The following is a 54,649-nucleotide window of genomic DNA, read 5'->3' on the forward strand; positions in this document are numbered from 1 at the left end:
TGCCAAGGTGCTGGAGCTTTCGGGGCTGCTCGACCGGCGCCCGCGCGAGCTTTCCGGCGGTCAGCGCCAGCGTGTCGCCATGGGCCGCGCCATCGTGCGCAACCCGAAGGTCTTCCTGTTCGACGAACCGCTGTCCAACCTCGATGCGAAATTGCGCGGGCAGATGCGCGTCGAGATCAAGAATTTGCAGCGCTCGCTTGGCGTCACCTCGGTCTATGTCACCCACGACCAACTTGAGGCGATGACGCTGGCCGACATCCTTGTCGTCATGAACGCCGGCCTGGTCGAGCAGATCGGCGCGCCGCTCGACGTGTACGAGAAGCCGGCCTCGACCTTCGTTGCTTCGTTCATAGGCGCACCGCCGATGAATCTGCTGGCGCTCACAGGGGCCTCTCCAGGCTCGGTATTGGCGGACGGGATGGTGATTGGCTCGGCGCCTGGACAAAGCAAGGCGGTGACACTCGGCTTTCGTCCGGAGGATGCCGATATCACCTTCGCGGCAGAGGCGCCGGCCGGCGCGCTCGCGTTGCCGGCGACAGTGGAAGCAGTCGAGCCGGTCGGTGCCGAAAGCTTTCTCCACTGCGCGGCAGCCGGCAGCCGTATCGTCGTGCGCGTCTCAGGCCGCGCCAGCGCCAAGCCAGGCGACCAATTGCGCGTCGTGGCCAGGTCTGAAAAGCTGCACTGGTTCGATCAGGCCGGTAAACGGGTCGATTGAGGTCGGCCTTGCGCAAAACCGTTCAGGCAAACACATGCGCCTTGCCCGACACGGTCAGCCGGACGATCTCGCCGATCGCCGGCGCGTCCATGCCCGGCTTGCGCAGGATCAACGGCGTGTTGCCGATGGCGGCAGCATCGGGCGGATCGGGGCTGTTCAAGAGACGCACCGCGATCGTGCACATCGAGCCGGCGAATTCGGATTCCGTCACCTCGCCGAACAGCATGTCCGGCGTGCCGGACATGCCTTCACGCGATGTCCGTTTCAGCAGCACCTGCTCCGGCCGTAGCATGATGCGCGCGACGTCGCGCCGCTCCGTGCTGTCGACGGCAATGCGGCCGAGCGGCGAGGTGGCAACGCCATCGGCGATCCTGGCCGGCAGGACGATGGCGTCACCGAGGAACTCGGCGATCATCCGGTCCTTCGGCTTGAAATAGAGCTCGCGCGGCGTGCCGACCTGCGAGAATTTGCCGTCGCGCATCACCGCGACCTGGCTGGCGAATGACAGCGCCTCGGCCTGATCATGGGTGACCAGGATGGTGGTGATGCCGGCCGTTTCGAGGAGCTCGGCCACGGCCTTGCGCATTGAGGCGCGCAAGCCGGTGTCGAGCGCCGAGAACGGCTCGTCGAGCAGCATCAGCCGCGGCTTCATGGCCATGGCGCGGGCGAGCGCGACGCGCTGCTGCTGGCCGCCGGAGAGTTCGTGCGGGCGGCGCTTCAGGATCCCTTTGTCCAGCCCGACGACATAGGCGAGCTCGGCGATGCGCTCGCTCCGCTTTTCCTCGTGACGGCCCATGCCGAACCCGATATTGGCGGCGATGCTCAGATGCGGGAACAGAGCGCCGTCCTGCGCCACCAGCCCGATGCCGCGGCGATGCGCCGGCACGGCCGTGTCGCCATCGGCCAGCACCTCGCCATCGAGCACGATGCGGCCCTGGTCGGGCGCCTCGAAGCCGGCGATCAGCCGCAGCAAGGTGGTCTTGCCACAACCGGATGGCCCGACGATCGCCGTACGGCTGCCGCTGGCCACGCTGAGGTCGACGCCGGCAAGTGCTGCAACGGGGCCGTAGTGCTTGTGGATGCCGCTCAGCTCGAGAAAGCTCATCGCCCGGCCATCCGCTTCGACTGGACGTAGAGCAGCCAGGTCAAAGGCAGCGACATCGCCACCATGATCAAGGCATAAGGCGCCGCCGACGCATAGTCGATCTCGCCGCTATAGGACCAGAACGCCATGGCCAGCGTGCGGGTGCCGTTGGGCGCCAGCATCTGGGTTGCGGTCAACTCGTTCATGATGCCGAGCGCGACCAATGCCATGCCGGCCGCGGCACCCGGCGCCGACAGGCGGATGGTCGTCGACCACAGCGCCTTGAGCGGCGACCGGCCGAGGCTGGAGGCGGCGCGTTCGAGCTCGACCGGCGCCTGTGCGATCGACGCCCTGAGGCTAATCAGAGCGCGCGGCAGGAACATCAGCGCATAGGCGACCAGGATGGTGAACAGGGTCTGGTAGAGCGGCATGGCGATACGCACGGCGATGGTGACCAGCGCCAGGGCGATGACAACCCCGGGCAACGCGCCGACGATATAGTTGCAGCCCTCCAGGACGCGTTGCAGCCTTCCCGGCGCGCGGATCGAAATCCACGCCATCGGCATTGCCGCGACGGTGGCGAGCAGCGCGCCTGCAATCGCCAGGAACAGTGTCTGACCAAGCGCCAGGCCGATCTCGTAGAGCCGCCAGACATCGGCGCCGCCGGCCATGAGCCAGCGACCGATAGTGACGAACGGCACCCCGAGCGCCAGCAGCGTGGTAACAGCGGGCAGCAGCAGGCAAGGAATGGTGGCGCGCCCAAGGCTCGTGCGCTGCTGGTGGCGCGCAGCACCCGAGCCGACGCGGGCATAGCGCTCCTCGCCGCGCACCAGCACCTCCAGCCCGAGCAGCACGAAGCAGCAGGTCACCAGCACGCCGGCCAGCATGTTGGCGGCGGGACCGTTGAAGGTCGACTGAAACTGGTCGACGATCGCGGTGGTGAATGTATCGAAGCGGATGAACACGTAGAGCCCGTATTCGGCCAGGAGATGCAGGCCCACCAGCAGGGAGCCACCGCAAATGGCGAGCCGGAGCTGCGGCAGCACGACACGCCTGAACACGCGCCACGGGCCGAGACCAAGGGCTGCCGCTGCATCTTCGAGAGCGGGATCGAGCCGGCGCAATGCCGCCGCCACCGGCAGATAAAGGAAGGGGAAATAGGCGATGACGGACACAAGCACGCCGGCCCACAGGCCGTGCAGTCTGGGCACCATGGTGATCCAGGCGTAACTGTGGACGAAGGCGGGAATGGCGAGCGGCGCCACCGACAGCCAGGCCCATAAGCGGGCACCCGGCAGATCGCTGCGCTCCGTCAGCCAAGCCAGCGCCACCGACAGCACGATCGAGATCGGCACCGCCAGCACCACCAGCAGGCTGGTGTTGACCAGAAGCTCGCCGACGCGCGGCCTGAACACCAGCGCCGCCACCGTTTCCCAGCCGGTCTGCACCGCCACCCAGACGATGAAGGCAAGCGGCAGCAGCGCGAAAAGCGAGACAAAGACGGCAGCCAACGCAATCCATGAGACCGACCAACGACGTGCCCGCACGGCCGTGGTGTCGGCCGGCAAGCCTGAAGGTGCGAGATCGATCGCAGACTGCATCAGATCAGACGTTGCGCCGGGTCCGCCCGGAGGCGGAAACGATCGGCGGCCGACAATGTGGCGAGCAGCTTGTGGTCATGGGCAAATGCCATTTTGAAAACAGAGCGCTCCCGCGGAAAGCGAATTCCCACAGGAGCGCAGTCGGTTGCCCTTTTAGGACGAACGCCGGCTAAAGCAAGCCGGCCGCCGTCATCAGGTCGGTCACCTTTTTCGAGTTCAGCGCCGTCGGGTCGACTTTCGGCGCCTGCAGATCGGCCAGCGGCACCAGCTTCGGATTGGACTCGGCGCCCTTGCCGACTGCGTATTCGAACGAATCGCCGGTTTTCAGCACGTCCTGGCCGCCCTTGCCGGTGACCCATTTCAGGAAAGCCTGGGCTTCCTTCGGGTGCTTGCTCGAGGCCAGCACACCGCCGCCGGAAACCGAGACGAAAGCGCCGGGGTCCTCGTGCTTGAAATAGTGCAACTCGACATTCTTGCTGTTCTCGCCGGTCTTGGCCTGATCGCCGTAGTAGTAGTAGTGATAGATCACGCCGCCTTCGACCTCGCCGGCATTGACCGCCTTCATCACCGTGCTGTTGCCCTTGTAGGCGGTAAAATTCTCTTTCATCGCCTTCAGCCAGTCGGCCGTGGCAGTCTCACCCTTGAGCTGCAGCAAGGCGCTGACGATCGCCTGGAAATCGGCGCCGGAGGGCGAAGCGGCCCAACGGCCCTTCCAGCTCGGATCGGCGAGATCGAGCAGCGATTTGGGCAGCTGGTCGGCGGTCAGCTTGGTCTTGTTGTAGGCAAAGACGGTGCTGCGCGCGGCAACGCCGACCCATTTGCCGCTCGCCGGCTGGTACTCCTGCGGAACCTGGGCCAGCGTCTCGGCGTTGACCGGCGCGAACAGGCCGGCTGTCTCGACCAGCACCATGGCCGGTGAGTTTTCCGTCAGGAACACATCAGCTGGCGAAGAGGACCCCTCAGCAACGATCTGATTGGAGAAATCGCTGTCGCCGCCGTTCCGGACGGTGACCTTGATGCCGGTTTCCTTGGTGAATCCTTCCGCCCAGGCCTTGGTCAGGTTTTCGTGCTGGGCGTTGTAGACGACGATGCCCTCGTCCTCGGCTAACGCCGGGCCGGCGATCAGGCTGATTGCAAGTGCTGTCGCACCGGCAAGGGCGGAAAGAGCATATTTCATGGCATCGTCCTCGATTTCGATGGTCTTTGGCTTGGTATGCTGCACCTATCAATACATGACTAGCGCAGTCAACATTGCTGGCCCGCTCAATCGCTCAAAAGGAGCAAACTTTCGTGATGCCCAGCTAATTTGCCTTGGACATTATTTCGCCGGCCACGTAACAAACCAGCGCCGAGACGCGAATATCGGGGAGTGAACTCTTGTGAGCGGCAAGGACGAAGCCGAGCTTTCCCGGCTGCTGCGGGCCGCAATCGCCGGAGACGAAAGGGCCTATGCCGACTTTCTGCACCGGATCGCCGCCCTCGTTCGTGGCTTTGCCCGGCGCAAGATCGTGCAGGGCGGGGTCGATCCCGAGGACGTCGTGCAGGAAACCTTGCTGGCCATTCATGTGAAACGACATACCTGGCGCCATGATGCGCCGGTGCTGCCTTGGGTTTATGCAATAGCCCGCTTCAAGCTGATCGATGCGTTCCGGCGGCGCGGCCGGCGGATCGAGATCGAGATCGACGAAATCGCCGAGACCTTTGCCGAGCCGGAATCGGAGACGATCAGCGAGCGCGACGTCAACCGGGCACTCGACTGCCTGTCGCCGGCGCAGCGTTCGGTCGTCTCGGCCGTGTCGGTCGAAGGCCGTTCGATCGGCGAGACGGCGGCGAAATTCGGCATCAGCGAGACGGCTGTGCGGGTGTCACTACACCGCGGGCTTGCCGCCATTGCCAAACGGTTCGGGGCGGGGCGGGAATAGCATGAGGACCGAAGATCTTATCAAGGCGCTCGATGCCGATGTCCGCAGCAAGGCGCTGCCGCTGGGCGCCGCCTGGTTGCTTGCAACCGGCGCGGCCATCGTGATCGCGGCCGCGGTTTTCTGGCTGACGATCGGCCCACGTCCCGACATCGCATTTGCCATGCACACGATGCGGTTCCTGTCCAAATTCGTCTTCACGATTGCTCTAGCCGTCAGCGCCTTTGCCCTCGTCCGCGCGCTGTCGACGCCCGGTGCATCGACAGGGCGGGCGGCGAGCTGGATGATCGCCGCGCCGCTGCTGGTGATTATGGCCGTGATTCTCGAACTCCTCGTCGTGCCTGCGTCCGACTGGGGCACGCGCCTGGTCGGCACGAACATGGTCATCTGCCTGACCTTCATTCCGTTGATCGGCATCGGCCCGCTTGCCGTCTTTCTCGCGGTGCTGCGCCATGGCGCGCCAACAAGGCCGGTGCTTGCCGGTGCGACCGCGGGCCTGCTTGCCGGCGGGCTGGCGGCGACCTTCTATGCAGCGCATTGCTTCGACGATTCGCCGCTTTTCGTCGGCACCTGGTATACGATCGCGATCGCCGGCCTTGCCGCGCTCGGGGCGGTCGGCGGACGGCTTTTCGTGCGCTGGTAGCGGTGGCGATCAGCGCGTCGGAACGGGATGCTCGCCGCGATAGTCGTAGAAGCCGCGCCCGGTCTTGCGGCCGAGCCAACCGGCCTCGACATATTTGACCAGCAGCGGGCAGGGGCGGTATTTCGAATCCGACAGGCCGTCATGCAGCACCTGCATGATCGACAAGCAGGTATCCAGCCCGATGAAGTCGGCAAGCTGCAGCGGCCCCATCGGATGGTTGGCGCCGAGCTTCATGGCGGTATCGATGGCGTCGACCGAGCCGACACCTTCATAGAGCGTGTAGATCGCCTCGTTGATCATCGGCAGCAGGATGCGGTTGACGATGAAGGCCGGGAAATCCTCCGAGACGGTGATCGTCTTGTCGAGCTGCTTCACATAGGTTTTTGCTGCCTCGAAGGTCTGGTCCTCGGTGGCGATGCCGCGCACCAGCTCGACCAGCTTCATCACCGGAACCGGGTTCATGAAATGTATGCCGATGAAGCGTTCCGGGCGGTCGGTCTGCGAAGCCAGCCGGGTGATCGAGATCGACGAGGTGTTCGTCGCCAGGATGGCCTCGGGGTTGAGCTGCGGGCAGAGCTGAGCATAGATCTTGCGTTTGACTGTCTCGTCTTCGGTCGCCGCTTCGATCACCAGATCGGCGCCCGCAAGGTCGGCCATGGCCGGCGCCGCGGAAATGCGCGCCATCGCCTCGTTGCGCAGCTTTTCCTCAAGTTTGCCGGAGCCGACCTGACGGGCCATGTTGCCGCTGACCGTAGCAATGCCCTTTTCGATGCGGTCGGGCGAAATGTCGTAAACCAGCACCTTGTAGCCCGCCAGCGCCGATACATGGGCGATGCCGCCACCCATCTGGCCCGCGCCGATGATGCCGATCGTCTCGATCTTGCTCATTACCCGATCCCGTCAAGGCCTTTGCGGCCTGCTTTTTGTGCAGTGCAAACTAAAAGGGCGGGGCGACTTCGTCTACCCCACCCCGCAGAATTTAATACGCTTTGGCAGAGGGCGTCAAAGCGCCTTTTGCAGTTCCGGCAGAATGACGAAGAGGTCGCCGACGAGGCCGTAGTCGGCGACCTGGAAGATCGGCGCTTCCTCGTCCTTGTTGATGGCGACGATGACCTTTGAATCCTTCATGCCGGCAAGGTGCTGGATGGCGCCGGAGATGCCGACGGCAATATAGAGATCGGGCGCCACCACCTTGCCGGTCTGGCCGACCTGCCAGTCGTTCGGCGCATAGCCGGCATCGACCGCGGCGCGGGAGGCACCAACCGCCGCACCGAGCTTGTCTGCGACCGGCAGGATAACCTCCTGGAACTTCTCGGAGGAGCCCAGCGCACGGCCGCCCGAAATGATGATCCTGGCCGAGGTCAGCTCCGGGCGGTCGGTCTCGGAGAGCTTGTTCTCGACGAAGCTCGACAGGCCGGGATTGGCTGCCGCCTGAACCGTCTCGACCGGCGCGGAACCGCCCTCGGGTGCTGCCTGAAAGGAAGCAGTGCGCACGGTGATGACCTTCTTGGCGTCGCTCGACTGCACGGTCTGGATGGCGTTGCCGGCATAGATCGGCCGCTTGAAGGTGTCGGGCGACACGACTTCGATGATTTCCGATATCTGGGCGACATCGAGCAGGGCCGCGACCCGCGGCGAGACGTTCTTGCCCGACGAGGTCGCCGGCGCAATGATCGTGTCGTATGGCTCAGCAAGCGAAATGACGAGCGCCGTCAGCGGTTCGGCGAGACGCTCGGTCAGTTCGTCGGCGTCGGCGAGCAGCACCTTGGTGACGCCCTTGAGCTTGGCGGCGGCGTCCGCTGCCGGCTTGGCGCCCTTGCCGGCAACCAGCACATGCACGTCCGAACCGATCTGCAGCGCCGCCGAAAGCGCCTTGGCAGTCTGGTCGGAAAGCGCCGCGTTGTCGTGTTCGGCAATCAGAAGAATTGTCATTTTTGTTGTCCCTTCCTGGCCTTACAGCACGCCGGCTTCGTTTTTCAGCTTGTCCACCAGTTCGGCGACGCTCTTGACCTTGACGCCCGCCTTGCGGCCGCCCGGCTCCTCGGTCTTGATCACTTTCAGCCGCGGCTTGACGTCGGCGCCGTAGTCGGCAGGGCTCTTCTCGTCGAGCGGCTTCTTCTTGGCCTTCATGATGTTCGGCAGCGACGCATAGCGTGGCTGGTTCAGCCGCAAATCGGCCGTGACGATTGCCGGCATCTTCAGTTCCAGCGTCTGCAGGCCGCCATCGACCTCGCGCGTCACCGTGGCCTTGTCACCGTCGAGCACGATCTTGGAGGCGAAGGTGCCCTGCGCCCAGCCGAGAAGTGCGGCCAGCATCTGGCCGGTCTGGTTGGAATCGTCGTCGATCGCCTGCTTGCCGAGAATGACCAGGCCGGGCTGTTCTGCCTCTACGACCCCCTTCAGCACCTTGGCGACGCCCAGCGGCTCAGTCTGCTCGTCGGTCTTGACCAGGATGGCGCGGTCGGCTCCCATGGCGAGCGCCGTGCGCAAGGTCTCCTGTGCCTGCTGCGGCCCGATCGACACGACGATGATCTCTTCGGCCTTGCCAGCTTCCTTCAGCCGGATCGCCTCTTCCACCGCGATCTCGTCGAACGGGTTCATCGCCATTTTGACGTTGGCGAGTTCCACCGCCGAACCGTCCGCCTTCACCCGGACCTTGACGTTCGCATCCACAACCCGCTTCACGGGCACAAGGATCTTCATTTGCCTGTCACCTCTTTCACGATAGTCTCTTCACGCTCGTCGGGCGCGCTATAGCAGCGTGCACCTCTTCAGAGTTGTCGAAAGCCGACATTCCGGACGGAATTCTGGTCTTCGCCACGCCAGTAGGGTGGCGCTTCCGTAGTTGCGGCGACCCCGCCCGTCAATATCCCGGGTGCACGCGGATCCTCGGCGAAAGCACTCAAATCGGTTCAGTCCGGACCGGAAACGCTTCCCCGGCCCCAGCGCGGCGCCGGCTGCGCAGGTTGTGGGTCGCTTGGCGCCGGCTCCACGGCTACGGGCACCGGACCGGCGACCACGGCCGGCTCCTCGTCTGCGCCGGCGAGTAGCGGCACGCCGCGGCTGCGCAAGACAAGCACCAGCACGGCTCCGGCGATGATGCCGCCGATGTGGCAGGCCCAGGAGACCTGGTCCTCGCCACCCTGGGCAAACATGAAGATCTGGAACAGGATCCACAGGATGAGCGGGATGAAGGCCGGGATGCGCAACGGGATGCGGGCGAAGACCAGCACCCATACCTTCACACGCGGATAAAGGATCAGATAGGCGGCGACGACGCCGGCGATGGCGCCCGACGCGCCGATCAGCGGCACTTCCGAATCCCAGGCCACCAAGCCCTGGAAGAAAGCGCCGGCAATGGCGCAAAGCAGGTAGAAGACGAGATAGCGGACATGGCCGAGCGCATCCTCGACATTGTCGCCGAACACCCACAGGAACAGCATGTTGCCGCCGAGGTGGAAGATATCCGCGTGCAGGAAGGAATAGGTCAGATAGCTCAGGCTCTCCGGAATGACGACAAATTGCGGAGCGAGCTCGACGCTGTCATGCACAACCGACGGGATGAAGCCGAGGCCCAATACCGCGGCGTTGGCGAAGTCCTCGCCGCCAAGTGTTGTTACAAAATAGATCAACACATTGAGCGCGATCAGGCTGATCGTCACATATTGCAGCTTGATGTGCCGCAGCCGGTTGGTGTCGTAGAGCGGAATGAACATCGGGCCTCTCCCGCTTCCGGCGGATTCAGCGGTTCTTGCCGGGAATCCATAGCACGTCGGCATTTCCATTGTCATTGACCGCGCGTGCGGCGACGAACAGAAAGTCCGAGACCCGGTTGATGTATCTTATCGCCTCGCGATTGACGTGCTCGTCTGGATCTTGCGACAGCGCCACCATGATGCGCTCGGCGCGGCGGGCCACCGTGCGGGCGAGGTGAAGGGCGGCGGCGGCCGGCGTACCGCCGTTGAGTACGAAGGATTTTAGCGGCTCAAGGTCCTTGTTGAGGAGGTCGATGTCCTGTTCGATGCGCTCGGTCTGCGAGGCGATGATGCGCAGCGGCTCGTAGTCGAGCGGCTTGCCATTATCGGGGACTGCCAGATCGGCGCCGAGATCGAAAAGATCGTTCTGGATGCGGCCGAGCATCGCATCGATCGCCGGATTTACCGCCGCTGTATGGATGCGAGCCATGCCGATGCAGGCATTTGCCTCGTCAACCGTGCCGTAGGCGTCAATGCGAAGGTCGGATTTCAGCCGCCTCTCACCAGAGCCGAGGCCGGTGGTGCCATCGTCGCCGGTGCGCGTGTAGATCTTGTTGAGCTTGACCACGGGTTACCTCCCGGCTGGTGGCCGGTGCGTCACTTACGGGTGAAATACACCGCCAGCATGATCAGCACCAAGGCCACGAACTGCAACAGCACGCGCGTCTGCATCAGCTTGTTGGAGGTCATGCTGGAGCCGCCGCGCATCATGTTGATGAGGCCGCGGATCAGCACGATCACCACGGCGACCATAACGAGAACGGCGAGGATGTTGAAGACGGTTGCCATGGTGTGTTCCAGGTTGGATTGCGTTCAGGCGCGTTTGGCGAGCAGACGATAGAGTACCGAAGACGGCAGGATGCGTTTAAGGATCGCGCCGATCCTGGCCGGCACAGTTACCACATAATGCGGGCGCGGGCGCCGCGACAGAAGCGCATGGCGCAAGGCGGCATAAACCACCTCCGGCCCGGGCTTCAGCCGCGATGTGCTGCCGCCGGCCCGCAGCCGTTTGAGTTGCACAGCATAGGCGAGGCGATGGACTGAGTTCTCGTGATCGATGTTCGCAAGGAACCAGGGGAGGCTGTTGCTGGCGATCTTCGATTTCACCGCCCCCGGCTCGATCAGCGAAACATGGATGCCGCTGCCGAGGAGTTCTTGATAAAGGGACAGCATCAGCCCCTCGACGGCGTGCTTCGATGCCGAGTAAGCGCCACGGAAAGGCAGCGGCGCGAGGCCGAGGATCGATGAGCAATGAACGAGACGACCATGGCCCTGGCGGCGCATCACCGGTACGACACGGCGAGTGAGATCGTGCCAGCCAAAGACATTGGCCTCGAACTGCTGCCGCAAAGCTTCGACCGGCAGGTCCTCGACGGCACCGGGCTGCCCGTAGGCGCCGTTGTTGAAAAGGGCATCGAGCCGGCCGCCGGTCCGCTCCAGCACCGACGCCACCAGCGCCTCGATCGATCCGGGCTCGGTGTAGTCCAGATAAAAGGCCTCGATGCCGTCGGCCTCGAGCGTAGCGATATCTTCCGGCTTTCGGGCCGTTGCGAACACCCGCCAGCCTTCCTTCTTAAGAGCATGGGCGCAATAGGCGCCTATTCCGGAAGAGGCACCGGTGACAATGATGGTGCGCAACTCTTCTTCGGGAGGAATGGTGGTTTGACCGAGGGTTGTCATTTGCCGCAAACCCTTCCCATATTCGCGGCGTCGGGACAATCGAAGGGAACGCGGTTCTTGTTGCGGAAGATCGTAGCCCTCAAACGCGTGCTCTACGACGCGCTCGGCCATTTCAACACCGACGACGGCTGGGCAATGGCCAGCCATCTGGCGATCACCGCGCTGATGGCGCTTTTTCCTTTCCTGATCTTCGCCACGACGCTGGCGAGTTTTTTCGGCGCGCAGGCTTTCGCCGACACCGCCGTGCACCTTGTGTTCGACACATGGCCCGAGCAGATCGCCAAACCGATCGCGCGCGAAGTGCTCAACGTGCTTACCGTCAGGCGCAGCGACCTGTTGACCTACGGTATCGTGCTTGCCGGATACTTCGCCTCGAACGGCATCGAGGCGCTGCGCACCTCGCTCAACCGTGCCTATCGTGTCTCAGAAACGCGCGGCATCATCTACCGGCGGGTGCAGAGCATCATCTTCGTGCTGATCGCGACGGCCGGGTTTTTGGCGATCAGCGTGCTGCTGGTCTTTGCGCCATTGCTGGCGCGGCTGGCCGAATCTCATCTTGAATGGATAAAACCCTATATGGGCACGATCACCCTCTGGCGTTACGTCATCGCCTCGGTCGTCATCATCGGCGGCCTGTTCGCCGTGCATTTCTGGTTGCCGGCCGGCAAGCGCCGGTTCGTTTCGATCGTGCCTGGCATTATCTTCACGCTGGTCGGCTGGCTCATCGGGTCGACCATCTTCGCCGCCTATCTCGACCATTTCTCGTCCTATGTGACGACCTATGCCGGCCTCGCCTCGATCATGATCGCCGTTGTCTTCCTCTACATCGTCTCGGCGATCTTCATCCTCGGCGGCGAGCTCAACGCCGCGATCAGCCGCTATTTGGAGGCGCGCGCCCGCGTCGGTGGCTGAGCCGTCGCCAGCCCGACGCCGAGCGTCGCGATCGCCATGCCGGCGATCTGGAGCGGGCTCAATTGCTCGCCGAACAATGCCCAGGCGATGACCGCGGTGACGGCCGGCACGAGGTAAAACAGCGAGGCGACCTTCGACATCTCGCCGTCGCGGATCATTACCATCAACAGGAAGATGGCACCGATCGACAGCACCAGCACGAGCCAGGCCGTGGCGAAGATCAGTTCGCCGTTGACGATCACCGTTCGGGTCTCGAAGGCGAGCGAGGCCAGAGCCATCACCGATGCGCCGCCGACATATTGCCAGAACGTGGCAGCCACCAGATCGCCGCCGGAGGCGAAACGCTTCTGCCAGATCGTGCCGGCGCTCATGCCGAGTACGGAGACCAGCGAGGCGCCCAATGTTTCGGCGGTCACGCCGCCGCCGAGCGCGCCGAGCTTCGGCCAGAGCACGATTACCACGCCGATCAACCCGAGGCCGAGACCGGCCCAGTGACGCGGCAGGATGGCCTCGCCCAGAAGCCGGCCGGCGAGCACTGCCGTGATCAGCGGCTGCAGGCCGACGATCAGGGCTGAAAGCCCTGCGGGCATGCCCCGGTGGATGGCCCAGAACACGCCGCCGAGATAGACCCCATGCATCAGGATGCCGGCGCCGGCCGCGTGCAGCGCCTCGTCGCGGGTGGCGCGGCTCGAACCAAGCGCGGCCATCAACGCGACAAGCAGGATTGCGGCCAGGACAAAGCGCGCAGCCAGGAAAGTAAAAGGCTCCGCCCACGGCATGGCATAGCGCGCGCCGATGAAGCCGGTCGCCCACAGGACGACGAAAGAGGCGGGGATGAACCGCTTGAGGCTGTGCATTTTCCGGAGGCCGCGGTGAATTCGGGTGAGGGATCGACTGCGGCGATTGCTTAATGCCGTTCGGGCCGGCAAGCAAAACCAAACGGTTGATCCATAGAGTCATTTCAATTGAAGGAGCGCCGTTGATGGCCGGCGGCTCACCGGTCTAAAGACCGACCAGCCGCCTGACATCGTCGGGCGAGGCGCCCGCCTTACACTGGGCGGCAAGGCCGGTATCGCCAAGACTCTTCGACAGTTTTCGTCCATCCGGGCCGAGGATCAGGCGATGGTGGAAATAGGCCGGCTGCGGCAGGCCAAGCAGTTGCTGAAGCAGCCGCTGCACGCTGGTCGCGGAATAAAGGTCCTGGCCGCGCACGACATGGCTGACGCCCTGCAGCGCGTCGTCCAAGGTGACGGCGAGATGATAGCTGGTCGGGATTTCGCGGCGCGCCACGATCACGTCGCCCCAATCCTGCGGTCGGGCCTCGACATGACGCGTCCCAGAGAGCGTCTCGTCCGTGTATTCGGCCCATGTCAGGTCCCTGCCGACCCGCGCCATTGCCGCATCGACGTCTAGCCGCCAGGCAAATGGTGCACCTTCGACGATGCGCCGCTTACGCTCGCTGGCCGGCAGCGCCTTGTCGGCGGCGGGATAGAGGGGCACGCCGTCCGGGTCGCGCGGCCAGTCGCGACCGCGCTTTTCGCTGTCGGCGATGAAGGCGCGGATCTCACTTCTGCTCATGAAGGCTGGATAGACAAGCTCCTCTTCGATCAGACGCTCGAGCATAGCCTGATATTCGGCAAAATGCTCGGACTGGCGGCGCACCGGTTCCTCCCAGCCAAGCCCCAACCATTTCAGGTCGCGAAAAATGCCCGCCTCGAATTCCGGCGTGCAGCGTGTCGTGTCGATGTCCTCGATGCGCAGCAGCAGGCGTCCGCCCGCCGCCTTGGCCATTTTCTGGTTGAGCAGCGCCGAATAGGCGTGGCCGAGATGCAATTCGCCATTCGGGCTCGGCGCGAAGCGGAATGTCAGTAGTGTCATTGTCCGGCGGCAATCGGGTTGTGCGGCAGTTTCGCCAATTGCTACTTTGCGCCGGCAGCGTCGCGCGTCCAGAGGGGCGCGCAACGGAGCGTGCGGCACTTTTGATTTTGGAACAAGCAGACATGCAACGCATCGCCAGTCTCGACGACATTGTAGAAGGCCTGGACGCGCTGTGCCTGCTAGATCCGCGCCTGGACAAGGTGCGCGGCATGGCCGGCGAGGTGCCGCTCAGGCTGTCGGAGCCGGGCTTCAGGAGCCTTGCCTCGATCGTCGTTTCGCAACAAGTGTCCCGCGCGAGCGCCGATGCCATCTTCGGCCGGCTGACGAAACTGCTCGATCCGCTGACGCCGCAGGCGATACTAGCCGCCGATGAGGCGGTCTTCCGCGAGGTCGGGCTGTCGCGGCCCAAGCAGCGCGGCCTGATTGCCGTCGCCCAGGCGGTGGCCGACGGGCTCGACCTCGATCACCTCTGCCAGCTCGATGCGACGGAGGCGATCGCAGCCATGACCAAGGTGCCAGGCATCGGCCCGTGGACGGCTGAAGTCTACCTTTTGTTTGCCGCCGGACACCCAGATATCTTTCCGGCGCGCGACGTTGCTTTGCAGAGCGCGGTCGGCCATGCGCTCGGCATCGACCCGCGTCCGCCGGAGAAAATGCTGATCCAGCTTGCCGAATCATGGAGCCCGTGGCGCGGTGTCGCATCGCGGCTTTTCTGGGCTTATTATCGCGAATTGAAGGGCAGGGATGCCGCGCCTCCGGCCTGAATCCGCAAAAAAGCATTGAAATCATGCGTTTTTGAGACCCGGCATGATCGACAATCCGCTTCACATCCCTGTCATGTCGGGCTTACAGTATCCGCGTCGACCGGTTCTAGGGTGAAGGAGGTCAACGACGTGACGGTTGCCGTATCTCCGGATGGGCTTCCAGCGCTGGTGCTGAATGCGGATTACCGTCCGCTCAGCTATTACCCCCTGTCGCTCTGGTCCTGGCAGGATGCCATCAAGGCGGTGTTCCTCGAGAGGGTGAACATCGTCGCCGAATACGAACACGCCGTCTCTTCGCCGACCTTTTCGATGAAGCTGCCGAGTGTCGTCAGCCTGAAGGCCTACGTGAAGCCGTCGAGGCATCCGGCGTTTACCCGGTTCAACGTCTTCCTGCGCGACCGTTTCCAGTGCCAATATTGCGGCACGCCGGACGATCTGACGTTCGACCATGTCATTCCGCGCCATCGCGGCGGCGCCACGACCTGGGAGAATGTCGTCGCTGCCTGCTCGCCCTGCAATCTGAGGAAGGGCGGCATGATGCCGGCCCACGCCAAGATGTGGCCGCTGCAGAAGCCCTACCAGCCGACGGTGCATGATTTGCATAACAACGGCCGGCTGTTCCCGCCCAACCATCTGCACGAAAGCTGGATGGATTATCTGTACTGGGATGTCGAACTGGAGCCTTGAGATCATCCGATAATTCGGGAGGCTGGCCGTCTGAAGCGATTTTCTGCGCTTCCGGCCTTCGCCGGCCGAAGCATTTATGAGCGGTCGTGGTGTGGTAGTTAAGGCTACGGCTGGCGTAGGCCGGTGCTCACGTACTTTAGTACGCTCCGCTCCGGTTCTCGATAATCACTTGATACGACTCAGCCTGCCGAATTCTTGAATAATCTCGCGTCGGCGCAAGGGTGAACCGCTCAATCGCGGGCAAAGGCGCTGCGGAAGGCTACGACTGCCAGGACAAAGCTGGCGATGGCGTTCCAGCCGGCCAAGGACAGGCCGAGGATGCGGAGCGCCGCCTTGTCGCAGGAGGGCGGGACGAATTTGTCGAGCGCGTCGAGCACGCCCTTGCCGCCGGTGTCCACCGGTCCGGCGGCTGCGGTGCAATCGGTCGGGCCCGGCCACCACGCCCATTCGACGCCGGAGTGATAAACGCTGAGATAGAGGCCGTAGAGCATCAGCAGGCCGCCAATGGCCAGCAGGCCACGGCTTATCCAGGCGGGCGCCTTAAGGGCCGACGCAAGCACCGCCAGCAGCATCAAGGGCACGCCGACATAGTAAGGGGTGCGCTGCTCGAGGCAGAGCTTGCAAGGGATGTAGCCGCCAACATACTGGAAGGCCAGCGCCGAGCCGACTGTGGCGGCCATGGCGACGGCGAGGAACAGGGCGGTGCGCAGCCGCTGGCGTCCGGTATCGGCATTCACGGTCGCTGTCATCGGACTCAGTCCATTCGGTTCGATGCCGTTCAGACGGCGTATTTGACGACGATATAGAGCAAAATCAGGGCAGCGGCGCCGGCGCCCGCAATCTGGCCAAGGCGCTTTTCGATGAAGTGGCGGATCGGCTCGCCATAGCGGCGCAAGAGCCAGGCGAGAAACAGGAAGCGAGCTCCGCGCGCAACGATTGCCAGCACGATGAACAGCAGCAAAGGAACGCCGATGACGCCGGACAGGATTGTCACCACCTTGATCGGCGGCAGATGGGCGAGGCCGGAGGTGACCAGCATCAGGATGATGAAGCCGACACCCGACGAGACGCGCATCGCCTCGAACTCGTCATATTTGCCGTAAAATTCGAGGATCGGCCGCGCCACCGCGTCATAGGCGTAATGGCCGATGAACCAGCCGGCGATGCCGCCCAGCACCGAGGCGACGGTGGCGACCAGCGCGTAACGATAGGCGCGATCCGGCCGCGACAGCGCCATCGGGAGATAGAGGACGTCGGCCGGCACCAGGAACACCGAACTCTCGACGAAGGCGATGAACGCCAGCCACCATTCGGCGGATTTGCTCGCCGCCAGCGACAAGGTCCAGTCGTAAAGTCCGCGAAGCATCGGCACTCCTAATGCACGCCCAAACCGGTAGTGGTCTTGGGTCACGACATGTACAAACAAGATTTGGAAGCGCGCCGCATCAATCTCGTCGGACAAGGTGCGCTTCAATGACATGCGCCGCCTGTCTAGAAAGATTTTCCGCGCTGCACAATGGCAGCTGCTTCACGAAATCGAAAGGCTGAGGCTTGAGCGAGCCCAGATGTCGGGATTGGCCAGTTGACGACCAGGCCATGGCATCGAGCACCTGCCCGCCTGAAGTGCGTCAAGGCAATATCTAATAGATCGTGGGTTTTCCCGTCGAACACGATCCGTGTTTAAATACGGCGATTTTTGTCACATCCTGTCTTTCCATCCGCCCTTTGCGCCGCCATGACGTTCTCCGATTTCATTTACCGCCCCTTTGAGACGCTCATCCGTCCGCTGGATATTCCACCCGGGCCGCTGCCAGCGAGCGGGCCGTTTGCGCTGCTCCTGCATTTCGCGAGGATGTTCCGCGGCACTCTTGCGGCCATTACCGTCTTGATGATGGCGATCGAGGGGATCAACCTTGCGACGATCTGGGGGGCCTCGTTCGTCGTCGACGGGGTGAGCGCGAAGGGCGCGGCGGTTTTCCTGCACGAGGACTGGCCGACGCTGGTCGTGCTCGGCGTGCTGGTTTTCCCCGTGCTGCCGTTGCTCATCTTCCTGGGCAATGCGCTGAACTCGCAGACGGTGGCCGTATGCATGCCGGCGGCGATGCAATGGCAGGGCCACAAGGCGGTGGAACGCCAGGACCTTGCCTTCTTCCACGATCTCTTCGCAGGTCAGGTTGCGTCGCGCATTTCGCAAGTCGCATCCGCCGTGCAGCAGCAGATCGTCGTGGCCTTTTACAGAATACCGCTGTTTCTGGTGCAGCTCGTCGGTTCGCTCGTTCTGCTTGGCGCGTTATCCTGGCCGCTGGCGCTTCCGGTGTTCGTCTGGATCGCCGCCAACATCGCCATTGCGGTGGTGGCGGTGCCCCAATATTCCGAACGCTCGCGCCGCTCGGCGCGGGGGCGCAGCCTTGTTGTCGGCGCCATGACCGACCTCTACAGCAACATCCAGATGGTCAAGCTGTTTGCGGCGGAAGACAGCGAGGCGGGCGCAATGCGCACCGTCATGGAAAACGCCATCGAGACCCAGCAGCGCGAAAGGCGCATCTATCTGACGACCGACATGGGCGTCGTCCTGCTCAATGTTGCGCTCTTTCTCACCAACGTTGCCATAGGGCTCTGGGGATTTGTCGCCGGCTTTGTCACGATTGGCCAGTTCGCCGCATCGATCGCCATCGTTCAGCGGCTCAATGCCAACTCCCGTGCCTTCCTGCAGATGGGCCAGCAGATTTTCCAGGCGGTGGGCACCATCCGCGACGCAATGCCGGTCGTGACGACGCCGCCGACTATAAAAGACGCGCCGAACGCCAACCCGCTCGACGTCACGGCCGGCGAAGTCGAGTTCAAGAACATCCAGTTCGAATACCGCGAGGGCCAAAGGGTGATCGAAGACCTGTCGCTCACCGTGCGCGCAGGCGAGAAGGTCGGGCTCGTCGGCCTCTCCGGGGCCGGCAAGTCGACCCTTGTCAGCCTGCTCCTAAGGTTCTTCGAGCTGAAGGGCGGCGCGATCCTGATCGATGGACAGGATCTCCGCAGCGTGACCCAGGCCAGCCTTCGGGAGAGCATCGGCGTCGTCACCCAGGACGTCTCGCTGCTGCATCGCTCCGTCGGCGACAACATCCGCTACGGCCGGCCCGATGCCCCGCCGGAGGCGTTGGAGCACGCCGCGATGCTGGCCGAGGCCGACGGCTTCATCGCCGATCTCAGAGATGCTGAAGGCCGCACCCGCTACGACGCTTTCGTCGGTGATCGCGGCGTGAAGCTTTCCGGCGGCCAGCGCCAACGCGTCGCGATCGCCCGGGTGTTGCTCAAGGATGCGCCAATCCTGGTTCTCGATGAGGCGACGTCCGCACTGGACAGCGAAGCCGAGGCGGCGGTCCAGTCCAAGCTCGCGGTTCTGATGGAGGGCAAGACCGTGATCGCCATCGCCCATCGCCTGTCGACCATTGCCAGGATGGACCGGATCGTCGTCCTCGACAAAGGCCGCATCGTCGAGGAGGGAAAACCATCGGCGCTGTTGGAACGCGACGGGCTCTATGCCCGACTGTGGAAGCGTCAGACCGGCGGCTACATTGCCGACGCCATCGAGGAGATGTGAGCCGCCCTCGGTGATGATGTTTTGCTCATGGCCGGCTCGACACATTCTGCTTTCACTCCAGAAACCGGAATTGGCTGAACTCGTTTCCACCGTAGCGTTCGGAAGCCGATCATGAGCGAAGCCACAGTCCCGAACTCCCGTGCCGCCATTCTCGAGCGGCGATCTGCCGGCGTGCTGACATGGTCCGGCCCCGCCTTGATGTTGTGCGCGCGCTCGGCGTTCGCTGTTGCCGCGCAGGGCCTGGTTGCGGCCATTTATGCAGCGCACGGTTCGGCAACGCCCTGGCGCGACGCAGGGGCTTGGCTGCCGGCATACGGCAGTTTGATCGACGCGGGCTGCCTTGGTCTCCTGTGGTGGCTTGCACGGGCGCGAGGGCATCACGCTGCTCGATTTTATCAGCTTCGATCGCAAACGCTTGGGGCGCGATCTGTTGTTGGGCGTCGCGCTCATCCTCCCGAGCCTCGTTTTCATCTACGGTGGGATCATCGCCAGCAGCCTGTTGGTCTACGGCAACCCTGATGCACTGCAAATATACGGACCTTTGCCGCTCTTGCCTGCGCTTTACGGGGTGCTGATCTTTCCGTTGGTCTGGGCAGACCACCTATAACGGCTATCTTCTGCCGCGTTTCCAAGTCTTGTCGGGAAGCACGGGATTTGCCGTTGCCGTCGTAGCGTTTTCCTGGTCGTTTCAGCACGCCGTGATGCCGCTGACGTTCGATCCACACTTCATGCTCTACCGGCTCTTGGCGCCTATCGCCCATTCGACATTCATCACCCTCGTGTACCTGCGCGTGCGCCGCATCCTGCCGCTGGCGACGGCGCATTGGCTCATGGATGGGGTGTCAGCATTCATCGGCATTCTGTGGCCGCTGTTGAGGTAGAAGGGTTCAAACGGGCTGAGATGCCCACTATGGACCGAAGCCTCCGATCGACGAAATCGAAAGCCTGGGCTTGGGCTAGATAGGGTCTCGGGAATTGGCCAGTTGACGAACAGGCCTCCAACCGTATAGTCCGCGCCCATCCAGGCCGCCCGGCCTGAGCCCCTATGGCGGAATTGGTAGACGCGCTCGACTCAAAATCGAGTTCCGCAAGGAGTGCTGGTTCGATCCCGGCTAGGGGCACCATTTCTTAAATTCCCACGCCACTTCTTATTAAACCCAAGGGCGTCGGTGGGATCGTCCACGACGCCCTCGACGGCATCGAATGGTTGCGTCTTGCCTGTTGCCGCAAGCTGCCCAAGCTTCCGCTGAACGGTGCGCGGACTAGACCCAAGCGCAATTGGGCGTTCCTCACCACCGCAATCGGGCGTGCTGCGGTCCCCGCCATCACGAGGGATGCGCCGCCAACTCCGCGGTCAGCTGGTATAGCCGAACCGGACATTCCGTGGATTGAGGCGCCGGTCTTGCTCGGCTATGCACATGGCATGACAACGACCGACGATATTGTCAGGCCTCTTTCCCTTACCGTGGGTCTTATTGCCCGCTTCTGGCCGCAACTGCTGCTTCTCGGCGCCATCGGCTATGTAGCGCGCGACCTCCTGCTCAACGCGGCAGTCACGGTGGGCCTCGTCAATCCCCTCGGCGGGATGGTTGTGCTTTCGCTGGTGGTGCTGACGAAGCTTCTGGTCATCGTGGCGATGTTCGTCGCCCTGCGTCCGGGACTGCCGGCACTCGCCTCGCTTCGCCAAATGTCGGCAAGCGGTGCGAAACAGGAGAAAACGTCCCAGCCCGCCGACCACTTGCTGGCGGTGACCGCGGCCGCCATCTTGCCCTTCTTCGCCTATTACGCCGCATGGGGATTCCTCGGCGACAGTGTGCGAGAATATTCGCGGCTGGCGCTCGAACGCATTCCGCTGGGAGAAAGCGCCGACATATTCGGCCTGCTGCGCTCCAGCGGCCTCATTGCGTCGATTGTCGGCTGCTGGTTGGTCCGCTGGTTCGCGAAGCGCATGAACAAAGGCGCGCGCAGGCCTTACTGGCGGCTGCTCGTCGTGGCGGCGGATGCAAGCTGGATTTTTATCGGGCTCTATGCGCTCGATATCTGGAAGGACGAGTTCATCACCTGGATCGGGGCTAGTGCGTTGCGCAGCGAACTCAGCATGGGCGCAGGATCGCTTGTCCTGTCGATCGCCGCTCACGCTGCCGAAGGCTTCACGCCGGTCGAGTTCAGGCAGCCCGGCATCCTGGAACAGGCGCAAAGCCTGTTCTTCTATGCGCTTCTGCCAATGGTCTGGCTGGTCATGGCGGCGATCATCAACGGCTACGAGCTGACGGCCGCTTCGGCAGCGGCCGCGCCGCCGCCGTCGCGCGGGTCCACCTGGCGCAAATGGTTGAGCGACTTCATCACGCATTTCCTCGGCGGCTACCGCTCGCGCTATGCGCCGATTTGGGCCTGTCTCAAGCTCACGCTCGGCGCAGGACTCGCGACGCTGCTCACCTTCGTCGTCGCCTACCGGCTGATCGGCTGGCTTTGCGCCTGGCTGTGGTTTGGCGCGACGCGGACGCTCGGCGCGCCAGACCTCGATACATGGCAGGTCGTCTTCAGCTTCGCCAGCGTGTTCATCGGCAGTCCGAGCGATCTTGACGGCGGCATAGTGCTCGACGCCTTGAGGATCGCGCTGCTGGCGGCGGTGCTTGAATTTGCGGTGGCGGCGCAACGGCAGCCGCTGAGGGTCGCTACCTGAAGAGCAGATGGCGCGGCCTGGCGTTCGCCAGCGTGACCGACAGCGCAAGGCCGCTTGCCGTCGCCGGAATGACGAAAGTCTCGGCCATGCGCGCCGTGCCGTGCGTGCCGGCGCCCTGGAAGGCCAGCCCGCCGCAGCGGGGCTTGTCGGCTGCCTCGGGCTGCATCTTGCGCACGACGGGCCGGGTCAGGAAGGCAGGCAGCCAGCGGCGGCCTTCGGCGTCTGTGAGCACAACGGCGCAGGGGCTTTCTGCAAGGAGACCAGGATCCTCGATCCTCGCCTCGAATTCGGCCAGCACGACGGCTTCATCTGCCGAGCCGCCGGGCAGGCGCGACAGCGTTGTCAGCCGCCATTCGGCCCCGGCGTAGCGCTGCGACTCACCCCTGTCGACCGCGATCGGGTCGCGGTCGCTACCGGATCGCCATGCCTCCAGGCTTTCCCAGGAATGCACCAGCACTGCAACCGGCAGGGCGAAGCCCAGCCCAGCAAGGCTCAGCCAGTAGCGGCGTCTCTCGGCACGGGAAATGGCCTCCGCCATCACTCGGTCTCCAGCGTCCAAGGCATCGGGCCATCGCTCCGGCGGATCGTCACGGCGCCAGGGATGTCGCCCACCGCAAGTTCGGTGATTGCCACCCGGACCTCTTCACCCAGCGGTGTGAATGCCGATGGCGCGACCAGCACGGTTCCGCCCGCAAGTTCGTTTTCCGGGACTTCGAAAGCCATGAGCACGGGCTTTGGCAGTCCCGGCTCCAGCCGCTCTGCCGGCAGCATTGCCGGCATGGTGGAAATGCGCTGGCTGAGAGAATAGCGCAACCCGCTCGGGCCGAGCCATTCGGCGGAGGTCAGGGTCAGGCTCTCGCGTTTTGCTTCGGCGGCGGCCTCGACCAGGACCCAGACCCCGGAAGTGGTGTAGGTCCGGGTCTGGCCAAAGCGCTCGATCCTTACGGTACGCGCGAGATGCACGTCGCCGACGGCCAGCGCGAAGGCGCGTGCGTCGGTGCGCTCACCCTGCTCGCCAGCAATCGAGACGGGCGAGGTGATGTTGCTGTAGAGCGGGGTAGTCCGCTGCATTGCGTAGAGGATCGCCGCCGCGAAGATGATCGCGCCGGTTTCCTTGAGACCTGTTCTCATTGCCCCGGCCCGACGACCATTTCGGTCTTTACCGGCAATGCCACGATCGCGACCGGATCGCGATCGAACCAGCCCGAGCCGCCGTAGAGATTGTCACGCCGCTTGTAGATCTGGCTGCCCACCACGAGACGCAGATCCTGCGGCAGCGGCTGCGCCTTCGGCCACTCCCAGGCGGCGATCATGTGTTCCGGTATGCCGGGATGGACGCCGCTTGCGATCCATTTGTCGCGTGCAAGATAGAAGGCCGGCGCCTGCACGTCCGTGATCGGCGGGTCGATGTCAAACATGGACGCGAAGGCGTTGCTGGTCGCCGCCGAGCGGTTGTCGAGGTCGAATTCGACCATCAAAAAGGTCTTCGGCTGGGACGGCTCGGTTCCCGTCGGCGGAACCGAGCCGGTTCGGGCACCGCGAAACGTAATAACCCAGCGCCCGGTGTCGATGGGCTCGCCGGCTGCGACCGTTGGAGTTGGCCGCGAGTTGGATGCTTCATACACCGTCATTGCGAATGACGCGGCGGCCGCCGCGAGGCCACCAAGGCCGGCGACGAGAAACGCAAAAAGACGCTGCCGCAAAGTCGATCGCTGTCCGACGGACATGTTTCCTCCCGCGGACTATCCACCAGACCCGAGCCACAGATGCAACCTGGAGAGGTGAGCTATGCGGTAACATTTATGGCACAATTCGAAACAGCTTCGTCTTGGATCGTGCTGCGGGCCGGACCCGCCGCCGTGCCTAGCGGAGGGCCGCCACGACGTCGGCGAAATCGGCCCGCTTGCCATTGTCGGCGCGGCGCAATTGCACCTCGACGGGCCTGCCGTCGGATTGGTCGCAGTAGAAGATGGGTCCGGGCCGCACCCATTTGTCGCCCCACTCGGTCAGCGCGATGATGACCGTTTTGAATTCCAGCCCCTTTCGGGTCAGGACGTATTCGGCCTGCTCGCCGGCGGCACCCGAACGACGGTCCATCAGGCCGGCCTCGACGAAATCCTCGAGGCGCTTGGCCAGGATGTTGGTGGCAATCCCCAGGCTCTTCTGGAATTGCGAAAAGCGCGTGTAGCCGCCGAACATCGCGTCGCGCAGGATCAACAGGCTCCAGCGCTCGCCGACCAGCTCCAGGGCGCGTGAGGCCGAGCAGTTCTGTTTTTCATAAAGACGACCAAGCATGGCGTGAACATACCCTGTTGACTTGCATCATGCAAGTATGCATTGTGCTTGCATGATGCAAGCGATGGAGCTCGAGAGAGCGTCGCTCACTTCATCGCCCGAGACTTGGGTGCCCATCAACCGTCGGATCCAGACAGGAGATATGTCATGAAAAAGGATGAAGATTACACGACGTCATTTGTCGTTGAGCAAAGCCCGGAAGAGGTTTTTGCGGCGGTTGTCAATCCGCGCGCCTGGTGGTCCGAAGACATCGACGGCGATACCAACAAGCTCGGTGCGATATTCTACTATCACTTCAAGGATATCCACCGCGGTACCTTCAAGGTTACGGAGCTTGTGCCCGGCAAGAAGGTCGTCTGGCACGTCGTCCAGAACTACTTCAACTTCGTCAAGGATGCGACCGAGTGGACCGGCACGGACGTGGTCTTCGAGATCGCGCCGACCGACAAGGGTACCGAGCTGCGCTTCACCCATGTCGGGCTGAAGCCGAGTGAAGAATGCTACGACGTCTGCCATGACTCCTGGCGCTTCTATGTCGCGAGTCTTCGCGACCTGATTTCGACGGGCAAGGGGCAGCCCAACAAGGGCGAAGAGAACGCCAATCCAACGGTCGTGCCGCAAAACGAGAACATCGGCCTCGAGCGCAAGACAGCGAGCGATGGCGCCGAGATGATCGTCATGACGACGGCAGCGGCGAAGCCCGGCATCGAGAGCAAGGTGCGGGATGCCCTGCGGGACGTAGCCGGCGCGGCCCGCAAGCAAAGCGGATGCATCGACTACAGCGTCTTTCGCTCGGAGGCAGAGCCGAACGTTACCATCTGCGTCGAGCGCTGGGCATCGAAGCAGGAGCGCGACGCTTTTCTGGGCTCGGCGGACGCGAAGAATTTCGTTTCGGCCATAACCGGCGCCTTCCTGGAGCGGCCTTCGCCGATCTCCTACACGACATTGGAAGTCGGGTCCTGATTGCAAGGGTTCGCCCGGCGACGGTGCCGGTGCCGGCTGCCCTGGAGCAATGCAATGGGGGACGGCATCCAAGCATGGAACAGAAAATTATAACCTACTTGCATGATGCAAGAACGAATGGCTTGCATTCATGCAAGTAGGAGGAGAGATCGCCGTGCCAAAATCGATGGAAGTCACAGACAAGGCCGTTCTGGTAACCGGGGCCAACCGCGGCCTCGGCAAGGCGCTGGTCGAGGAAATATTGAGGCGGGGTGCCAAGCGCGTCTATGCCGGCGCGCGCAAACCGCTCGCCCACGCGGATCGGCGTGTCACGCCGCTGATCCTGGACGTGACCGATACGGCGCAGATTGAGGCGGCTGTCGAAAGGGTCGGGTCTCTCGATATCCTCATCAACAATGCTGGCATCGGGCTCTACGACGACCTTGGCGATCGTGCTGCGCTCGAGCGACACCTCGCCGTCAACCTGCTCGGCGTACACGGCGTAACCGACGCATTCCTGCCGCTGCTCACGAGTTCGCGCGGCGCCGTGGTCAACATCCTGTCGGAAGCGGCCCTCGTTCCCTTCCCGATTATTCCGTCCTACTCGCTGTCGAAGGCCGCCGCGTTCTCCATGACGCAATCGCTCCGTGCTCTCGCCGGCGCTCGTGGCGTGAGCGTTCATGCGGTCCTGTCCGGTCCCATAGACACCGACATGAGCAGAGACGCCGACATCCCGAAGAGCTCTGCGGAGAGCGTCGCGAAAGGTATCCTGGACGGCATGGCGCGAGGGGAGGAGGAAATTTTCCCCGATCCAAAATCGGCGTCCATGGCCGAGAGCTGGCGCGGCAGCGCGTTCAAGGCGCTCGAACGCCAGATGGCGGCTTTCGTCCAAGCCATGCCCGCCAAGTCATAGGCGACCGCGCTGCGAGCCCAACGGCCCCGCAGCGAATGCGCTATGGCGAAATTGCCCTAGGCTGCCGATGCGTCGCCGGTTCGATCCGGGCTGAGGGCACCATTTTCTTCCGGGAAACCTCGAGAGGTTACTTGGGCGTTATCCCAGGAGCGTCCTCTGGGATAACGTCTGAGATCCGGCAGCCCTTCCTGGCAAGCTGCGGATCGCAGCCCGAGCCGCTATCACATCGGCCCCGGCACCATCTTGGTCGGCTGCTCCGGCATCGGAAACGCATAATTGTCGCATTTCACGTCCGGGTTCGTCGGGCTGAACATTCCGAGCGGGTTCTCCTTGAACAGCCAGGCGTGAAGGTCGTAGTGGTGGAACTCCTTCGGGATGAGCGGATAATGCCCCTCCATAGGCCCCATGAATGTCTGGCCGAAGAGCTTCGGCGGCTCCTTGGTGTCCGGCGTCAAGGGCACGAGCCATTCCACACCGACCAGGCGCAATTCGCCGCCGACCGGCTCATAGATCAGCACATTGGGGCGCGTCGGATCCGCGGTCGGGCCGACAGTCGTGACGTTGACGAAATGGATGCCCATCGCGCCCTTCGGGTAGTCCATCGCTCCCTCTACCTTTTCGCCGCTGTAGAAGACGCATCCAACCGTCGACAGATAAAGCTCGCGAATGGCAACCTTGTAGTCTTCATACCTGGACAGCGATTTACGCAGGGCATCGATCTCGGCCTTGTCGGGTTCGGCGGCCCGAGGAGCGGCGGCGTTCAGACACGCGCCGACGAGACCTGCCAATGTGAGGATACCGAGACGCCTGAGGTGAGTTGTTTTCGTCATGCATTCCTCCCAGATTTTTCTTCTGGCCGTGCAGGACCGAGGCGGCAGTGATGCTGGACGCGCGGCCGTAATTGATCGCCTCATCCCGGTTGGGACTGCGTCGATGCTAATCCTTTCCGCTGATCGGGAGAATTAACCCTGACGACCTAGGCCCGAGCAGGTCGATGGTGCGGAGACGGTCGGCTGGGCCGGGTCCCCCTTTGGACCCGATGCGCTACCGTCGCCGCAGCAGGCTTCTCATCCGGTTGCGCAGCAGGCGCGCCATGTTGCGGGTCTCGCGGTAGAGGTGAAGCTGCGAGGCCGCCTGGCGGGCGGGGCGGTCGGCGTCCGGCGTCAGCCCGATCACCAGCGTGCCCATCGGCTTGCGTTCGCTCCACAGCCGGCTCATCACGGGGTGGTCGGGCACCGCGCAGGAATCGGTCATCATGATGTTGGGGTCGTCGAGATGCTGCCTGGTCACCTCGATCATCAGCAGCGTGCCCGGCGAATAGGCGGCGAGCGTCTCGTCATAGGCCGTCTTCCAGGTATAGGCGACGCCGGCCTCGACGAAGACGACCAGGCAGGCGATGGTGCGGCCGTCGAGCGTCAGCGAATGGATGCGGCAGAGATCCTGCTCGGCCAGCCGGTGCACCGCCTCGCGGGCGAAGGCGGCGCGGTAGCGGTCGATGGCCATGGCGGTGCGCTCGCGGCCTTTCCAGCCGGCAGCTTCCAGCGTCAGGAAATTTTCGATGGCATGGCGGATCTCGTCCGGCCCCCGTGCAACATGATGTTCCAGCCGGCCGAGGTCGGCGAGGCGGCGCTTCAGGCGGCGGAACTCGCGATAATGGTGCGCGCGCAGCGAGGCCTTGAGATAGTCTTCGCCGTCGAGCGCGCTTTCGAGCACCGGGCGGTCGGCCTTGCCAGTGGTGACCAGCGTCAGGCCGCGCGTTTCGGCGACGGTCGCAAGCAGGCTCGCCACCGGGCCATCCAGCCGGATATCGGGCAGCACGAAGACTTTCGGCAGCTTGAGATGCGGCCTGGACAGCATCGAGAAGAAATCCTCGATCACGCCGATCGGATCGTCGCGGTCGACCAGCGGCGTGCCAATCGGGCCGAACGGGCTCGACCAGGTGCGCATGACGGGAACGCCGAGCGGCACCGCCGGCCGCTCGACCGAGAACGGCACCAGCAGGCGCAGCCGGTTGCGATACTGGTCGCCGTCGCGGATGACGGCCAGCCGCACCTCGCGGTCCTCCAGCCTGGGCATGGCAGGAGCCAGGAAGCGCGGATTGAAGAAGACGTTGGGCTCGATCGTGCGGGTGCAGAGATAGTCGAGTTCCTCGACCAGGTCGAAGCCGGCGGAGGCCGGATAGATGGCGAGCTTGCGTTCGGGCCGGTTGTTGGCGAGGATCTCGACATGGGCGGGATCGGCTTCGCGCGCAAGCCCGGCAAGGCCGGACACCATGGCGCCGGCCGGGCCGCCGCTGGTTTCCTCGAGCAAGGGGACGGCAGCCATCAGGCGGCTCCTTTGGCGGGCACGAAAATGACCATGGCGATGCCGAGCTTGCGCCAGACCGTGAAGGACAGCGCGCCGGCCTCGAAGATCATGGCGAAGACGGTGGCCATCGCTGCGCCCCACAGACCGAAGAGCGGGATCAGCACGACGCTGAGCGCGATGTTGAAGGCCAGCGTCATGGCGTAGACGGCGGCGCAGATGTTCTGGTTGCCGCTCATGGTGAGCAGGCTTTCGCAAGGGCCGACGGCGGCCCGAGCGACGACGCCGAACACCAAAAGGAACAGCAGCGGATAGCCGGCGGCAAATTCCGGGCCGAACAGGGTCAGCATCGGCTCGCCCAGCGTCAGCACCAGCAGCGCCATCGCCAGCGACGGCCAGAACGTCCACGACACCGTCTCGCGGGCAAAGGCGGCGAGCTTTTGCGGCTCGCCATGAGTGAACTGCGCATAGCGCTGGGCGACACCGGCCTTGACCGCGAAATAGACGAAATGCACCAGCGCCAGCGTCTTGACCGTGGCGAAATAGACGGCGACGTCGTTGGGATCGAGATAGGCGCCGACCATCAGCACGTCGGCATTGGTGAGCAGGAAGAAGAAGCTCTCGACCAGGAAGATCGGCAGCGAGACGATGAACCACTGGCCGAAATGCAGCTTCATCGGCCCGGCCGGGATCCTTCTGTCCATGCGTGAAGTGACGCCGATGAGCTGACCGAGCGTGGTGGCATAGGTGGCGGCGATCGCGGCGAAGATTGCCGTCCTGGCGTCGGGCGCGTAGCCCGCCAGCAGCATCAGCGCCATGAACGCCAGGATCAGCAGCGGCCGCACCAGGAAGGTCGGCGATAGCGCAAACAGCGCCCAGGAATTGGCCCGCGCCAGCCCTTGCAGAAGATCGGACATGGCGATCATCGGCAGGCAGATGATGCCGAGGATGAACGGCACGACATAATAGCCTTCGATAAAGGGCGACAGCAGCCAGACGCCGAGCGCGCCGAGACCGGCGATCACCGTCGAGGCAATCAGCACGAACAGCCGGCTGGCCCGCACGATGCCGCGCAATTCGGCCATCATGCCGCGCTCGCGATATTCGGGAATGAAGCGGATGACTGAGGTGTGGAAACCGAGGCAGGCGAGATTGCCGACGATGACCATCGTCACCCAGACGAGGACGAAAATGCCGTACTCGAACGACCCCATCCAGCGCGCCATCAAGACCTGGCTGACGAAGGCGATGACGGCGCTGACGATGCGGACCGAAAATGCAATCAGCGACATGCGGCCGGCCTCGCCGCGCTCGCCTGCGGTGAACAGCACGGCATCGATCAGGCCAAGCAGCGGCCTGATGCGCAGCGCAAGGCGCTGCGGCAAGAACCGCCCGGCTGTCGTCGCCGCGGAAAAGCGCACCCCGATCACACTCCGTTTTCCGCTTCTTTTCTGGGGCTGGGTGTAGCGAGAACACATTAAGAAACGGTTGGGTGGGGTGCTCCCTTCGCCCCGTCTCTATACGGGGAGAAGGTGCCGGCAGGCGGATGAGGGGCGGCGCGCTGCTTCATATTCATCACTCGCGCAGCCCTTCACCCTGCCGGTAGTGTCTCAGTTTGAAATACGCGGAAACGCCTATCTCGTTTGCCCCAAATGCGAAAACGCCTATATGCTTAGCGGAAAGCATGGCAGCAACAATGGCCTATACTGTCATCTGGTATGGAAGGCAGGGCATCGTCGACAAGTTGATCTTCGACGACGAGAAGACCGCGAAAGATCATGCAACCTCCATGTTCCAAACCCGAAAGGGTGACGATGGAATTGTGTCCGTTGAAGTTCGTAAGGACAACGGCGCTGTCGTCTTTAGCCATGCAGAGAACTAGGAATGCCAACCGGACCTAAAGGCCAGGAAGGATGTTCTGGCACCACTTACCAGCTCACAAAGAAGCTCATCAAGATCGTTGCCGAGGTTATCAGCCATGGGCGTTATGTCGCCTTCCAGATGCGGAGGTCGCTATCCCGAGGCAACTCTTCACCGACATCCTGCGGCTGATCGCGGAACTCCGGCCATCGCCCCATCCATCACCGGCGTGACCGGCCCGGTTGTCATGCGTTTCAGCAAAACAAGGGGAGAACTATGCCTTGAAGAAAGCGAAATCGACATCCTCGGCCAGCAGCGGGCAGACATCACGGCTTTGGCGGATCACCAACGCCATTTTTGCCGGGGTCTGATCTTGCAACTGGTGCCAGTTTGCGCAAACCTCAGTCTCAACAGAACGGTAATCCGGTGGATGCCTGATTACCTGAATCTGGGAGGGGCGAAGTGTTAGGCGAGCCCATTACCGTTCTGATGGTCAATGAGTATCCTGACTACATTGATGCACAAGTGTGGGCTGCTGAGCTGAAAACCCGTGTGCCGCAGCTGGAGTTCAGGCTTTGGCCAGACGCCGGGAACAAAAGTGACATAGATATTGTGCTGATCGACAAGGGCGCCAGTCCTGGCTTTTTTGATGCCATGACGGGGCTAAGCGCCGTCGTCTATTTGGGAGCCGGTGTCGAGGGTATTGATCTTCAGAGCTTTCCCAAGAGTGTTCCGCTCATCAGGCTCGCAACGCGTGAGCAGGCTTCGGAAGTGGTGCAGTACGTCGTCCTTCGCGTTCTCTGCCAGCAACGGCATGTTGCGGATTACATGAGTCTACAAGCCCGCAAGTTGTGGAATCCGATCGCGCCGCGGAAGATCTCCGAGACAAGAATAGTTGTGCTTGGTGCGGGCCGGATCGGTGGCTGGGCCGCAAAGCTGTTTGCGGACTTTGGCTACGACACAGCAGTCTGGTCTCGTCATCAAAAGACGCTTCCTGGCATACACAGTTACTTTGGCCGTGCCCAGCTTGCGGGCGCACTCACAAGTCGGGACTACGTTATCTGTTCACTTCCCCTGACTGGTGAGACTCGTGGGATACTGAACTTGAGTGCCTTTGGAAAAATGAAGCGAGGTGCCTACCTTGTGAATGTCGGCAGGGGCGCGCATGTCAACGAAGCCGACCTGATCCGCGCTCTCGACGAAGGTCAGCTTTCTGGTGCTTGTCTTGACGTGTTTGAGCGTGAACCGCTGGAGGCTTCATCGCCGTTGTGGACTCATCACCAAGGTGACCGTCACACCTCATGTCGCGAGCTTCTGGGTGGATTCTGGAATCGACCAGGCCGCCGATCTCTGCGGTCAAGTCGCCAGAGGAGAGCCTCTGTCCAACAAGATCGACCTCGAACGGGGTTATTGAATCAAAGTAGTGTCTTTACCCACTTTAGCAGGTTCCGATCTTCATGAAGCGCGGACATCAGCGCGTGCGTCACCCGGCTATTAGATTTCAAACTCAAACACCACCGCCGGTCGAGATACAGAAAATTCGAAATGCGTATTTTGGTGTCGGCGGGACACCGCCCCCCTCTGGCCTGCCGGCCATCTCCCCCTCAGGTGGGGAGATTGGCTAGTCGCAGACGTCCGTGCCGCCCCGCCTTAGGGCACCTTCTCCCCGTATGACGGGGAGAAGGAAAGCGCAGCCTTACGCAAACGCCCCGTGACAATGCTTATACTTCTTGCCCGACCCGCACGGGCAGGCTTCGTTGCGGCCGACTTTGCCCCAGGTTGCCGGGTTCTTCGGGTCGCGGTCTTCGGGGGCGACGATGGCGTTGGTTTCCTGGCGGACCAGCACGGCCGTCTCGCCGCCTTCGAAATCGTCTTCGCCGGTGCTGCCGTCGATATGGCTGCCGAACATGTCGGGGGCTTCGGGTGGCGGCGCTTCCGCCGCCTGGCGGACCAGTTCGACGCGCATCAATTGCGCCGTGACGGCTTGGCGCAGATTGCCCAGCATCGCCTGGAACAGCTCGAACGCTTCGCCCTTGTACTCCTGCAGCGGATCGCGCTGGGCATAGCCGCGGAAGCCGACGACCGAGCGCAGATGGTCGAGATTGACGATGTGCTCGCGCCACAGATGGTCGAGCGTCTGCAGCACCACGGAACGCTCGACATAGGTCATCACGTCGGGGCCGAAGCGCTCGGCGCGCTCCTTGGCGGCGGCTTCGGCAGCCTGGCTGACGCGCTCGCGGATGTCGTCCTCGGCAATGCCTTCTTCTTTGACCCAGTCCTCGACCGGCAGATCGAGATTGAGGAATTCGGCGATCTCGGCCTTGAGCCCGGCGACGTTCCACTGCTCGGCATAGGCGTTTTCGGGAATGTTCTTGGCGACGATCTCCTCGATGACGCCTTCGCGCATCTCGGTGATGGTCTCGGACAAGCCTTCGCCGTCCATCAGCTCGATGCGCTGCTCGAACACCACCTTGCGCTGGTCGTTCGAGACGTCGTCATATTTCAACAGGTTCTTGCGGATGTCGAAGTTGCGCGCCTCGACCTTCTTCTGCGCCTTTTCCAGCGCCTTGTTGATCCACGGATGGATGATTGCCTCGTCTTCCTTGAGGCCGAGTTTCTGCAGCATGCCGTCCATGCGCTCGGAGCCGAAGATGCGCATCAGGTCGTCCTGCAGCGACAGGAAGAATTTCGAGCGGCCGGGATCGCCCTGGCGGCCCGAGCGGCCGCGCAACTGGTTGTCGATGCGGCGCGATTCATGGCGTTCGGTGGCGAGCACATAAAGACCGCCGGCGGCGAGTGCCTTTTCCTTCAGCCGGGCGATGTCGTCGCGGATTTCCTTTTCCCTGGCCTCGCGCTCGGGGCCGGCCGGCATGTCGCCAAGCTCCTCGGCAATGCGCATGTCGGCATTGCCGCCGAGCTGGATGTCGGTGCCGCGGCCGGCCATGTTGGTGGCGATGGTGATGGCGCCGGGCTTGCCCGCCTGGGCGACGATCGCCGCTTCGCGCTCGTGGTGGCGGGCGTTCAGCACCTCGAAATCCTTGAAACCTTCCTTGCGCAGGCGTTCGGCCAGCTGCTCGGACTTCTCGATGGAAGTCGTGCCGACCAGCGTCGGCTGGCCCTTGGCACGGGCTTCCTTGATCTCCCTGACGATCGCCTTGTATTTCTCCTCGACCGTCCGGTAGACCTCATCGTCTTCGTCAATGCGGATGACCGGCAGGTTGGTCGGGATCTCGGTGACGTCGAGATTGTAGATGTTGGCGAATTCCTCGGCCTCGGTCAGCGCCGTGCCGGTCATGCCGGCGAGCTTCTTGTAGAGGCGGAAATAGTTCTGGAAGGTGACCGAGGCGAGCGTCTGGTTCTCCGGCTGGATCGCCACATGCTCCTTGGCTTCGAGCGCCTGGTGCAGGCCCTCCGAATAGCGGCGGCCGGGCATCATGCGGCCGGTGAACTCGTCGATGATGACGATCTCGCCGTTGCGGACAATATAGTCCTTGTCCCGCTGGAACAGCCGGTGCGCCTTCAATGCGTTGTTGACGTGATGGACGATGGCGACGTTCTCGACGTCGTAGAGCGACTCGCCCTTGAGCAGACCGGCATCGCGCAGCATGTTCTCCAGCTTTTCGGTGCCTTCCTCGGTGAAGATCGAGGTCTTCTGCTTCTCGTCGATCTCGTAGTCCTGCGGCTGCAGCTGGATGATGAAGGTGTCGATGGTGTTGTACATTTCCGAACGGTCCTCGAGCGGACCGGAAATGATCAGCGGCGTGCGGGCTTCGTCGACCAGGATGGAATCGACCTCGTCGACGATGGCGTAGCTGTGACCGCGCTGCACCATCTGGGCGCGCTCGTATTTCATGTTGTCGCGCAGATAGTCGAAGCCGAGCTCGTTGTTGGTGGCGTAGGTGACGTCGGCGGCGTAGGCGACGCGCCGCTCCTCGTCGGACAGGCCATGGACGATGACACCGACGTTGAGGCCGAGGAATTTGTAGACGCGGCCCATCCATTCGGAGTCGCGCGTGGCCAGATAATCGTTGACGGTGACGACATGGACGCCATTGCCGGCGAGCGCGTTGAGGTAGACCGGCAGCGTCGCCACCAGCGTCTTGCCTTCGCCGGTGCGCATCTCGGCAATGCCGCCATTGTGCAGCACCATGCCGCCGATCAGCTGCACGTCGAATGGGCGCATGCCAAGCACGCGGCGGGCGGCCTCGCGCACGGTGGCGAAGGCCGGCACCAGGAGGTCGTCGAGGCTGGCGCCGTTGGCGAAGTCCTGGCGGAATTTGTCCGTGCGGGCCTGAAGCTCGGCGTCGGAAAGCGCCCGCATCTCGTTTTCCATGGCATTGATCGCCTCGACGCGCGGCCGGGTCGATTTGACCCGACGATCGTTGGAGGAGCCGAAAACCTTACGGGCGAGACCGCCGAGACTGACCATCCAATGGCCCTTTCGATAGCATTCCAAGTCATTGCGACGGGCGCCGGCCGGCCCCCATCAAATCCGCGTGAACGCGGACAAACGCAAAAAGCGCCCGGAAAACGGTTCTGGACGCAAAGTCGTTGGACAGATAAGAGGGGGCTCATTCGATGTCAACGCCGCGCTCGCCCTGTCGACCGCGCCAAATTCCGCCACAATCCTGCTGGTCTGGAAGCCATTCCGCTCTAGCTACCCCGCTTTGGAGATAATCGTAATGTCTGTATTGTTCCGCCGCGCGTCGCTCGCCAGCCTTGGTCTGGCATTCGGGCTGTCGGCCCTCTCGCTGTCGCCGTTGATGGCGCAGGAAGCCGCCCCTGCCCAGCCGGCGGCACCCGCCCCGGCGGCCAAGCCGGTCGATCCGAACGCCGTGGTCGCCACCATCAACGGCCAGACGCTGACCGAGGCAGACCTTGGGCTTGCCGAGGGCGAGCTGTCGCAGCAGTTCGCGCAGCTTCCGCCCGAGCAGCGCCGCGCCGCGGCGCTGTCGGCGGCGATCGAAATCCGCGTGATGGCGGCTCAGGCGGTGACCACCGGCCTCGACAAGGATCCCGACTTCCAGCGCCGCATGGCATTCCTGCAGCAGCGCGCGCTACATGGCGAAATGGTCGAGAAGGGCGTCGTCAACAAAGTTACCGATGCCGAGGTCCGCGCCCGCTACGACCAGGAAATCGCCAACACGCCGCCCACCAACGAGGTGCACGCCCGTCACATCCTCGTGAAGACGAAGGAAGAGGCAGACGCCATCATCAAGCAGCTCGACGGCGGTGCCGATTTCCAGAAGCTTGCCAACGAGCACACCAGCGATCCGAGCGGCAAGACCAGCGGCGGCGATCTCGGCTGGTTCGGGCCTGGCCAGATGGTGCCGGAATTCGACAAGGCGGCGTTTGCGCTGGCGGTCGGCAAATACACCGAGCAGCCGGTACAGTCGCAGTTCGGCTGGCACGTCATCAAGGTCGAGGACAAGCGCACCAAGCAGCCGCCGGCCTTCGACGAGGTCAAGGACCAGGCCCGCCAGGCGGTCATCCGCGACAAGTATTTCGCGCTGGTCAAGTCGCTGCGCGCCAACGCCAAGGTCGACATCCCCGATGCCAACCTGAAGAAGACGGTCGACGCACTGGAAAGCGCGAAATAGGCCAGATTGAGCTACGACAGGGCGCGCTGCCGCCCTGTCGCTTCTATTTGGTAGGGCGAACGATGATGCGTCGACGCCGCCGCCGGACCGCCGTGGCATCGCCGGCATCGTCAGCGACGATGCCTTTCAAGACATAGCCGACCGCCCTGTGCAGCGTCGCTTCGTCCTCGTCGAGGCGGTTCGTCAGAAGATGCGTCCAGGCGTACGAGCCGATCAGGTCGGCGACGACAGTGGCATCGACGTCGGCTGCCACCTCTCCCCTTGCCTTGGCGCGTTCGACCATCTGGCCGGTGTGGACGCGCCGCCCTCTTGCGTATTCGGCAAGGGCGGCGGCCGCTTTTTCGTCCGACTGCGCCTCGGCAATCAGCGATCGGAACACGCTGCCCGACGATGTGTCGCGCCAGTGCGCAAACAAGCTCTTCAGGAAGCCGACGAGGTCCTGCTCAAGGTTCCCGGTGTCGGGATTGTCGACACGCTTTTGCCGCTGGTAGACGTCGAGCAGCAGAGCGGCCTTGCTTGGCCACCAGCGATAGATCGTCGGTTTTCCGGCGCGCGCCCGCCGCGCCACCGCCTCGATGGAGAAGCCGGAATAACCGGCTTCGACCAGTACCGCTTCGGCGGCGTCGAGAATGGCATCGGCGCTTTCGGGGCTGCGCCGTGCGCCGGCTGACTTGCGCCCGGGATCGGTGGTCTCGCCCATTTCTTTGTCCTTGCCCGCGATTTCAGCAGCCATCATATACAACTCTTGACGAAACGAAACGATCCGTTTCATATGTAACGGAACGTTCCGTAACGATAAGGAGAACAGCAATGACCTCGACTGTCGCCACGCGTTTTTCGCGCTTGCGCTTCGCCCTGCTGGTGCTGCTCGGCGTCTACCCGCTGATCACTGCCATTTTGTACATGGTTTTCCGCTGACCAAGGAGTGGCAAATCTGGCAGCGTACGCTGGTCATCGCGCCGCTGATGGTCTCGATCATGATCTGGGGACTGATTCCGGGCGTGCAGCGGGCGTTTCGCGGGTTCATCAACCCAGCGGTCCGGTGATGTTCATTCCAGCGCCTGCGACGTTTCCGACGCAACGCGCCACTCGCCGTCGGCCAGCACGAGTTCCAGCATGACCCGTGCCTTGCCGGTCAGCCGCTGCGCCGAGTGGTCCTTCGGCACATAATCGTAGGTCATGGCGAAAACCGCATCGGCGCGGTCCTTGCCGTGCGGCGTCACCTCAAGGCTGCCGGGCTCAAGACCGAACGACCACGACGCCCATTGCGCGAACCAGTCAGTCTTGACCTTGACGATGGCCTCGCTGTCGTAGCGCGTGCCGTAGATGGTGGCCGACGCACCGTAAAGCCGCTTGACGGTCTCGCGCATCGCCTTGGCATCAGGCGCCAGATAGTCGTGGCGCAGAAACTGCTCAATGGCGCCCTTGTCGCCGACGGAGCGTTCGAGCGCTGCGACCTCAGACGCGGGCGCCGGGGTGACGGCCGGTTTCGGTTGCTGGGCACTGTCTCCGCCCGGCACGAATTCGAAACGCTCGAGCAGCGATCCCTGCTCCCAGGGACGCTGCGCCTCGCGCGTTGCGGAAACGACATCGCGGCGCACCGCGATCATCATGTCGTTGATGCTCTGTCCGGGCTCCGCCATATGCCGCAAAAGTGCGGCGGCGAAGGGCGAGTTGCGCTCCGTCCCGTCCATTGCCACAGCGCCGGGCGCCGTCGAGAAGGCAATGAATGAACCGCGTGTCGACTCGAACTGGGCGATGCCGGCGAGAGCCGTCGCCGAGCGCGTCGTGGCGCTGCGGCTGAGGCTTCGGGCAAACGGGTTGTTGCGGCAGGCATCGAGGAAGACCAGGCTGACCTTGGTCTGCTGCTCCATGATGTCGAGGACCTCGTCGATCGGCACCGCCTCGAGCTGCAGCTTGACCGGCATGTCCAGCCTGGCGTCGACCGGCACGATGAAGTTGCGCCCGTCGACCTGCAGGCCATGGCCGGCATAGTAGAACAGCCCGGCACCGGCGCCTTGCAGCGCATCGGAGAATTCGCCGATCTTGCGTTCGAGCTCGCGCTTGCCGAGATCGTTGCCTTCGATCACTTCGAAACCGATGGCGCGCAGCTTGTCGGCAATGTCGAGCGCATCGTTGACGGGATTGGCCAGCGTGCCGGCTTTGGCGTAGCTGCCGTTGCCGACCACAAGCGCCACGCGCCGCGCCGTCTGCGCATCCGCGCGCAGCAGCAGAAAGCCCAGAAACGCCAGTGCCAAGACCACAAGCCTGCCCATGGGGCAGGATCATAGCGCTATCGGCCGCAGCGATGCCAACAAATTTGCAACAGCCCTGCTTGCGGCATGAGGCAGTGTCAGGCGTCCGGCACCCGTAACGGCTGTGAAAACGGCTTGCGCCGACGCGCGCTATCGGGCAAACCGGCGTTCCTTTCGCGATTTTCCCGCCCGGGGTCTTCCATGTCCGCACAGGTTTCGCCGCTCGCGCCGAAGAAATATGCCAAGATGCCGACCATCGAGGGCGTGCGCATCGCCACCGCCGAGGCCGGCATAAAATACAAGAACCGTACCGATCTGCTGGCCATGGTGTTCGACGCCGGCACCACCGTCGCCGGCGTGTTCACCAGGTCGAAATGCCCCTCGGCGCCGGTCGACTTCTGCCGGCAAAACCTCACGGCGGGCAAGGCGCGCGTTCTGGTCGTCAATTCCGGCAATGCCAATGCCTTTACCGGCCAGAAGGGCCGCGCCTCGACCGCACTCACGGGCGAGGCGGCGGCGAAGGCGGCCGGCTGCACGCCAGGCGAGGTGTTCCTGGCCTCGACCGGCGTCATCGGCGAACCGCTCGATACTGGTAAGTTCAGCCACCTGCTGGCCGGGCTGATCAAGGACGGCAAGCCGGAATTATGGACCGAAGCCGCCAAGGCAATCATGACCACCGACACCTATCCCAAACTGGCGACCGCGACGCTCAAGCTCGGCAATGCCGACGTCACCATCAACGGCATCGCCAAGGGCGCGGGGATGATCGCGCCCGACATGGCGACGATGCTTTCCTTCATCGCCACCGATGCGCCGATCGCAGCACCGGTGCTGCAGGATCTCTTGTCGCGCGGCACGGCCAAGACCTTCAACGCGGTCACCGTCGACAGCGACACCTCGACCAGCGACACGCTGCTGATGTTCGCCACAGCTGCTGCCGCCAGGCGTGGCGCGCCGGCGATTTCCGACCCCAAGGATGCGCGCCTCGGCGCGTTCCGCCGTGCCCTCGGCAAGGTGTTGAAGTCGCTGGCGCTGCAGGTGGTGCGCGACGGCGAGGGCGCCCGCAAGCAGGTCGAGGTCACCGTCACCGGGGCCAAATCGGCCCGCTCGGCCAAGCGCATCGCGCTGTCGATCGCCAATTCGCCGCTGGTCAAGACGGCAGTCGCCGGCGAGGACGCCAATTGGGGCCGTGTCGTCATGGCCGTCGGCAAGGCCGGCGAACCGGCCGACCGCGACCTTCTGTCGATCTGGTTCGGCGACAACCGCCTGGCATATCAGGGCGAGCGCGACGCCGCCTATTCCGAAGCGGCGACTTCGGCGTATATGAAGCGCGACGAGATCCGCATCCGCGCCGATATCGGCATCGGCCGCGGCAAGGCGACGGTGTGGACCTGCGATCTCACCAAGGAATATGTCGCCATCAATGGCGATTATCGGAGCTGATGACATTGGCTTCCAGACATCCGGCAAGCGTGTTGGCGATCGTGCGCCGCTACGAGGCGGCTGGCTTTCGCGCCTGGCCGGCGGCCGCCGTCCATTATGACGGCACCTGGGTCGTGCGGCTGACGGCCGGCCATCCGGCCAAGCGGCTGAATTCGGTCAATCCGCTCGATCCGGGCGACATCCAGCACATTGCCGAGCGCATCGGCCGCGCCAGCCGTCGCTTCGACGCCTATGGCAGGCCGCTGACCTTTCGCGTCTCGCCGCTGTCTGGGCCGGATCTCTCAAAGTACCTCGACGGCGAGGGCTGGAGCACATTCGCGGAGTCGCTGGTCATGCGGCTGCCGCTGGCGGACGCCATGCTCGACGACGCCATGGACCAGATTCCGTTGAAGGACATCAGCCGTTTCATCGGCGCAGCGCTCAAGGTGAGCGGTTCGGAAGTGTCGCTACGGCCCGGCCTGTCGGAGATCATTGGCGCCATCCAGCCGGAGGCCGGGCTGTTTGCGCTGGAGAACGGCAGCGAGCCGCTGGCAACATTGATCTGCGTGCATGACGGCGACCTTGCCGGGCTGTTCGAGATCGCCACCGACAGATCGGTGCGCAACCAGGGCCATGGCCGCCACCTCATCCGATCGGCGCTGAAATGGGCGCGGCTGCGTGGGGCGCGGGAAGCCTGGCTGCAGGTCGAGGCGGACAACGCGCCGGCGCTGGCGCTTTACCGTTCGCTCGGATTCGATGAAGTCTATCGCTATCACTATCGCCGGCCACAAGGCGCATGAGCGGCTCAGACACGGTCGGCAAGCGCCTGCTCCTGGTTGCGGCCTGCGCGCTGGTCGATGCCGACGGGCGCGTGCTTTTGGCGCAGCGGCCCGAAGGCAAGCAACTCGCCGGCCTATGGGAGTTTCCGGGCGGCAAGGTCGAGCCCGGCGAGACGCCGGAACAATGCCTGATCCGCGAATTGTATGAGGAGATCGGCATCGAGACCGACATCCCTTGCCTGGCGCCACTCACCTTCGCCAGCCATTCCTATGAAGATTTTCACCTGCTGATGCCGCTGTTCGTCTGCCGTCGATTCCGCGGCATTGCCCAGCCGAAGGAACGGCAGGTGCTGAAATGGGTGCGGCCGCGCCAGATGCGCGATTTTCCAATGCCGCCGGCCGATGCCCCGCTGATCCAGTTCCTCATCGATCTGCTGTAACGGCCGATCTCCCGTAAACCGGGCAGCTCCGCGAAGCGATATCAGCAGCGTTAATGAAAGATTTATCTGGCCGTGAAAAATTGACGCAAAGCGGTTACGCCGATTCCACCGCTGGGGAGCGATTTGCATGAGCTTCGACAAGGACTGGGACTTGCCTTGGCCCGATCGCCTTCCTGGCGCCGCCAATGCTGGCATGGGAATATTGCGCATCGCCCTTTTGTTCGGCTCGGCCGCGGTGGCTCTGGCCTTGATCGCGACACCCTACCTCGACAGCCGGACCCGATCGCAGTTTGCCCGCGATGGGCTTGATACAATGAGCACCGGCTCGATCGGCCAGCGCGACAGCTATACGCTGCGCAAGAGCGTGCTGCAGCCGCTGCCCAGTTCGGTTTGCGTCATTCGGGCCGATGGCAGAAGCAGCGGTGACTGCTGACGTCGTCAACAGATATCTGAAGCGCGTCGCGTTCGACCGGCCTCGTGCGACGCGCTTATGTTTCGATGCATGTCGTTATCGCAAAACCGCTGCACACTTTTGCGCGACATGCATTGGAATGCAGCTGTTTCACCGCGCGTTAAGCCTGTCACGTTAACCTTTCTTAACGGGTCGGCGCTAGGTTCCGGCAAGAGGGATGGGCGCCCATGAAAATCTTGCTGCAACGATTTTTAGAGGACGAGAGGGGTGCGACGGCTATCGAATATGGTTTGATCGTGGCCGTGCTGTCGCTTGCCATTGTCACAGGCATCGGCCAGGCTGCCGGTGCGATCGAGTGGCTGTTCAGCGACAACAGCAGCAGGCTTGCCAACGCATTTGCGCAGTGATTCGCTCGGCTGTTGCGCAGGGCTACGCCTAGCTTTTGCGCAGGGATATGCTCAGGGGCCGCCGGGGTTTTCCAGGATCGTCTTCAGCGATATTTTTGCGGAGCCCGGCTTCAGCGGTTTTTGCTGAGAGGCATCGGGCGCCCAGCCTGACATCCAGACCACGGAGAAACTCGCCCTGACGCGGCCATCGGCGTCCGAAAACCGCTCCGCATAGATTTCGGCGGCGCGCGCGAACAGCGCTCGGGTGCCCGGCCGTCTGCTGCGGTCGACAAGCGCGCTGGTCTCGCCCATTGCGCGCAGGTCGGCGACCAGGCCAAAGAGGGAATCGTAGCGCACCGCAATCGTCTCGACGTCGGCAACCGGCAGCGCCAAGCCGGCGCGCTGCAGCAGCACGCCGGCGTCGCGGACATCGGTGAACGGGATCACACGCGGGCTGGCGCCGCCGTAGAGCTCGGTCTCGGCGGCAAGCAGGCTTTCGCGCAGTTCGGAGAGCGTGCCTATGCCGGCGAAGGCGCCGAGGAAAAGCCCGTCCGGCTTTAGCGCCCGGCGGATCTGCACCAGCATGCCGGGAATGTCGTTCATGGCCTGCAGCGACAGCAGCGAGACAGCGAGATCGAGGCTTTCCGGCTCGAACGGCACGGTTTCCAACGGCGCCACCACTCCTGGCCGGCCGTCGAGGAAAGCGGCGTCGGCCTCGACGCGCACGTTTTCCGCTACCTTGCCGCTTTCTGCGAGCACCTCTGCTGCTGCCGGCGTCTGGCAAAACAATGAGGTCGCCTTGCCGAACTTGCGTTCGACGGCGCCGAGCCGGTCGGCAAGATCCTCGGCCGCCCGCCGCATGAGGAAATCCGCCCCGGCGATAGGGCGGGCCAGTGCCCGGCGCTTGCGCGCCAGCCAGAGCGAGGTGTCGATTACGGGCTGCAATGGGCAGGTCCTTGTGCTTCGCTCTCTGATATAGTGCTGCGGAGGACCAACCACGTGGCCGATCCCATGCCAGAGATCAAGCGTATTGCGATCAAGAGCATTGCCCGCAAGGCATTGGGCTGGCCGGCGCGCCTGTTGTTCCCGCCGGTCTGCGCCGGCTGCCGCCGCCATGTCTCGCAACCCGGCGTGTTGTGCGGCGCCTGCTGGCCGAAACTCAGGCTGCTGGAACGGCCATGGTGCCCGGTGATGGGCACGCCGTTCACCCACAATATGGGTGAGGGGTTCCTGTCGGCGGAGGCGATAGCCGACCCGCCGCCATTCGAGCGCGCGCGCTCGGCGGTTGCCTATTCCGGCGTTGCCCGCCAGATGGTGCAAGGGCTGAAATACCAGGACCGCACCGATCTGGCGCCGTGGATGGCGCGCTGGATGCTTCGCGCCGGTGCCGAGCTCATCGCCGAGGCCGACGTGGTCGTGCCGGTGCCGCTGCACTGGCGGCGCTTCTTCAGGCGGCAGTTCAACCAGTCGGCGGAACTGGCGCGGGCGGTGGCGCAGCTCGGCGATCGGCCCTTCGCGCCATCAGCCATCAAGCGCGTCAAACTCACGCGCCAGCAGGTCGGGCTGGAGCGGCGGGAACGCGAGGAAAATGTGCGCGCCGCATTCACAGTGCCTGATGAAGCGGAGATCGAAATCGCCGGCCGCCGGGTGCTGTTGATCGACGATGTCTACACCACCGGCGCCACGGTCCGTGCGGTCGCCAGGGCGTTAAAAAAGGGCGGTGCCGGCGCAGTCGACGTACTGACCTTCGCGCGCGTGCTGCCGGGGGACTTTCGGGCCGACGAATCGGCGCCTATATAGCCTATATGACAGCGGAACGAGGCAGGGTTGCTGACCGATGGTCGATGTGACGATCTACACGCGGATGATGTGCGGCTATTGCACTGCGGCCAAGCGGCTGCTCGACAGGAAGGGTGTCGCCTACACCGAGCACGACGCCTCCTTCTCGCCGGAGCTGCGCCAGGAGATGATCTCCCGGGCTCACGGCCGTTCCACCTTTCCGCAGATATTCATCGGCGACACGCATGTCGGCGGCTCCGACGATCTCCACGAATTGGAGGCGGAAGGACGGCTGGACAGATTGCTCGCCAACGGCTCGGCCAGGTAAGGACATGACGATGAGTGGTTTCAAGGCGGCGGCGATCCAGATGCGTTCGGGAACCAGCCCGGAGCGCAATGCGGTCGATCTGGAACGGCTGGTGCGCGAGGCGGCAGGCCTGGGCGCGAGCTACATCCAGACCCCGGAAATGACCGGCGCGCTGATCCGCGACAGCCAAGCCCGGGCCGCTTCGTTCACCTCCGAAGACAAAGACATCATCGTCTCGACGTCGCGGAAGCTGGCAAAGGAGCTCGGCATCTTCCTGCATATCGGCTCGACCGCCATTCTGCGCGCCGACGGCAAGCTCGCCAACCGCGCACTTCTGTTCGGGCCTGACGGCGCCACGATTGCCACCTATGACAAGATCCACATGTTCGACGTCGATCTCGACAATGGCGAGAGCTGGCGCGAATCCGCCGCTTATGAGCCGGGCACGGAGGCTGTCGTCACCGAAATCGATGGCGCGAAGCTGGGCTTTGCCGTCTGCTACGATCTGCGCTTCCCGCAGCTGTTCCGCGCCGAGGCGCTGGCCGGCGCCGATCTGCTTGCGGTGCCCGCCGCCTTCACCCGCCAGACCGGCGAAGCGCATTGGCATGTGCTGCTCAGGGCGCGCGCCATCGAGAACGGCGCCTATGTCGTCGCCGCCGCGCAAGGCGGAGTGCACGAAGACGGCCGCGAAACCTATGGCCATTCGCTGATCGTCGACCCCTGGGGCCGCATCATCGCCGAAGCAGCGCATGACGAGCCGGCGGTGATCGTCGCCGAGATTGTCCCGGCGCAGTCGGTCGCCGCGCGCAAGAAGATACCCAACCTCAAGAACGCACGCGATTTTGCGGTCAACGCCGGTCCGGCGCAGGCGCTGCCGCTCAGGGGTGCCGCCTCTTGATCCGCTTTTCCCTGATCTGCGAGCACGAGCACGAATTCGAAGCCTGGTTTCGCAGCAACGACGATTTCGACACCCAGAAGAAGCGCGGTTTCGTCGATTGCCCGGCCTGCGGCTCGCGTAAGGTCGACAAGGCGCTGATGGCGCCCGCGGTCTCGACCGGGCGCAACCAGGAAAAGATCGCGCTCGCCATGGGCGAGGCGCAAAAGCAGGCGCTGGCGCAATTGAAGGCCATGGCCGAGAAGGTGCGCGAGAACGCCGATTATGTCGGCGACAAGTTTGCCGAGGAAGCGCGCAAAATCCATTTCGGCGAGAGCGATCCGCGCGGCATCTATGGCGAGGCGACGCTGGAGGAGGCCAAGAGCCTCGCCGACGACGGCGTCGAGTTCTTGCCTATTCCCAGCTTCCCGGACGACCGCAACTGATCCGTCAACCTGCCCGGGACATAACGAGGCATCTCCGCCAGGCCGCGCCATGACCGTGAAGGTCGGCGCCAGCGACAGCCGACCGCCGGCGTCGAGGGCGGCGGTGCTGCCGCCCCCTGCACAGGCGTCTGCAGTTTCATGCCGAGCAGCAAGGATGGGCTTCTCGGGTAATCGTTTCGCTGCTTCTTTCGTGCCCACTGCTTGACGGGCTTGCTTCACTTGACGGGCTTGCTTCCGCATAGGCTGCAAACTGGCGTTCAAGCGCCTTGACCGCACTGCTGCGCCAACCCTCCGCCACGGATTCCGACATGGGATCGGGGAAGATTTCCTCCTCGCCGTTCTCCACGCCGTCCAGGATCGCTCGCGCAACAGACTCCGGAGAGGCCTTCGGGATGTCCAGGCCCCGTGTCATGTCCGTGTCCACGGGGCCGGGAAGGACCCTGTGGACGCTGACACCCCGTCCGGCCAAGAGGGTGCGCAACGACTGTGACAGTGAGAACGAGGCCGCCTTCGAGATCGAGTAAGCCGGACTGAACGGCACGGCAGCAATAGAGGCCAGCGACAGAATGTTGACGATGGCTCCCCGCGACCGAGCCAGCAACGGCAGCAGAGCCTGGGTCACGTCATACGCGCCGAAGAGGTTTACGGCGAGCTGTTGTTCGAGCACGCGACGGTCGCTGAGGTCGTCGAAGGGCGATACGCCGGCGTTGTTGATGAGGATATCGAGAGCATCGATTTTCTCGACGGCCTCCCGGATCTGCGCGGCGTTCGTTACATCCATGGTCAGGGACGTCACACGCCGGTCGGGGTGAGCCATGGCTTGGCGGGTTGCGGCATAGACGCGCTTTACGCCTCTGCTCAGGGCTTCCTCGACCAGTGCCCGACCGATGCCCCGATTGGCTCCAGTCACCAGGATAGTTGTACCTTCGATCTTCATTGCGTCTCTCCTAGTGCTTATCGTTGTGTTCGAGCTCAGTGCATAATCGCGCCGCAACTCAGGCGCGCCGCAACTCAGGTTGGCTACAGTCGCCATTCTCGATACGACTGGTTGGTGAGATGGACTTAGCGCCGGATGTCGAAGCCATGGGAGTGACAAGTGTGACGGGATTCCGATGGACTCGCTGATCACGGCCGCGGCGCATGCGCTCGCGGCGGGCGATCCGCTCGGCGCCTTGAAACGGGTTGCGCTGCGCGACGATGCGCCGGCACTTGCGTTGCGCGGTATCGCGATGGCGCAGCTTGGCGACCTGGTTCGGGCGAAGGTTCTTCTCAAAAGGGCGGCGCAAGCATTCAGCCCGAGGGAGGCCGTGGCCCGCGCGCGGTGTATCGTCGCCGAGGCCGAGATCGCGCTCGTCTCGCGCGACCTCGCCTGGCCGGCCAAGGCACTCGACACCGCGCGGGCGACGCTTGAAAAGCATGGCGATCGCGTCAACGCCGCGCATGCGCGCAACCTCGAAGTTCGGCGCCTGCTGCTGATCGGCCATCTCGACGAAGCCGAGCGCAGGCTGGACGGCTTCGATCCCTCGCCGCTGCCGCCGGCATCGCGGGCCGCCCACGAGCTAGCTGTCGCTGGCATCGCCATCCGCCGCTTGCGGACCGGTCCTGCGCGCGCCGCACTCGGCTTGGCGGCGCGGGCGGCGCGCGCGGCCGGCATCCCCGCGCTGACCGCAGAGGTGGAGAGCGCATCGCTGGTGCTGGAGACGCCGGCGGCACGCCTTGTCGCCCGTGGCGAGGAACGGCCCCTTCTGCTCGACGAAGTCGAAGCGCTCCTGGCGTCGGGGGCGCTCGTGGTGGATGCATGCCGCAATGTCGTGCGGGTCGCAGACACCGTCATCTCGCTGGCGACCCGCCCGGTGCTGTTCGCTGTTGCCCGCGCGCTGGCCGAAGCCTGGCCGGGGGACGTGGCAAGATCGACGCTTATTGCGCGCGCTTTCCGCGGAAAGGACGCGGACGAATCACATCGCGCGCGGCTGCGCGTCGAAATCGGGCGACTTCGCGCGGAGCTTCGGAGCTTGGCCGATGTGAGCGCGACGAAGCGGGGCTTTGCCCTGGCGCCACGCCGCGCCGGCGAGGTCGTCGTGCTGGCGCCGCCCGTCGAGGACGATCATGCCGCGGTGCTCGCCTTCCTCGCCGACGGCGAGTCGTGGTCGAGCTCGGCCTTGGCGATTGCGCTTGGAGCCAGTTCGCGTACCGTGCAGCGGGCGCTCGAGCAGCTCGCCCAGTCAGGCAAGGTGCAGTCGTTCGGCCGCGGACGGGCGCGTCGCTGGATGACCCCGCCGGTACCGGGTTTCCCGACAATCTTGTTACTCCCCGGCCCGTTGCCGGGCTACTAGGGTGGTATTATGAAACGATCCTCAGCCGAAATCCTCCGTGAATATGGACCCTTTCCGGGTGTCGACCACGTCGACGGCGTCACCTTCGACGGTGAGCATGTCTGGTTTGCGTCAGGCGACAGATTGAACGCCTTCGATCCGGCGAGCGGCAAAGTAGTGCGCTCGATCGATGTGGCGGCACACGCCGGAACGGCCTTCGACGGCCAGCACCTCTATCAGATCGCCGAGGATCGCATCCACAAGATCGATCCGAAGAATGGCCAGGTGCTGGCGTCGATCCCGGCGCCCGGCAATGGCGGTGATTCCGGGCTCGCCTGGGCCGAAGGAACGCTCTGGGTCGGGCAGCATCGGGGCCGAAAGATCCATCAGGTCGATCCCGAGACAGGGGCAATCCTTCGCACCATCGTTTCCAACCGCGTCGTCACCGGGGTCAGCTGGGTCGATGGCGAGCTGTGGCATGGCACCTGGGAGGGTGAGGAGAGCGATGTCCGGCGGATCGATCCTGAAACGGGAAAGGTCCTGGAGAAGCTCGATATGCCGCCAGGAACAGGCGTGTCGGGGCTCGAATCCGATGGCGGTGACCAGTTTTTCTGTGGCGGCGGAAACAGCGGCAAGATCAGAGCTGTCCGCCGGCCCAAACGAGGCTCCGCGGCCAGGATTTGAGTTTTCCACCTTCTCGGCCGGCCCTTTTGGCCGGTTTGGTTAGCCTAGGCTCGCGATCAATTTTTCGAGCAGGCGTGCCAGCATGACCTGCTCCGGGCGTATCAGGCCGGAAAGTATCTCGTGCTCGTTGGCAACGTGCGCGGCAACCGCCTCGTCGATCAAAGCGAGGCCCTTCCGGGTCAGTTGTACGACGATGCCGCGGCGATCGTCGGGATGCGGCCCGCGCTTGATCAAGCCGGATTTCTCGAGCCGATCGAGGCGGTTGGTCATCGCGCCCGATGTCACCATCGTCGCCTCGTACAGAGCGGTCGGCGTCAGCGCGTATGGCGGCCCGGAACGACGCAGCGTCGCCAGCACATCGAATTCTCCGGATTGCAGTCCGTAACTTGCAAACAGCGGCGCCAGCCGCTCCCGCGCGATCAACGAGGCAGCCTCGTTCAACCGTCCGAGCACGGCCATCGGCGAGACATCGAGATCCGGCCGTTCCTTTTTCCACTGCTCGATCGCTTTTGCTGCGCGATCCATGTCTCTCACCGTTATGTATCTTGACGTGAAGAATCTTTACCTTATCGTACCTCAGCTTGTGGTATCGGCCAAGTGCGAACAGGCGATGGGACGGCGATGAAATTTCTCTGGGACTCGGCGCTTGGCCTTGTGGTCGTCACCGGTGGACTGCTCGGCCTGACGCTGCCGTTCGGCAAGATCGCGACGGCGGCCGGCGTCCCCGCCATGGTCTGGGCCTTCGTCATCTCGCTTGGCGCCGGCGGCGTGCTTTTGTGCGCATTGCTGCTCAACGGGCAGCGCATGCGGCTTTCGCCGCACAGGCTGCGCTATTTCTTTGTCACCGCGGCCGTCTCCTACGCAATCCCCAATCTGCTGATGTTTTCAGCCATTCCGCATCTGGGCGCCGGCTACAGCGGCATCATGTTCACGCTGTCGCCGGTCGTCACGCTGGTGTTCTCGATGCTGCTCGGGGTCAGGCGCCCGACCATGCTGGGCATCGTCGGCATAGTCGTCGGTTTCGTGGGCGCAGTCATGGTGGCCGTGACGCGCGGGGAAGCGGGCCATCCGGCCGAATTTTTCTGGGTGGCGATGGGCCTGCTCATCCCGGTCAGCCTCGCCGCCGGCAACATCTACCGCACCGTCGACTGGCCTGAAGACACCGGCCCGATCGAGCTTGCCGGCGGCAGCCATCTGGCAGCAGCCTTGATGCTGCTTGCCGGCATTCTGGTCCTGCTGGGCGGCAATGCATTCGGGTCGCTCGGCGGCGTGCCGCTGGTCGCTGCGGCACAGGTGGCATCAGCCTCGGCGATGTTCGCCTTCTTCTTCCGCCTGCAAGCGGTCGGCGGCCCGGTCTATCTCAGCCAGATCGGCTATGTGGCGGCGGCGGTCGGGCTGTTTGCCGGGACGCTCTTCCTCGGCGAGCGCTATCAGTTGCTGACCTGGGCGGGTGCCGTCATCATCACCGCCGGCGTGTTCATCACCACCAAGGCGCAAAGCCAGAAGACATAGGGGCCAGAAGGCGTAAGCTTCAGACGGATACCTTCTCCGCCAGCACCATGTAGTTGACGTCCATGTCCTTCGACCGCTGCCAGCGATCGGCGAGCGGGCTGTAGGTGACCCCGGTGCGGTCGATGACGGTCAGGCCGGCGCCGGCAAGCGCCTTTTCGAGTTCCTCGGGGCGCACCAGCTTGCCGAACTGGTGGGTGCCGCGGGGCAGCCAGCGCAGCACATATTCGGCGCCGATGATGGCCAGGCCCAGGGCCTTCAGCGTGCGGTTGATGGTGGCGACGAACATGATGCCGCCGGGCTTGACCATCTCGCCGCATTTGGCCAGGAACAGATCGACATCGGCGACATGCTCGACCACTTCCATGTTGAGGATGACGTCGAATTTTTCGCCAGCGTCGGCCAGGTCTTCCGCGGTCGTTGCGCGGTAGTCCACCGTGACGCCGACTTCCGCGGCATGCAGCTTCGCCACCTCAATGTTGGTGACTGAGGCATCGGCGCCGACCACTTCGGCGCCAAGCCGCGCCATCGGCTCGCACAAAAGCCCGCCGCCGCAGCCTATGTCGAGGAAGCGCAGGCCTTCGAACGGCCGTGCTGCACGCGGATCACGGCCGAAGCGGGCCGCCACCTGGTCGCGGATATAGGCAAGCCGGATCGGGTTGAACTTATGCAGCGGGCGGAACTTGCCGTTCGGGTTCCACCATTCGGCGGCAAGGGCGGAAAATCGTTCCACCTCTCCGGCATCGATCGTCGATCGTCGGGGCTCTGGCATGGCGTGGTCTCCTCGGACGCTAGGAAGTCGGGCGCAAGGCTGCGAATGTCAAGGCGCGAAATTCACCGCCGGCAGCGCGATGCGCGTGATGCCTGACAGCACCGCCTTTTGCCGGAGGCAATTGTGTCAGCACATGTCAGTTGATGGTGTGCCGGAAGGAAACACCAATGCCCTGGCGGACGAAGCAGAGACATCGTGTCCGAAGGAGTGCACAATGATGCGAACGGTTGCTTCCATTCTTTGGCGCCGGCTTGACCAGGAAGGCCACGACGCTTGCCTGCTGTCGGAAGCGAGTTCCGGGTGGAACCTCAGGGGACACGCGCTTTTCGTTCAGGACGGCAAGCCGTGCAGCATCGCCTACGAGGTGGACTGCGATGCCGGCTGGCATACGCACTCGGCGCGTGCCGACGGCTTCCTCGGCACGCAAGAGCTGCATTATAGCATCGACCGGCTTACCGAGCGCCAATGGACGCTGAACGGCGAGCATCAAGCTGAAGTCGACGGTCTCATCGATGTCGATCTCGGCTTCACGCCCGCCACGAACCTTTTGGCGCTCCGCCGTTTTGCCCTCGATGTCGGCACGGCGACGCCCGCCCCGGCGGCCTATCTGACATTTCCCGACCTGACGCTGACGCACCTGGAACAGACCTATCGACGCGTCGATGCAGCACACTACGCCTATGCCGCGCCGCTGTTCAGCTACAATGAGATGCTGGAGGTTTCGCCGCTCGGTTTCGTCCTCGATTATCCGCGCCTGTGGAGAGCCACAGCACTGTAGGGCTGAAGCGAGCGGCATTTGCCAAGAAGCAGTGCAGGCGTGACACTGCGCTCGTGTGTCGCCTGGCCGGCAGCGGCGGCATGCCTTGCGAAACCGCGATCATTTGGCTAAGGAGGCCGCGCATTGAGCGTCCGGCCCGGTCGGACGCATTTCCGCTTTTCGGCCCTCGGTCCGGCATTCAGTCAAAGGCATTTCGCTTCCATGGCGCGCATCGTGATGAAATTCGGCGGAACGTCCGTCGCCGACATCGCCCGCATCCGCAATGTGGCGCGTCACGTCAAACGCGAGGTCGATGCCGGCCATGAGGTCGCCGTCGTGGTCTCGGCGATGGCCGGCAAGACCAACGAGCTCGTGCATTGGACGCGCGAGGCCTCGCCGATGCACGATGCGCGCGAATATGACGCCGTCGTCGCGTCCGGCGAGCAGGTCACCGCCGGCTTGCTGGCGATCGCGCTGCAGAATATCGGCGTGCATGCCCGCTCCTGGCAAGGCTGGCAGATCCCGATCAAGACCGACAACGCGCATGGCGCGGCGCGCATTCTCGATATCGACGGCGCGTTCCTGATCAAGCGCTTCGGCGAAGGCCAGGTGGCGGTGGTCGCCGGTTTCCAGGGCATCGGGCCGGACAACCGGATCGCAACGCTCGGCCGCGGCGGTTCCGATACCAGCGCTGTCGCCATCGCGGCGGCGGTCAAGGCCGACCGCTGCGACATCTACACCGATGTCGACGGGGTCTACACGACCGATCCGCGCATCGAGCCGAAGGCGCGGCGGCTGGCCAAGATTTCCTTCGAGGAAATGCTCGAAATGGCCTCGCTGGGCGCCAAGGTCCTGCAGGTGCGCTCGGTCGAGCTTGCCATGGTGCACAGGGTGCGTACCTTTGTGCGGTCGTCCTTCGACGATCCCGATGCACCCGGAATGGGGGATTTGCTCAATCCGCCGGGAACGCTTATTTGCGACGAGGAAGAGATCGTGGAACAGCAGGTCGTCACCGGAATTGCCTATGCCAAGGACGAGGCGCAGATATCGCTGCGCCGCGTCGGCGACCGGCCGGGCGTCGCCGCCGGCATTTTCGGGCCGCTCGCCGAGGCCAACATCAACGTCGACATGATCGTCCAGAACATTTCCGAGGACGGCAAGTTCACCGATATGACCTTCACCGTGCCATCCGGCGACGTCGACAAGGCGCTTGCCGTGCTCGAACGGCTGAAGGCGACGATCGGCTACGATGTGGTGCAGTCGGAAGCCGGCATGTCAAAGGTCTCGGTCATCGGCATCGGCATGCGCAGCCATGCCGGCGTCGCCGCCACCGCCTTCAAGGCGCTGGCCGACAGGTCGATCAACATCCGGGCCATTACAACGTCCGAAATCAAGATTTCGATCCTGATCGACGGTCCCTATACGGAACTAGCAGTTCGCACTTTGCATTCCGTCTACGGTCTGGATAAGCAGTAGCAGATCGAAAGTCTTGGAGCGGCCTTTATGCGTCCAATTGGACGCACGGCGCTCTAATTGAGTTGTTGCGTTTGTGCCGCTGTGCAGGGCAACCTGCACCGGCTGAAATGCTATTGGAGAAGAAGCCGCGATGCGTGATTCGGCCAGTGGCCCGCGCGTTTTGCTGAAACGGCTCCGCGAGCTCATGCAAGAGCCGCTGGAGCCGCAGGAGCGGCTTGACCGGATCGTGCGCGACATCGCCTCCAACATGGTTGCCGAGGTCTGCTCGCTCTATGTGCTGCGCGCCGATTCGGTGCTCGAGCTCTACGCCACCGAAGGCCTGAACCCGAACGCCGTCCACCTGGCGCAGCTCAGGCTGGGTCAAGGCCTGGTCGGCACGATCGCGGCCTCGGCGCGGCCGCTCAACCTTTCCAATGCACAGGAGCATCCTGCCTTCGCCTACCTGCCGGAGACCGGGGAAGAAATCTACAATTCCTTCCTCGGCGTGCCGGTGCTGAGGGCAGGGCGGACGCTCGGCGTCCTGGTCGTGCAGAACAAGACCATGCGCCATTATCGAGACGACGAGGTCGAGGCGCTGGAAACGACGGCGATGGTGATCGCCGAGATGATCGCCACCGGCGATCTGGAGCGGCTGACGCGCCCCGGCCTCGAGCTCGATCTGCGTCGCCCGGTAAGCTTTACCGGCCTGTCCTTCAATGAAGGCGTCGGGCTCGGCCATGTGGTGCTGCACGAGCCGCGCATTGTCGTCACCAACCTGTTCAACGAGGACAGCGAGGAGGAGGTCAGGCGGCTCGACGCGTCCCTCGGCTCGCTCAGGCTCTCCATCGACGACATGCTGGAGCGCCGCGACGTCGCCTTCGAGGGCGAGCATCGCCAGGTGCTCGAAGCCTATCGCATGTTCGCCAACGATCGCGGCTGGGTACGCCGGCTGGAGGAGGCGATCCGCAACGGCCTGACGGCCGAAGCGGCGGTCGAAAAGGTGCAGAGCGACATGCGTGCCCGCATGCTGCATATGACCGATCCGTATCTGCGCGAACGGATGAGCGATTTCGACGATCTCGCCAATCGGTTGCTGCGGCAGCTTATGGGGCGCGGGCCTGAGGATGTCGCGGCTTCGCTGCCCAAGGACGCCATCATCGTCGCCCGCTCGATGGGTGCTGCCGAGCTGCTCGATTATCCCAGAGACAAGCTGCGCGGGCTGGTGCTGGAGGACGGCGCGGCGACCAGCCATGTCGTCATCGTGGCCCGTGCGATGGGCATACCGGTCGCCGGCCAGATGAAGGGCGCCGTTTCCATGGCGGAAAACGGCGATGCCATCATCGTCGACGGCGAGGAAGGCGCGATCCATCTGCGCCCACAGCCCGACCTCGAGGCGGCCTATGCCGAGAAAGTGCGCTTCAGGGCGCGGCGGCAGGAGGTCTACCGCGAGCTGCGCAAGAAGCCGTCGGTGACCAAGGACGGTGTCCAGGTCGATCTTCTGATGAATGCCGGGCTGGCGGTCGACCTGCCGCAACTGGCCGAAGCTGGCGCGGCCGGCATCGGCCTGTTCCGCACCGAGCTGCAATTCATGGTCGCCTCGACTTTTCCGCGCGCCGAAGCGCAGGAGCGGCTCTATCGCGACGTGCTCGAGGCGGCGCGCGGCAAGCCGGTGACGTTCCGCACCATCGATATCGGCGGCGACAAGGTGCTGCCCTATTTCAAGGGGTCGATCCAGGAGGAGAACCCGGCGCTCGGCTGGCGCGCCATCCGCCTGACGCTCGACCGGCCCGGCCTGCTGCGCACCCAGATCCGCGCACTGCTCAAGGCGTGCGGCGGGCGCGAACTGAAGCTGATGCTGCCAATGGTGACGGAACTCGGCGAGATCGTGCAGGCGCGCGAGATCATCGATCGCGAGGTGCGGCATTTGTCGCGCTTTGCCCATCATTTGCCGACCAGCCTCAAGGTGGGCGCGATGCTGGAGGTGCCGTCGCTGCTGTTCCAGCTCGACGAGTTGATGAAGGCGGTCGATTTCGTCTCGGTCGGCTCGAACGATCTGTTCCAGTTCGTCATGGCGGTGGATCGCGGCAACACCCAATTGTCCGACCGCTTCGACCCGCTCTCGACGCCGTTCCTGCGTGTTTTGAAGAAAATTGCCGACGCCGGAGCGCGCAACCATACGCCGGTGACCCTGTGCGGCGAACTTGCCGGCAAGCCGATTTCGGCGATGGCG

The 54,649-nt window shown here is 63.7% G+C and carries 59 protein-coding genes, 1 tRNA gene and 1 pseudogene (2 of these 61 running past the window's edge); 33 read left to right on the plus strand and 28 right to left on the minus strand.

Features of this window, described 5'->3' with window-relative positions; all coding sequences use genetic code 11:
- Positions 1-715, plus strand: partial view of a sn-glycerol-3-phosphate import ATP-binding protein UgpC gene (locus NKG95_RS17890; protein WP_023721081.1) — the 3' portion only. Its footprint begins 353 nt before the window's first position; only the last 715 of its 1,068 coding nucleotides appear in the window; the start codon falls outside the window, past its left edge; it ends in the stop codon at positions 713-715.
- A 22-nt stretch (positions 716-737) separates the two neighbouring features.
- On the opposite strand, the gene NKG95_RS17895 is transcribed toward NKG95_RS17890, so the two are convergent.
- From NKG95_RS17895 to NKG95_RS17905, 3 genes are all read right to left on the minus strand, one after another.
- Positions 738-1,820 (minus strand): ABC transporter ATP-binding protein, encoded by a 1,083-nt coding sequence (locus NKG95_RS17895; protein ID WP_023721080.1) that lies wholly within the window; start codon positions 1,818-1,820, stop codon positions 738-740.
- Positions 1,817-3,400, minus strand: coding sequence for an ABC transporter permease (locus tag NKG95_RS17900; protein ID WP_353041717.1), 1,584 nt, complete (start codon positions 3,398-3,400; stop codon positions 1,817-1,819). The genes NKG95_RS17895 and NKG95_RS17900 overlap by 4 nt, the downstream gene beginning before the upstream one ends.
- 169 nt (positions 3,401-3,569) lie before the next feature.
- Positions 3,570-4,577 carry an iron ABC transporter substrate-binding protein gene (locus NKG95_RS17905; protein ID WP_352483525.1) on the minus strand — a complete coding sequence of 336 codons (1,008 nt, stop codon included), beginning with the start codon at positions 4,575-4,577 and terminating at the stop codon, positions 3,570-3,572.
- A 202-nt stretch (positions 4,578-4,779) separates the two neighbouring features.
- Between NKG95_RS17905 and NKG95_RS17910 the strand changes: the two genes are divergently transcribed.
- Complete coding sequence (locus NKG95_RS17910; protein WP_352483526.1) at positions 4,780-5,322, plus strand: sigma-70 family RNA polymerase sigma factor; 543 nt, start codon at positions 4,780-4,782, stop codon at positions 5,320-5,322.
- Between the two features lies 1 nt (position 5,323).
- Complete coding sequence (locus NKG95_RS17915; RefSeq protein WP_352847588.1) at positions 5,324-5,962, plus strand: NrsF family protein; 639 nt, start codon at positions 5,324-5,326, stop codon at positions 5,960-5,962.
- Positions 5,963-5,971: 9 nt separating this feature from the next.
- Here the strand turns inward: NKG95_RS17915 and NKG95_RS17920 are convergent, their stop codons facing one another.
- From NKG95_RS17920 to NKG95_RS17950, 7 genes are all read right to left on the minus strand, one after another.
- On the minus strand, positions 5,972-6,850 hold the full coding sequence (locus NKG95_RS17920; RefSeq protein WP_023721073.1) for a 3-hydroxybutyryl-CoA dehydrogenase: 879 nt from the start codon (positions 6,848-6,850) through the stop codon (positions 5,972-5,974).
- Positions 6,851-6,964: 114 nt separating this feature from the next.
- Positions 6,965-7,894, minus strand: coding sequence for an electron transfer flavoprotein subunit alpha/FixB family protein (locus NKG95_RS17925; protein WP_353041719.1), 930 nt, complete (start codon positions 7,892-7,894; stop codon positions 6,965-6,967).
- Positions 7,895-7,915: 21 nt separating this feature from the next.
- Positions 7,916-8,665, minus strand: a complete 750-nt coding sequence (locus NKG95_RS17930) for an electron transfer flavoprotein subunit beta/FixA family protein (protein ID WP_023677947.1) — start codon at positions 8,663-8,665, stop codon at positions 7,916-7,918.
- A gap of 209 nt (positions 8,666-8,874) precedes the next feature.
- The gene (locus NKG95_RS17935; protein ID WP_352641379.1) at positions 8,875-9,678 is read right to left on the minus strand and encodes a rhomboid family intramembrane serine protease; all 804 of its coding nucleotides are present in this window, start codon (positions 9,676-9,678) and stop codon (positions 8,875-8,877) included.
- Positions 9,679-9,703: 25 nt separating this feature from the next.
- Positions 9,704-10,285: a cob(I)yrinic acid a,c-diamide adenosyltransferase gene (locus NKG95_RS17940; RefSeq protein ID WP_352847596.1), complete on the minus strand. Its 582-nt coding sequence runs from the start codon at positions 10,283-10,285 to the stop codon at positions 9,704-9,706.
- Between the two features lie 29 nt (positions 10,286-10,314).
- On the minus strand, positions 10,315-10,506 hold the full coding sequence (locus NKG95_RS17945) for a twin transmembrane helix small protein (RefSeq protein ID WP_023677950.1): 192 nt from the start codon (positions 10,504-10,506) through the stop codon (positions 10,315-10,317).
- A 24-nt stretch (positions 10,507-10,530) separates the two neighbouring features.
- Positions 10,531-11,397, minus strand: coding sequence for an SDR family oxidoreductase (locus NKG95_RS17950; protein ID WP_353041785.1), 867 nt, complete (start codon positions 11,395-11,397; stop codon positions 10,531-10,533).
- A gap of 57 nt (positions 11,398-11,454) precedes the next feature.
- Between NKG95_RS17950 and NKG95_RS17955 the strand changes: the two genes are divergently transcribed.
- The gene (locus tag NKG95_RS17955; RefSeq protein ID WP_031194564.1) at positions 11,455-12,309 is read left to right on the plus strand and encodes a YihY/virulence factor BrkB family protein; all 855 of its coding nucleotides are present in this window, start codon (positions 11,455-11,457) and stop codon (positions 12,307-12,309) included.
- On the opposite strand, the gene NKG95_RS17960 is transcribed toward NKG95_RS17955, so the two are convergent.
- Positions 12,276-13,166, minus strand: coding sequence for a DMT family transporter (locus tag NKG95_RS17960; RefSeq protein WP_352483529.1), 891 nt, complete (start codon positions 13,164-13,166; stop codon positions 12,276-12,278). The genes NKG95_RS17955 and NKG95_RS17960 overlap by 34 nt on opposite strands.
- Before the next feature lie 145 nt (positions 13,167-13,311).
- The gene (gluQRS, locus tag NKG95_RS17965; RefSeq protein ID WP_023721066.1) at positions 13,312-14,187 is read right to left on the minus strand and encodes a tRNA glutamyl-Q(34) synthetase GluQRS; all 876 of its coding nucleotides are present in this window, start codon (positions 14,185-14,187) and stop codon (positions 13,312-13,314) included.
- A gap of 122 nt (positions 14,188-14,309) precedes the next feature.
- Here gluQRS and NKG95_RS17970 point away from each other — a divergent pair, with 122 nt between their 5' ends.
- Together NKG95_RS17970 and NKG95_RS17975 are read left to right on the plus strand one after the other, a co-directional pair.
- On the plus strand, positions 14,310-14,951 hold the full coding sequence (locus NKG95_RS17970; protein WP_353041722.1) for a DNA-3-methyladenine glycosylase family protein: 642 nt from the start codon (positions 14,310-14,312) through the stop codon (positions 14,949-14,951).
- Positions 14,952-15,080: 129 nt separating this feature from the next.
- The gene (locus tag NKG95_RS17975) at positions 15,081-15,638 is read left to right on the plus strand and encodes an HNH endonuclease (protein ID WP_023677956.1); all 558 of its coding nucleotides are present in this window, start codon (positions 15,081-15,083) and stop codon (positions 15,636-15,638) included.
- A 230-nt stretch (positions 15,639-15,868) separates the two neighbouring features.
- Here NKG95_RS17975 and NKG95_RS17980 read toward each other — a convergent pair whose 3' ends face one another.
- Both NKG95_RS17980 and NKG95_RS17985 read right to left on the minus strand, forming a co-directional pair.
- Complete coding sequence (locus tag NKG95_RS17980) at positions 15,869-16,387, minus strand: disulfide bond formation protein B (protein ID WP_023721064.1); 519 nt, start codon at positions 16,385-16,387, stop codon at positions 15,869-15,871.
- A gap of 29 nt (positions 16,388-16,416) precedes the next feature.
- Positions 16,417-17,004, minus strand: coding sequence for a YqaA family protein (locus NKG95_RS17985; RefSeq protein WP_023721063.1), 588 nt, complete (start codon positions 17,002-17,004; stop codon positions 16,417-16,419).
- 369 nt (positions 17,005-17,373) lie between these two features.
- On the opposite strand from NKG95_RS17985, the gene NKG95_RS17990 reads away from it, so the two are divergent.
- The 5 genes from NKG95_RS17990 (at position 17,374) to NKG95_RS18010 (ending at position 21,916) form a co-directional block, all read left to right on the plus strand.
- Positions 17,374-19,233 (plus strand): ABC transporter ATP-binding protein, encoded by a 1,860-nt coding sequence (locus NKG95_RS17990; protein WP_353041724.1) that lies wholly within the window; start codon positions 17,374-17,376, stop codon positions 19,231-19,233.
- A gap of 358 nt (positions 19,234-19,591) precedes the next feature.
- A complete protein-coding gene (locus NKG95_RS17995; protein WP_353041726.1) occupies positions 19,592-19,840 on the plus strand; it encodes a hypothetical protein in 249 nt (82 codons plus the stop codon).
- Positions 19,841-19,868: 28 nt separating this feature from the next.
- Positions 19,869-20,114 carry a hypothetical protein gene (locus NKG95_RS18000; protein ID WP_353041728.1) on the plus strand — a complete coding sequence of 82 codons (246 nt, stop codon included), beginning with the start codon at positions 19,869-19,871 and terminating at the stop codon, positions 20,112-20,114.
- Between the two features lie 158 nt (positions 20,115-20,272).
- Positions 20,273-20,357, plus strand: a tRNA-Leu gene (locus NKG95_RS18005).
- A 299-nt stretch (positions 20,358-20,656) separates the two neighbouring features.
- Positions 20,657-21,916, plus strand: coding sequence for a hypothetical protein (locus NKG95_RS18010; RefSeq protein WP_352483533.1), 1,260 nt, complete (start codon positions 20,657-20,659; stop codon positions 21,914-21,916).
- Here the strand turns inward: NKG95_RS18010 and NKG95_RS18015 are convergent.
- The 4 genes from NKG95_RS18015 to NKG95_RS18030 all read right to left on the minus strand — a co-directional run bounded on the left by NKG95_RS18015 (position 21,909) and on the right by NKG95_RS18030 (position 24,211).
- Positions 21,909-22,454, minus strand: a complete 546-nt coding sequence (locus tag NKG95_RS18015) for a hypothetical protein (protein ID WP_023721059.1) — start codon at positions 22,452-22,454, stop codon at positions 21,909-21,911. The genes NKG95_RS18010 and NKG95_RS18015 overlap by 8 nt on opposite strands.
- Positions 22,454-23,047 carry a hypothetical protein gene (locus tag NKG95_RS18020; protein ID WP_353041730.1) on the minus strand — a complete coding sequence of 198 codons (594 nt, stop codon included), beginning with the start codon at positions 23,045-23,047 and terminating at the stop codon, positions 22,454-22,456. Before NKG95_RS18020 ends, NKG95_RS18015 begins: the two co-directional genes overlap by 1 nt.
- Positions 23,044-23,643 carry a hypothetical protein gene (locus NKG95_RS18025; protein WP_031194561.1) on the minus strand — a complete coding sequence of 200 codons (600 nt, stop codon included), beginning with the start codon at positions 23,641-23,643 and terminating at the stop codon, positions 23,044-23,046. The genes NKG95_RS18020 and NKG95_RS18025 overlap by 4 nt, the downstream gene beginning before the upstream one ends.
- A gap of 136 nt (positions 23,644-23,779) precedes the next feature.
- Positions 23,780-24,211: a winged helix-turn-helix transcriptional regulator gene (locus tag NKG95_RS18030; protein ID WP_353041731.1), complete on the minus strand. Its 432-nt coding sequence runs from the start codon at positions 24,209-24,211 to the stop codon at positions 23,780-23,782.
- A gap of 147 nt (positions 24,212-24,358) precedes the next feature.
- On the opposite strand from NKG95_RS18030, the gene NKG95_RS18035 reads away from it, so the two are divergent.
- On the plus strand, positions 24,359-25,174 hold the full coding sequence (locus tag NKG95_RS18035) for an antibiotic biosynthesis monooxygenase (protein ID WP_352909938.1): 816 nt from the start codon (positions 24,359-24,361) through the stop codon (positions 25,172-25,174).
- Between the two features lie 154 nt (positions 25,175-25,328).
- Positions 25,329-26,066, plus strand: a complete 738-nt coding sequence (locus NKG95_RS18040; protein WP_352483536.1) for an SDR family NAD(P)-dependent oxidoreductase — start codon at positions 25,329-25,331, stop codon at positions 26,064-26,066.
- A 221-nt stretch (positions 26,067-26,287) separates the two neighbouring features.
- On the opposite strand, the gene NKG95_RS18045 is transcribed toward NKG95_RS18040, so the two are convergent.
- From NKG95_RS18045 to NKG95_RS18055, 3 genes are all read right to left on the minus strand, one after another.
- Positions 26,288-26,896, minus strand: a complete 609-nt coding sequence (locus NKG95_RS18045; RefSeq protein WP_023721053.1) for a hypothetical protein — start codon at positions 26,894-26,896, stop codon at positions 26,288-26,290.
- Positions 26,897-27,110: 214 nt separating this feature from the next.
- Positions 27,111-28,391, minus strand: coding sequence for a GNAT family N-acetyltransferase (locus NKG95_RS18050; RefSeq protein WP_353041733.1), 1,281 nt, complete (start codon positions 28,389-28,391; stop codon positions 27,111-27,113).
- Positions 28,391-29,791 carry a lipopolysaccharide biosynthesis protein gene (locus tag NKG95_RS18055; RefSeq protein WP_353041735.1) on the minus strand — a complete coding sequence of 467 codons (1,401 nt, stop codon included), beginning with the start codon at positions 29,789-29,791 and terminating at the stop codon, positions 28,391-28,393. Before NKG95_RS18055 ends, NKG95_RS18050 begins: the two co-directional genes overlap by 1 nt.
- A 275-nt stretch (positions 29,792-30,066) precedes the next feature.
- Between NKG95_RS18055 and NKG95_RS18060 the strand changes: the two genes are divergently transcribed.
- From NKG95_RS18060 to NKG95_RS18065, 3 genes and pseudogenes are all read left to right on the plus strand, one after another.
- Entirely contained in the window at positions 30,067-30,252 is a 186-nt protein-coding gene (locus NKG95_RS18060) for a hypothetical protein (protein WP_353022826.1), read from the plus strand.
- Positions 30,253-30,305: 53 nt separating this feature from the next.
- Positions 30,306-30,463: pseudogene (locus NKG95_RS34320) on the plus strand (IS1380-like element ISCARN79 family transposase); the annotation flags it as partial.
- Between the two features lie 229 nt (positions 30,464-30,692).
- On the plus strand, positions 30,693-31,691 hold the full coding sequence (locus tag NKG95_RS18065; protein ID WP_353041737.1) for an NAD(P)-dependent oxidoreductase: 999 nt from the start codon (positions 30,693-30,695) through the stop codon (positions 31,689-31,691).
- A 235-nt stretch (positions 31,692-31,926) separates the two neighbouring features.
- Here NKG95_RS18065 and secA read toward each other — a convergent pair whose 3' ends face one another.
- Positions 31,927-34,659, minus strand: a complete 2,733-nt coding sequence (secA, locus tag NKG95_RS18070) for a preprotein translocase subunit SecA (protein WP_353041739.1) — start codon at positions 34,657-34,659, stop codon at positions 31,927-31,929.
- Between the two features lie 253 nt (positions 34,660-34,912).
- On the opposite strand from secA, the gene NKG95_RS18075 reads away from it, so the two are divergent.
- Positions 34,913-35,830, plus strand: coding sequence for a peptidylprolyl isomerase (locus NKG95_RS18075; protein ID WP_023721047.1), 918 nt, complete (start codon positions 34,913-34,915; stop codon positions 35,828-35,830).
- 43 nt (positions 35,831-35,873) lie between these two features.
- Here the strand turns inward: NKG95_RS18075 and NKG95_RS18080 are convergent, their stop codons facing one another.
- Positions 35,874-36,530, minus strand: coding sequence for a TetR/AcrR family transcriptional regulator (locus NKG95_RS18080; RefSeq protein ID WP_352789585.1), 657 nt, complete (start codon positions 36,528-36,530; stop codon positions 35,874-35,876).
- Positions 36,531-36,795: 265 nt separating this feature from the next.
- Between NKG95_RS18080 and NKG95_RS34325 the strand changes: the two genes are divergently transcribed.
- Complete coding sequence (locus NKG95_RS34325; RefSeq protein WP_502913965.1) at positions 36,796-36,876, plus strand: hypothetical protein; 81 nt, start codon at positions 36,796-36,798, stop codon at positions 36,874-36,876.
- 3 nt (positions 36,877-36,879) lie between these two features.
- Here the strand turns inward: NKG95_RS34325 and NKG95_RS18085 are convergent, their stop codons facing one another.
- Positions 36,880-38,106, minus strand: coding sequence for a caspase family protein (locus NKG95_RS18085; RefSeq protein WP_353041741.1), 1,227 nt, complete (start codon positions 38,104-38,106; stop codon positions 36,880-36,882).
- 180 nt (positions 38,107-38,286) lie between these two features.
- Here NKG95_RS18085 and argJ point away from each other — a divergent pair, with 180 nt between their 5' ends.
- From argJ to NKG95_RS18110, 5 genes are all read left to right on the plus strand, one after another.
- Positions 38,287-39,528, plus strand: coding sequence for a bifunctional glutamate N-acetyltransferase/amino-acid acetyltransferase ArgJ (gene argJ / locus NKG95_RS18090; protein WP_353041743.1), 1,242 nt, complete (start codon positions 38,287-38,289; stop codon positions 39,526-39,528).
- Entirely contained in the window at positions 39,528-40,307 is a 780-nt protein-coding gene (locus NKG95_RS18095) for a GNAT family N-acetyltransferase (RefSeq protein WP_353041745.1), read from the plus strand. The genes argJ and NKG95_RS18095 overlap by 1 nt, the downstream gene beginning before the upstream one ends.
- The gene (locus NKG95_RS18100) at positions 40,304-40,726 is read left to right on the plus strand and encodes a (deoxy)nucleoside triphosphate pyrophosphohydrolase (protein WP_353041747.1); all 423 of its coding nucleotides are present in this window, start codon (positions 40,304-40,306) and stop codon (positions 40,724-40,726) included. The genes NKG95_RS18095 and NKG95_RS18100 overlap by 4 nt, the downstream gene beginning before the upstream one ends.
- Before the next feature lie 127 nt (positions 40,727-40,853).
- Complete coding sequence (locus NKG95_RS18105) at positions 40,854-41,159, plus strand: hypothetical protein (protein ID WP_023721040.1); 306 nt, start codon at positions 40,854-40,856, stop codon at positions 41,157-41,159.
- Between the two features lie 206 nt (positions 41,160-41,365).
- Positions 41,366-41,545 (plus strand): Flp family type IVb pilin, encoded by a 180-nt coding sequence (locus tag NKG95_RS18110; protein ID WP_023721039.1) that lies wholly within the window; start codon positions 41,366-41,368, stop codon positions 41,543-41,545.
- Positions 41,546-41,596: 51 nt separating this feature from the next.
- Here the strand turns inward: NKG95_RS18110 and NKG95_RS18115 are convergent, their stop codons facing one another.
- Positions 41,597-42,469, minus strand: coding sequence for a methyltransferase domain-containing protein (locus NKG95_RS18115; protein WP_353041749.1), 873 nt, complete (start codon positions 42,467-42,469; stop codon positions 41,597-41,599).
- A gap of 54 nt (positions 42,470-42,523) precedes the next feature.
- On the opposite strand from NKG95_RS18115, the gene NKG95_RS18120 reads away from it, so the two are divergent.
- The 4 genes from NKG95_RS18120 to NKG95_RS18135 are packed head-to-tail and all read left to right on the plus strand — an operon-like array spanning position 42,524 to position 44,930.
- Positions 42,524-43,324 (plus strand): ComF family protein, encoded by an 801-nt coding sequence (locus NKG95_RS18120; protein WP_353041751.1) that lies wholly within the window; start codon positions 42,524-42,526, stop codon positions 43,322-43,324.
- A gap of 37 nt (positions 43,325-43,361) precedes the next feature.
- A complete protein-coding gene (grxC, locus tag NKG95_RS18125; protein ID WP_023721036.1) occupies positions 43,362-43,631 on the plus strand; it encodes a glutaredoxin 3 in 270 nt (89 codons plus the stop codon).
- Positions 43,632-43,641: 10 nt separating this feature from the next.
- Positions 43,642-44,508 carry a carbon-nitrogen hydrolase family protein gene (locus NKG95_RS18130; RefSeq protein ID WP_353041753.1) on the plus strand — a complete coding sequence of 289 codons (867 nt, stop codon included), beginning with the start codon at positions 43,642-43,644 and terminating at the stop codon, positions 44,506-44,508.
- Complete coding sequence (locus NKG95_RS18135; RefSeq protein ID WP_353041754.1) at positions 44,505-44,930, plus strand: DUF1178 family protein; 426 nt, start codon at positions 44,505-44,507, stop codon at positions 44,928-44,930. Before NKG95_RS18130 ends, NKG95_RS18135 begins: the two co-directional genes overlap by 4 nt.
- Positions 44,931-45,066: 136 nt before the next feature.
- Here NKG95_RS18135 and NKG95_RS18140 read toward each other — a convergent pair whose 3' ends face one another.
- Positions 45,067-45,867, minus strand: a complete 801-nt coding sequence (locus NKG95_RS18140; protein WP_352591071.1) for an SDR family NAD(P)-dependent oxidoreductase — start codon at positions 45,865-45,867, stop codon at positions 45,067-45,069.
- A 175-nt stretch (positions 45,868-46,042) separates the two neighbouring features.
- Here NKG95_RS18140 and NKG95_RS18145 point away from each other — a divergent pair, with 175 nt between their 5' ends.
- Both NKG95_RS18145 and NKG95_RS18150 read left to right on the plus strand, forming a co-directional pair.
- Complete coding sequence (locus NKG95_RS18145) at positions 46,043-47,263, plus strand: helix-turn-helix domain-containing protein (RefSeq protein WP_353041756.1); 1,221 nt, start codon at positions 46,043-46,045, stop codon at positions 47,261-47,263.
- A gap of 9 nt (positions 47,264-47,272) precedes the next feature.
- Positions 47,273-47,926 carry a Vgb family protein gene (locus tag NKG95_RS18150; RefSeq protein WP_023722289.1) on the plus strand — a complete coding sequence of 218 codons (654 nt, stop codon included), beginning with the start codon at positions 47,273-47,275 and terminating at the stop codon, positions 47,924-47,926.
- Positions 47,927-47,965: 39 nt separating this feature from the next.
- On the opposite strand, the gene NKG95_RS18155 is transcribed toward NKG95_RS18150, so the two are convergent.
- Complete coding sequence (locus NKG95_RS18155; protein ID WP_023722290.1) at positions 47,966-48,451, minus strand: MarR family winged helix-turn-helix transcriptional regulator; 486 nt, start codon at positions 48,449-48,451, stop codon at positions 47,966-47,968.
- 96 nt (positions 48,452-48,547) lie between these two features.
- On the opposite strand from NKG95_RS18155, the gene NKG95_RS18160 reads away from it, so the two are divergent.
- Complete coding sequence (locus tag NKG95_RS18160; RefSeq protein WP_353041758.1) at positions 48,548-49,438, plus strand: DMT family transporter; 891 nt, start codon at positions 48,548-48,550, stop codon at positions 49,436-49,438.
- A 19-nt stretch (positions 49,439-49,457) separates the two neighbouring features.
- On the opposite strand, the gene ubiG is transcribed toward NKG95_RS18160, so the two are convergent.
- Positions 49,458-50,207 (minus strand): bifunctional 2-polyprenyl-6-hydroxyphenol methylase/3-demethylubiquinol 3-O-methyltransferase UbiG, encoded by a 750-nt coding sequence (gene ubiG / locus NKG95_RS18165; RefSeq protein ID WP_352896205.1) that lies wholly within the window; start codon positions 50,205-50,207, stop codon positions 49,458-49,460.
- Between the two features lie 214 nt (positions 50,208-50,421).
- Between ubiG and NKG95_RS18170 the strand changes: the two genes are divergently transcribed.
- The 3 genes from NKG95_RS18170 to ptsP form a co-directional block, all read left to right on the plus strand.
- Complete coding sequence (locus NKG95_RS18170; protein WP_353041759.1) at positions 50,422-50,985, plus strand: putative glycolipid-binding domain-containing protein; 564 nt, start codon at positions 50,422-50,424, stop codon at positions 50,983-50,985.
- A gap of 201 nt (positions 50,986-51,186) precedes the next feature.
- On the plus strand, positions 51,187-52,440 hold the full coding sequence (locus NKG95_RS18175; RefSeq protein ID WP_352483550.1) for an aspartate kinase: 1,254 nt from the start codon (positions 51,187-51,189) through the stop codon (positions 52,438-52,440).
- 130 nt (positions 52,441-52,570) lie between these two features.
- Positions 52,571-54,649: the 5' portion of a phosphoenolpyruvate--protein phosphotransferase gene (ptsP, locus tag NKG95_RS18180; RefSeq protein WP_352483551.1), read on the plus strand. It continues 192 nt past the right edge of the window; the window shows 2,079 of its 2,271 coding nt (coding positions 1-2,079); its start codon is at positions 52,571-52,573; the stop codon falls past the right edge of the window.

It is taken from the genome of Mesorhizobium sp. M1423, assembly GCF_040317575.1.
GTDB lineage: Bacteria > Pseudomonadota > Alphaproteobacteria > Rhizobiales > Rhizobiaceae > Mesorhizobium.

Bases quoted from the DNA above. Each gene is read 5' to 3' on its own strand.
- NKG95_RS17895 (WP_023721080.1), bottom strand. From the start codon at position 1,820: ATGAGCTTTCTCGAGCTGAGCGGCATCCACAAGCACTACGGCCCCGTT.
- NKG95_RS17900 (WP_353041717.1), bottom strand. From the start codon at position 3,400: ATGCAGTCTGCGATCGATCTCGCACCTTCAGGCTTGCCGGCCGACACC.
- NKG95_RS17905 (WP_352483525.1), bottom strand. From the start codon at position 4,577: ATGAAATATGCTCTTTCCGCCCTTGCCGGTGCGACAGCACTTGCAATC.
- NKG95_RS17915 (WP_352847588.1), top strand. From the start codon at position 5,324: ATGAGGACCGAAGATCTTATCAAGGCGCTCGATGCCGATGTCCGCAGC.
- NKG95_RS17920 (WP_023721073.1), bottom strand. From the start codon at position 6,850: ATGAGCAAGATCGAGACGATCGGCATCATCGGCGCGGGCCAGATGGGT.
- NKG95_RS17925 (WP_353041719.1), bottom strand. From the start codon at position 7,894: ATGACAATTCTTCTGATTGCCGAACACGACAACGCGGCGCTTTCCGAC.
- NKG95_RS17930 (WP_023677947.1), bottom strand. From the start codon at position 8,665: ATGAAGATCCTTGTGCCCGTGAAGCGGGTTGTGGATGCGAACGTCAAG.
- NKG95_RS17935 (WP_352641379.1), bottom strand. From the start codon at position 9,678: ATGTTCATTCCGCTCTACGACACCAACCGGCTGCGGCACATCAAGCTG.
- NKG95_RS17945 (WP_023677950.1), bottom strand. From the start codon at position 10,506: ATGGCAACCGTCTTCAACATCCTCGCCGTTCTCGTTATGGTCGCCGTG.
- NKG95_RS17950 (WP_353041785.1), bottom strand. From the start codon at position 11,397: ATGACAACCCTCGGTCAAACCACCATTCCTCCCGAAGAAGAGTTGCGC.
- NKG95_RS17960 (WP_352483529.1), bottom strand. From the start codon at position 13,166: ATGCACAGCCTCAAGCGGTTCATCCCCGCCTCTTTCGTCGTCCTGTGG.
- gluQRS (WP_023721066.1), bottom strand. From the start codon at position 14,187: ATGACACTACTGACATTCCGCTTCGCGCCGAGCCCGAATGGCGAATTG.
- NKG95_RS17970 (WP_353041722.1), top strand. From the start codon at position 14,310: ATGCAACGCATCGCCAGTCTCGACGACATTGTAGAAGGCCTGGACGCG.
- NKG95_RS17980 (WP_023721064.1), bottom strand. From the start codon at position 16,387: ATGACAGCGACCGTGAATGCCGATACCGGACGCCAGCGGCTGCGCACC.
- NKG95_RS17985 (WP_023721063.1), bottom strand. From the start codon at position 17,004: ATGCTTCGCGGACTTTACGACTGGACCTTGTCGCTGGCGGCGAGCAAA.
- NKG95_RS17990 (WP_353041724.1), top strand. From the start codon at position 17,374: ATGACGTTCTCCGATTTCATTTACCGCCCCTTTGAGACGCTCATCCGT.
- NKG95_RS18010 (WP_352483533.1), top strand. From the start codon at position 20,657: ATGACAACGACCGACGATATTGTCAGGCCTCTTTCCCTTACCGTGGGT.
- NKG95_RS18015 (WP_023721059.1), bottom strand. From the start codon at position 22,454: ATGGCGGAGGCCATTTCCCGTGCCGAGAGACGCCGCTACTGGCTGAGC.
- NKG95_RS18020 (WP_353041730.1), bottom strand. From the start codon at position 23,047: ATGAGAACAGGTCTCAAGGAAACCGGCGCGATCATCTTCGCGGCGGCG.
- NKG95_RS18025 (WP_031194561.1), bottom strand. From the start codon at position 23,643: ATGTCCGTCGGACAGCGATCGACTTTGCGGCAGCGTCTTTTTGCGTTT.
- NKG95_RS18030 (WP_353041731.1), bottom strand. From the start codon at position 24,211: ATGCTTGGTCGTCTTTATGAAAAACAGAACTGCTCGGCCTCACGCGCC.
- NKG95_RS18035 (WP_352909938.1), top strand. From the start codon at position 24,359: ATGAAAAAGGATGAAGATTACACGACGTCATTTGTCGTTGAGCAAAGC.
- NKG95_RS18045 (WP_023721053.1), bottom strand. From the start codon at position 26,896: ATGACGAAAACAACTCACCTCAGGCGTCTCGGTATCCTCACATTGGCA.
- NKG95_RS18050 (WP_353041733.1), bottom strand. From the start codon at position 28,391: ATGGCTGCCGTCCCCTTGCTCGAGGAAACCAGCGGCGGCCCGGCCGGC.
- NKG95_RS18060 (WP_353022826.1), top strand. From the start codon at position 30,067: ATGGCCTATACTGTCATCTGGTATGGAAGGCAGGGCATCGTCGACAAG.
- secA (WP_353041739.1), bottom strand. From the start codon at position 34,659: ATGGTCAGTCTCGGCGGTCTCGCCCGTAAGGTTTTCGGCTCCTCCAAC.
- NKG95_RS18075 (WP_023721047.1), top strand. From the start codon at position 34,913: ATGTCTGTATTGTTCCGCCGCGCGTCGCTCGCCAGCCTTGGTCTGGCA.
- NKG95_RS18080 (WP_352789585.1), bottom strand. From the start codon at position 36,530: ATGGGCGAGACCACCGATCCCGGGCGCAAGTCAGCCGGCGCACGGCGC.
- NKG95_RS34325 (WP_502913965.1), top strand. From the start codon at position 36,796: ATGGTCTCGATCATGATCTGGGGACTGATTCCGGGCGTGCAGCGGGCG.
- NKG95_RS18085 (WP_353041741.1), bottom strand. From the start codon at position 38,106: ATGGGCAGGCTTGTGGTCTTGGCACTGGCGTTTCTGGGCTTTCTGCTG.
- argJ (WP_353041743.1), top strand. From the start codon at position 38,287: ATGTCCGCACAGGTTTCGCCGCTCGCGCCGAAGAAATATGCCAAGATG.
- NKG95_RS18095 (WP_353041745.1), top strand. From the start codon at position 39,528: ATGACATTGGCTTCCAGACATCCGGCAAGCGTGTTGGCGATCGTGCGC.
- NKG95_RS18100 (WP_353041747.1), top strand. From the start codon at position 40,304: ATGAGCGGCTCAGACACGGTCGGCAAGCGCCTGCTCCTGGTTGCGGCC.
- NKG95_RS18105 (WP_023721040.1), top strand. From the start codon at position 40,854: ATGAGCTTCGACAAGGACTGGGACTTGCCTTGGCCCGATCGCCTTCCT.
- NKG95_RS18110 (WP_023721039.1), top strand. From the start codon at position 41,366: ATGAAAATCTTGCTGCAACGATTTTTAGAGGACGAGAGGGGTGCGACG.
- grxC (WP_023721036.1), top strand. From the start codon at position 43,362: ATGGTCGATGTGACGATCTACACGCGGATGATGTGCGGCTATTGCACT.
- NKG95_RS18130 (WP_353041753.1), top strand. From the start codon at position 43,642: ATGAGTGGTTTCAAGGCGGCGGCGATCCAGATGCGTTCGGGAACCAGC.
- NKG95_RS18140 (WP_352591071.1), bottom strand. From the start codon at position 45,867: ATGAAGATCGAAGGTACAACTATCCTGGTGACTGGAGCCAATCGGGGC.
- NKG95_RS18145 (WP_353041756.1), top strand. From the start codon at position 46,043: ATGGACTCGCTGATCACGGCCGCGGCGCATGCGCTCGCGGCGGGCGAT.
- NKG95_RS18150 (WP_023722289.1), top strand. From the start codon at position 47,273: ATGAAACGATCCTCAGCCGAAATCCTCCGTGAATATGGACCCTTTCCG.
- NKG95_RS18155 (WP_023722290.1), bottom strand. From the start codon at position 48,451: ATGGATCGCGCAGCAAAAGCGATCGAGCAGTGGAAAAAGGAACGGCCG.
- NKG95_RS18160 (WP_353041758.1), top strand. From the start codon at position 48,548: ATGAAATTTCTCTGGGACTCGGCGCTTGGCCTTGTGGTCGTCACCGGT.
- ubiG (WP_352896205.1), bottom strand. From the start codon at position 50,207: ATGCCAGAGCCCCGACGATCGACGATCGATGCCGGAGAGGTGGAACGA.
- NKG95_RS18170 (WP_353041759.1), top strand. From the start codon at position 50,422: ATGATGCGAACGGTTGCTTCCATTCTTTGGCGCCGGCTTGACCAGGAA.
- NKG95_RS18175 (WP_352483550.1), top strand. From the start codon at position 51,187: ATGGCGCGCATCGTGATGAAATTCGGCGGAACGTCCGTCGCCGACATC.